The organism is Solibacillus sp. FSL W8-0474 (assembly GCF_038004065.1).
GTDB classification, from domain to species: Bacteria; Bacillota; Bacilli; order Bacillales_A; family Planococcaceae; genus Solibacillus; species Solibacillus faecavium.
This window is the reverse complement of record NZ_JBBOQJ010000001.1, coordinates 400,514-458,184: the sequence shown is the minus strand read 5'-3', so window position 1 is coordinate 458,184 and position 57,671 is coordinate 400,514. Positions and strand designations below refer to the sequence as shown.

At 38.4% G+C, this 57,671-nt stretch carries 53 protein-coding genes, 13 tRNA genes and 3 rRNA genes (2 of these 69 running past the window's edge); 15 read left to right on the top strand and 54 right to left on the bottom strand.

The features are described from left to right. The 16 genes from NYE67_RS02320 to NYE67_RS02245 all read right to left on the bottom strand — a co-directional run. Positions 1-435, bottom strand: the beginning of a protein-coding gene (locus NYE67_RS02320; RefSeq protein WP_445683002.1) for a TRAP transporter large permease. It extends 834 nt beyond the left edge of the window; only the first 435 of its 1,269 coding nucleotides appear in the window; it begins with the start codon at positions 433-435; its stop codon lies beyond the left edge, outside the window. Positions 436-446: 11 nt separating this feature from the next. Continuing rightward, complete coding sequence (locus NYE67_RS02315) at positions 447-959, bottom strand: TRAP transporter small permease (RefSeq protein ID WP_340726864.1); 513 nt, start codon at positions 957-959, stop codon at positions 447-449. Positions 960-1,030: 71 nt separating this feature from the next. After that, positions 1,031-2,086, bottom strand: coding sequence for a TRAP transporter substrate-binding protein (locus NYE67_RS02310; RefSeq protein ID WP_340726863.1), 1,056 nt, complete (start codon positions 2,084-2,086; stop codon positions 1,031-1,033). 141 nt (positions 2,087-2,227) lie between these two features. Then, entirely contained in the window at positions 2,228-2,863 is a 636-nt protein-coding gene (gene rpiA / locus NYE67_RS02305; RefSeq protein WP_340726862.1) for a ribose 5-phosphate isomerase A, read from the bottom strand. A 23-nt stretch (positions 2,864-2,886) separates the two neighbouring features. Beyond that, positions 2,887-4,035, bottom strand: coding sequence for a galactonate dehydratase (gene dgoD / locus NYE67_RS02300; protein ID WP_340726861.1), 1,149 nt, complete (start codon positions 4,033-4,035; stop codon positions 2,887-2,889). Continuing rightward, positions 4,032-4,676: a bifunctional 4-hydroxy-2-oxoglutarate aldolase/2-dehydro-3-deoxy-phosphogluconate aldolase gene (locus tag NYE67_RS02295; protein WP_340726860.1), complete on the bottom strand. Its 645-nt coding sequence runs from the start codon at positions 4,674-4,676 to the stop codon at positions 4,032-4,034. Before NYE67_RS02295 ends, dgoD begins: the two co-directional genes overlap by 4 nt. Before the next feature lie 10 nt (positions 4,677-4,686). Continuing rightward, positions 4,687-5,652, bottom strand: a complete 966-nt coding sequence (locus tag NYE67_RS02290; RefSeq protein WP_340726859.1) for a sugar kinase — start codon at positions 5,650-5,652, stop codon at positions 4,687-4,689. Then, positions 5,649-6,563 (bottom strand): phosphogluconate dehydrogenase (NAD(+)-dependent, decarboxylating), encoded by a 915-nt coding sequence (gnd, locus tag NYE67_RS02285; protein WP_340726858.1) that lies wholly within the window; start codon positions 6,561-6,563, stop codon positions 5,649-5,651. Before gnd ends, NYE67_RS02290 begins: the two co-directional genes overlap by 4 nt. Before the next feature lie 21 nt (positions 6,564-6,584). Then, positions 6,585-7,328 (bottom strand): sulfite exporter TauE/SafE family protein, encoded by a 744-nt coding sequence (locus NYE67_RS02280; protein WP_340726857.1) that lies wholly within the window; start codon positions 7,326-7,328, stop codon positions 6,585-6,587. 52 nt (positions 7,329-7,380) lie between these two features. After that, entirely contained in the window at positions 7,381-8,556 is a 1,176-nt protein-coding gene (locus tag NYE67_RS02275) for a UxaA family hydrolase (RefSeq protein WP_445683364.1), read from the bottom strand. After that, positions 8,549-8,830 (bottom strand): UxaA family hydrolase, encoded by a 282-nt coding sequence (locus NYE67_RS02270; RefSeq protein ID WP_340726855.1) that lies wholly within the window; start codon positions 8,828-8,830, stop codon positions 8,549-8,551. The genes NYE67_RS02275 and NYE67_RS02270 overlap by 8 nt, the downstream gene beginning before the upstream one ends. A gap of 347 nt (positions 8,831-9,177) precedes the next feature. Further along, on the bottom strand, positions 9,178-10,368 hold the full coding sequence (locus tag NYE67_RS02265) for a glycine C-acetyltransferase (protein ID WP_191700727.1): 1,191 nt from the start codon (positions 10,366-10,368) through the stop codon (positions 9,178-9,180). 58 nt (positions 10,369-10,426) lie between these two features. Further along, positions 10,427-11,044 (bottom strand): YczE/YyaS/YitT family protein, encoded by a 618-nt coding sequence (locus NYE67_RS02260; protein WP_340729015.1) that lies wholly within the window; start codon positions 11,042-11,044, stop codon positions 10,427-10,429. A gap of 14 nt (positions 11,045-11,058) precedes the next feature. Then, positions 11,059-11,547 carry a Cys-tRNA(Pro) deacylase gene (gene ybaK / locus NYE67_RS02255; protein WP_340729014.1) on the bottom strand — a complete coding sequence of 163 codons (489 nt, stop codon included), beginning with the start codon at positions 11,545-11,547 and terminating at the stop codon, positions 11,059-11,061. A 255-nt stretch (positions 11,548-11,802) separates the two neighbouring features. Continuing rightward, positions 11,803-12,279: a hypothetical protein gene (locus NYE67_RS02250; RefSeq protein ID WP_340729013.1), complete on the bottom strand. Its 477-nt coding sequence runs from the start codon at positions 12,277-12,279 to the stop codon at positions 11,803-11,805. A 263-nt stretch (positions 12,280-12,542) separates the two neighbouring features. Further along, positions 12,543-13,175 (bottom strand): nitroreductase family protein, encoded by a 633-nt coding sequence (locus NYE67_RS02245; RefSeq protein WP_340729012.1) that lies wholly within the window; start codon positions 13,173-13,175, stop codon positions 12,543-12,545. 195 nt (positions 13,176-13,370) lie between these two features. On the opposite strand from NYE67_RS02245, the gene NYE67_RS02240 reads away from it, so the two are divergent. Then, complete coding sequence (locus tag NYE67_RS02240; protein ID WP_340729011.1) at positions 13,371-14,141, top strand: SDR family NAD(P)-dependent oxidoreductase; 771 nt, start codon at positions 13,371-13,373, stop codon at positions 14,139-14,141. A gap of 107 nt (positions 14,142-14,248) precedes the next feature. Here NYE67_RS02240 and NYE67_RS02235 read toward each other — a convergent pair whose 3' ends face one another. Then, a complete protein-coding gene (locus tag NYE67_RS02235; protein WP_340729010.1) occupies positions 14,249-14,545 on the bottom strand; it encodes a hypothetical protein in 297 nt (98 codons plus the stop codon). 244 nt (positions 14,546-14,789) lie between these two features. Here NYE67_RS02235 and NYE67_RS02230 point away from each other — a divergent pair, with 244 nt between their 5' ends. After that, a complete protein-coding gene (locus NYE67_RS02230; RefSeq protein ID WP_340726849.1) occupies positions 14,790-15,245 on the top strand; it encodes a staygreen family protein in 456 nt (151 codons plus the stop codon). Positions 15,246-15,286: 41 nt separating this feature from the next. Here the strand turns inward: NYE67_RS02230 and NYE67_RS02225 are convergent, their stop codons facing one another. Both NYE67_RS02225 and NYE67_RS02220 read right to left on the bottom strand, forming a co-directional pair. After that, complete coding sequence (locus NYE67_RS02225) at positions 15,287-15,637, bottom strand: YciI family protein (protein ID WP_340729009.1); 351 nt, start codon at positions 15,635-15,637, stop codon at positions 15,287-15,289. Positions 15,638-15,764: 127 nt separating this feature from the next. Then, positions 15,765-16,364 (bottom strand): TetR/AcrR family transcriptional regulator, encoded by a 600-nt coding sequence (locus tag NYE67_RS02220; RefSeq protein ID WP_340729008.1) that lies wholly within the window; start codon positions 16,362-16,364, stop codon positions 15,765-15,767. 130 nt (positions 16,365-16,494) lie between these two features. Between NYE67_RS02220 and NYE67_RS02215 the strand changes: the two genes are divergently transcribed. Next, positions 16,495-17,637: a YhgE/Pip domain-containing protein gene (locus NYE67_RS02215; protein WP_340729007.1), complete on the top strand. Its 1,143-nt coding sequence runs from the start codon at positions 16,495-16,497 to the stop codon at positions 17,635-17,637. 73 nt (positions 17,638-17,710) lie between these two features. On the opposite strand, the gene NYE67_RS02210 is transcribed toward NYE67_RS02215, so the two are convergent. Further along, a complete protein-coding gene (locus NYE67_RS02210; RefSeq protein WP_340729006.1) occupies positions 17,711-19,900 on the bottom strand; it encodes a DNA topoisomerase III in 2,190 nt (729 codons plus the stop codon). A 496-nt stretch (positions 19,901-20,396) separates the two neighbouring features. On the opposite strand from NYE67_RS02210, the gene NYE67_RS02205 reads away from it, so the two are divergent. Further along, positions 20,397-20,597, top strand: a complete 201-nt coding sequence (locus NYE67_RS02205; protein WP_008404655.1) for a cold-shock protein — start codon at positions 20,397-20,399, stop codon at positions 20,595-20,597. Between the two features lie 183 nt (positions 20,598-20,780). Here NYE67_RS02205 and NYE67_RS02200 read toward each other — a convergent pair whose 3' ends face one another. The 10 genes from NYE67_RS02200 to NYE67_RS02155 form a co-directional block, all read right to left on the bottom strand. Then, on the bottom strand, positions 20,781-21,491 hold the full coding sequence (locus NYE67_RS02200) for an ABC transporter permease (RefSeq protein WP_191700714.1): 711 nt from the start codon (positions 21,489-21,491) through the stop codon (positions 20,781-20,783). After that, on the bottom strand, positions 21,491-22,336 hold the full coding sequence (locus tag NYE67_RS02195) for an ABC transporter ATP-binding protein (RefSeq protein ID WP_340726845.1): 846 nt from the start codon (positions 22,334-22,336) through the stop codon (positions 21,491-21,493). The genes NYE67_RS02200 and NYE67_RS02195 overlap by 1 nt, the downstream gene beginning before the upstream one ends. A gap of 146 nt (positions 22,337-22,482) precedes the next feature. Beyond that, on the bottom strand, positions 22,483-23,421 hold the full coding sequence (locus NYE67_RS02190; protein ID WP_340726844.1) for a LytTR family transcriptional regulator DNA-binding domain-containing protein: 939 nt from the start codon (positions 23,419-23,421) through the stop codon (positions 22,483-22,485). 129 nt (positions 23,422-23,550) lie between these two features. Then, a complete protein-coding gene (locus NYE67_RS02185) occupies positions 23,551-24,750 on the bottom strand; it encodes an aminotransferase-like domain-containing protein (RefSeq protein ID WP_340726843.1) in 1,200 nt (399 codons plus the stop codon). A gap of 95 nt (positions 24,751-24,845) precedes the next feature. Then, entirely contained in the window at positions 24,846-26,033 is a 1,188-nt protein-coding gene (locus NYE67_RS02180; RefSeq protein WP_340726842.1) for an MFS transporter, read from the bottom strand. Further along, entirely contained in the window at positions 26,030-26,446 is a 417-nt protein-coding gene (locus NYE67_RS02175; RefSeq protein ID WP_340726841.1) for a MarR family winged helix-turn-helix transcriptional regulator, read from the bottom strand. The genes NYE67_RS02180 and NYE67_RS02175 overlap by 4 nt, the downstream gene beginning before the upstream one ends. 143 nt (positions 26,447-26,589) lie before the next feature. Next, a complete protein-coding gene (locus tag NYE67_RS02170) occupies positions 26,590-27,405 on the bottom strand; it encodes an undecaprenyl-diphosphate phosphatase (protein ID WP_340726840.1) in 816 nt (271 codons plus the stop codon). A gap of 49 nt (positions 27,406-27,454) precedes the next feature. After that, positions 27,455-29,653 carry an RNA polymerase recycling motor HelD gene (helD, locus tag NYE67_RS02165; protein WP_340729005.1) on the bottom strand — a complete coding sequence of 733 codons (2,199 nt, stop codon included), beginning with the start codon at positions 29,651-29,653 and terminating at the stop codon, positions 27,455-27,457. A 214-nt stretch (positions 29,654-29,867) separates the two neighbouring features. Continuing rightward, positions 29,868-30,422, bottom strand: a complete 555-nt coding sequence (locus NYE67_RS02160) for an NADPH-dependent FMN reductase (protein ID WP_191700706.1) — start codon at positions 30,420-30,422, stop codon at positions 29,868-29,870. Between the two features lie 127 nt (positions 30,423-30,549). Further along, complete coding sequence (locus tag NYE67_RS02155; protein WP_340729004.1) at positions 30,550-31,356, bottom strand: NAD(P)H-binding protein; 807 nt, start codon at positions 31,354-31,356, stop codon at positions 30,550-30,552. A 100-nt stretch (positions 31,357-31,456) separates the two neighbouring features. Here NYE67_RS02155 and NYE67_RS02150 point away from each other — a divergent pair, with 100 nt between their 5' ends. The 5 genes from NYE67_RS02150 (at position 31,457) to NYE67_RS02130 (ending at position 35,927) form a co-directional block, all read left to right on the top strand. Then, a complete protein-coding gene (locus NYE67_RS02150; RefSeq protein ID WP_340726837.1) occupies positions 31,457-32,491 on the top strand; it encodes a PseG/SpsG family protein in 1,035 nt (344 codons plus the stop codon). 154 nt (positions 32,492-32,645) lie between these two features. Then, on the top strand, positions 32,646-32,831 hold the full coding sequence (locus tag NYE67_RS02145; protein ID WP_191700703.1) for an SE1832 family protein: 186 nt from the start codon (positions 32,646-32,648) through the stop codon (positions 32,829-32,831). 298 nt (positions 32,832-33,129) lie between these two features. Further along, positions 33,130-34,710: an ABC-F family ATP-binding cassette domain-containing protein gene (locus NYE67_RS02140; RefSeq protein WP_340726836.1), complete on the top strand. Its 1,581-nt coding sequence runs from the start codon at positions 33,130-33,132 to the stop codon at positions 34,708-34,710. Between the two features lie 363 nt (positions 34,711-35,073). After that, positions 35,074-35,475 carry a transcriptional regulator Spx gene (gene spx / locus NYE67_RS02135; RefSeq protein ID WP_191700701.1) on the top strand — a complete coding sequence of 134 codons (402 nt, stop codon included), beginning with the start codon at positions 35,074-35,076 and terminating at the stop codon, positions 35,473-35,475. Positions 35,476-35,501: 26 nt separating this feature from the next. Beyond that, positions 35,502-35,927, top strand: coding sequence for a MarR family winged helix-turn-helix transcriptional regulator (locus NYE67_RS02130; RefSeq protein WP_191700700.1), 426 nt, complete (start codon positions 35,502-35,504; stop codon positions 35,925-35,927). Positions 35,928-36,240: 313 nt separating this feature from the next. Here NYE67_RS02130 and NYE67_RS02125 read toward each other — a convergent pair whose 3' ends face one another. The 4 genes from NYE67_RS02125 to NYE67_RS02110 form a co-directional block, all read right to left on the bottom strand. Further along, positions 36,241-36,786, bottom strand: a complete 546-nt coding sequence (locus NYE67_RS02125) for an RNA polymerase sigma factor (protein WP_191700699.1) — start codon at positions 36,784-36,786, stop codon at positions 36,241-36,243. A 237-nt stretch (positions 36,787-37,023) separates the two neighbouring features. Next, on the bottom strand, positions 37,024-38,541 hold the full coding sequence (locus NYE67_RS02120; RefSeq protein WP_340726835.1) for an aminotransferase class V-fold PLP-dependent enzyme: 1,518 nt from the start codon (positions 38,539-38,541) through the stop codon (positions 37,024-37,026). Continuing rightward, entirely contained in the window at positions 38,528-39,082 is a 555-nt protein-coding gene (locus NYE67_RS02115; protein WP_340726834.1) for a glycerol-3-phosphate acyltransferase, read from the bottom strand. Before NYE67_RS02115 ends, NYE67_RS02120 begins: the two co-directional genes overlap by 14 nt. A gap of 39 nt (positions 39,083-39,121) precedes the next feature. Continuing rightward, a complete protein-coding gene (locus tag NYE67_RS02110; RefSeq protein ID WP_340726833.1) occupies positions 39,122-39,319 on the bottom strand; it encodes a hypothetical protein in 198 nt (65 codons plus the stop codon). A 118-nt stretch (positions 39,320-39,437) separates the two neighbouring features. Here NYE67_RS02110 and NYE67_RS02105 point away from each other — a divergent pair, with 118 nt between their 5' ends. Next, positions 39,438-39,839: a histidine kinase gene (locus NYE67_RS02105; protein ID WP_340726832.1), complete on the top strand. Its 402-nt coding sequence runs from the start codon at positions 39,438-39,440 to the stop codon at positions 39,837-39,839. A gap of 60 nt (positions 39,840-39,899) precedes the next feature. Next, a complete protein-coding gene (locus tag NYE67_RS02100; RefSeq protein WP_340726831.1) occupies positions 39,900-41,282 on the top strand; it encodes a dipeptidase in 1,383 nt (460 codons plus the stop codon). A gap of 334 nt (positions 41,283-41,616) precedes the next feature. On the opposite strand, the gene cyoE is transcribed toward NYE67_RS02100, so the two are convergent. Beyond that, entirely contained in the window at positions 41,617-42,513 is an 897-nt protein-coding gene (gene cyoE, locus NYE67_RS02095) for a heme o synthase (protein ID WP_340726830.1), read from the bottom strand. Between the two features lie 137 nt (positions 42,514-42,650). Then, positions 42,651-43,670, bottom strand: a complete 1,020-nt coding sequence (locus NYE67_RS02090; RefSeq protein WP_340726829.1) for an AbrB family transcriptional regulator — start codon at positions 43,668-43,670, stop codon at positions 42,651-42,653. A 500-nt stretch (positions 43,671-44,170) separates the two neighbouring features. On the opposite strand from NYE67_RS02090, the gene exaC reads away from it, so the two are divergent. Both exaC and NYE67_RS02080 read left to right on the top strand, forming a co-directional pair. Continuing rightward, positions 44,171-45,691 (top strand): acetaldehyde dehydrogenase ExaC, encoded by a 1,521-nt coding sequence (gene exaC / locus NYE67_RS02085; protein WP_191700691.1) that lies wholly within the window; start codon positions 44,171-44,173, stop codon positions 45,689-45,691. Between the two features lie 65 nt (positions 45,692-45,756). Next, positions 45,757-46,083, top strand: coding sequence for a DUF779 domain-containing protein (locus tag NYE67_RS02080; RefSeq protein ID WP_340726828.1), 327 nt, complete (start codon positions 45,757-45,759; stop codon positions 46,081-46,083). A 163-nt stretch (positions 46,084-46,246) separates the two neighbouring features. Here NYE67_RS02080 and NYE67_RS02075 read toward each other — a convergent pair whose 3' ends face one another. After that, positions 46,247-47,461 (bottom strand): helix-turn-helix domain-containing protein, encoded by a 1,215-nt coding sequence (locus NYE67_RS02075; RefSeq protein WP_340726827.1) that lies wholly within the window; start codon positions 47,459-47,461, stop codon positions 46,247-46,249. Between the two features lie 137 nt (positions 47,462-47,598). Between NYE67_RS02075 and NYE67_RS02070 the strand changes: the two genes are divergently transcribed. Together NYE67_RS02070 and NYE67_RS02065 are read left to right on the top strand one after the other, a co-directional pair. Further along, positions 47,599-48,894, top strand: coding sequence for a S8 family peptidase (locus NYE67_RS02070; protein ID WP_340726826.1), 1,296 nt, complete (start codon positions 47,599-47,601; stop codon positions 48,892-48,894). A gap of 426 nt (positions 48,895-49,320) precedes the next feature. Further along, positions 49,321-50,184 (top strand): helix-turn-helix domain-containing protein, encoded by an 864-nt coding sequence (locus NYE67_RS02065; RefSeq protein WP_340726825.1) that lies wholly within the window; start codon positions 49,321-49,323, stop codon positions 50,182-50,184. Between the two features lie 114 nt (positions 50,185-50,298). Here the strand turns inward: NYE67_RS02065 and NYE67_RS02060 are convergent, their stop codons facing one another. The 17 genes from NYE67_RS02060 to NYE67_RS01980 all read right to left on the bottom strand — a co-directional run. Continuing rightward, positions 50,299-51,879, bottom strand: a complete 1,581-nt coding sequence (locus NYE67_RS02060; protein WP_340729003.1) for an S-layer homology domain-containing protein — start codon at positions 51,877-51,879, stop codon at positions 50,299-50,301. A 339-nt stretch (positions 51,880-52,218) separates the two neighbouring features. Continuing rightward, positions 52,219-52,290 (bottom strand) — tRNA-Glu (locus NYE67_RS02055). 4 nt (positions 52,291-52,294) lie between these two features. Next, a tRNA-Asn gene (locus NYE67_RS02050) sits at positions 52,295-52,370 on the bottom strand. 13 nt (positions 52,371-52,383) lie between these two features. Then, a tRNA-Ile gene (locus tag NYE67_RS02045) sits at positions 52,384-52,460 on the bottom strand. Positions 52,461-52,472: 12 nt separating this feature from the next. Continuing rightward, a tRNA-Gly gene (locus tag NYE67_RS02040) sits at positions 52,473-52,546 on the bottom strand. A gap of 5 nt (positions 52,547-52,551) precedes the next feature. Further along, positions 52,552-52,627, bottom strand: a tRNA-Phe gene (locus NYE67_RS02035). A 5-nt stretch (positions 52,628-52,632) separates the two neighbouring features. Then, positions 52,633-52,708, bottom strand: a tRNA-Asp gene (locus NYE67_RS02030). Positions 52,709-52,711: 3 nt separating this feature from the next. Beyond that, positions 52,712-52,786, bottom strand: a tRNA-Met gene (locus tag NYE67_RS02025). Positions 52,787-52,839: 53 nt separating this feature from the next. Next, positions 52,840-52,932: transfer RNA gene (locus NYE67_RS02020), tRNA-Ser, on the bottom strand. Positions 52,933-52,965: 33 nt separating this feature from the next. Beyond that, a tRNA-Met gene (locus NYE67_RS02015) sits at positions 52,966-53,039 on the bottom strand. A gap of 75 nt (positions 53,040-53,114) precedes the next feature. After that, a tRNA-Arg gene (locus NYE67_RS02010) sits at positions 53,115-53,191 on the bottom strand. Positions 53,192-53,204: 13 nt separating this feature from the next. Beyond that, positions 53,205-53,293 (bottom strand) — tRNA-Leu (locus NYE67_RS02005). An 86-nt stretch (positions 53,294-53,379) separates the two neighbouring features. Next, positions 53,380-53,455, bottom strand: a tRNA-Lys gene (locus NYE67_RS02000). A 10-nt stretch (positions 53,456-53,465) separates the two neighbouring features. After that, positions 53,466-53,541: transfer RNA gene (locus NYE67_RS01995), tRNA-Val, on the bottom strand. A gap of 11 nt (positions 53,542-53,552) precedes the next feature. Further along, positions 53,553-53,668: ribosomal RNA gene (gene rrf, locus NYE67_RS01990) — 5S ribosomal RNA — on the bottom strand. Positions 53,669-53,732: 64 nt separating this feature from the next. Continuing rightward, positions 53,733-56,661, bottom strand: a 23S ribosomal RNA gene (locus NYE67_RS01985). A 286-nt stretch (positions 56,662-56,947) separates the two neighbouring features. Then, positions 56,948-57,671, bottom strand: a 16S ribosomal RNA gene (locus NYE67_RS01980); it runs 831 nt beyond the window's last position. The 16S, 23S and 5S rRNA genes sit together here with 13 tRNA genes alongside, the layout of an rRNA operon.

Here is a 57,671-nt window from a genome sequence, read left to right as displayed (position 1 = left end):
AGAACCTGCTGATGCTACAACAGCAGTAGAAAACTTAATGTCATAGCCTTTTTTCACCATCGCTGGAATCATAATACTACCTACTGCAGCTACAGTTGCAGGGCCAGAACCAGAGATTGCGGCGAAGAACATACATGTTACGATAGCTGTAAGTGCTAACCCTCCTGTTACAGAGCCTACAAGAGATTCTGCAACTGCGATGAGTCGCTTGGAAATACCGCCCTTCCCCATAATTTCCCCTGCCAGGATAAAGAACGGGATTGCTAATAACGGAAATGAGTTAACAGCAGTTGTAAGCTCTTTCATAATAAACTCTATCGGCATTGTGCCATCAATTAAAATTGCAATCATTGCGGATAGACCTAATGAGATCCCAATTGGAACCGTTAAAATCAGTAAAATAGCAAAAGATATAAATATTGTAATCCCCATTATAATCCCCCTACCTACAGTTTAGGCATGTCTTCATCTATGATTTCTTCATTGTTTTTAAACATCTTCGTTTCTAGATACATGCGTTGAATTAAACGAATAGAAGTTAAAACCATTCCAAGAGGCATACCGAGATACATAATCGACATTGGGATACCTAATGATGGGGCTCTTTGTCCACTTGTATCAATCATTTCAAAGATTGAAAAACCATAGTACATTGCATAGAGAGCAAATATTAAAAATAAAATGTGAGCTACCATATTAATGAAGTATTTACCTTTACGGCCTAAAACAATAAGTAATGCTTCAACACGAATATGTTTGGCCTTTTTAACCCCATAACTGATACCTATGTACACCAGCCAAACGAAACAAAATCTTGCCAACTCCTCTGACCAGGAAAGTGAACTTTGGGCCACATACCGCATAAATACCTGTAATACAATTACAACTGTCATAACCCCAAGTAAAATTAACAGCAACACTCTTTCAAAGTTTTCATCCAGCCATTTCACTATACTCATGTAATCCCTCCCTTTTTTGATGAATGCGATGAGAAATCAAAAATTATTTCTGATTTCTCATCGCATCATTATTATTGAGCCTTTCCAATTTCTTCTAAATATTCATTAACAAAATCTTCGCCGATTGTTGATTTATACTTCTCAATAACTGGTTGTACAGATTTTTTGAATGATTCTAACTCTGCACCTTCAATTTTGTTATATTCCATTAATCCTTTTAATTCTTCTAAAGCAGACGCTGCTGTTTCACGAGATAAATCACGGTTATGCTCACCAGCTTCTAAAGCTGCAGTCTGTACGATTTCACGTTGCTCTTCCGATAAACCATCCCAAGTTTTTTGACTGATCAAGAAAATAAATGGAGAATAAATATGGTTTGTTTCAGTTAAATATTTTTGTACTTCCGGATATTTTTCAAGGAAAATTGTTGGATAAGGATTCTCTTGTCCATCCACTGTTTTTTGTTGCATTGCTGTAAACAACTCTGTGAAAGCCATTGGTGTTGGGTTGGCACCCATTGCAGACCAAGCACCTAAGTGAATTTCATTTTCCATTGTTCGAATCTTTAAGCCTTTTAAATCATCAATTGATTTGACAGCTTTTTTACTGTTTGTTAATTGACGGAAACCATTTTCCCACCAAGCTAATTGTAAAACACCTTGGCTTGAAGCTTTTTCTGCAAGTTTATCGCCAAATGGCCCCTGTAAGACAGAATCTACTATATCAGTATCCGTTAATGTGAAAGGTAAATCGAATACCCCATACTCCGGAACGAATGATGTAAATGGTGCAGTTGAAGGAATTGTAATTTCCAATGTTCCAAACTGTAACATTTCAATCGCTGAGCGGTCATCAGCAATCTGACCTGAGTGATATACTTCAACTTCTAATGAATCTGTTTGCGCTTCTACAAGTTCCTTAAATTTCAATGAACTCTTATATAACGGTGTCTGATCATTTAACCCGAGACTGATACGTAATTTTTTCTTTTCCCCTGAAGAGCTATCTCCCGCTACAGATGAATCTGCATTTACCGGAATCCCATTCGATTCCTCGTCACTTCCCCCACATGCTGCCAGTGCTAATGAAAATAACAATAAAAATCCTAAATAAAGTAACTTTTTCATCCAAACATCCCCTTTGTTTGATATTATGAAACGCCGTTTTGAAATCGCAAGAAAACGCTTTCAAACTTATTTTTATTTTAAAGTACCACTTATTTAAAATCAAGAATATTCTGTATTATTTTACTATTTTTATAATATATACTATTTCATTACTATAAATGAATTTTCTGTAAATAACCCTACATCTACTATTCCTGAGATTATTTTCAGTTCCTCGTAGGTCGTTTTAACATCTAATAGTTTTTCTTTGTGAATATCTACAATATAATTTTTATTATCTGTAATAACATAATCTTCTCTCACCTTTCTTACCGTTACATAAAAGCCGAGTTTAATTATTTTTTCAATTGTCCAGCTGAAATTATATGGAATAATCTCTACAGGAATGATTTCATTTGTAAATTTTTCCACAAATTTCGATTCATCGGCAATGATTACCTTTTTTTGTGATTTTTCAAGTACTTGCCTTTCTCTAAATAATGAGCCTCCTCCACCTTTTATCAGGTTATGCTGTGCATCAATTCGATCAGCTCCATCAAATGAAATATCCAGTAAAGCGACATCATCTATATCCATAATATTCAGACTATAATTCGACGCATAACTCTCAATTCTTTTAGAAGCGGGAACAAAATATAACTCAAGTTGCTCTCGGTTCATCCTTTCAGCAATCAAATCTACAAATAATTGCATTGTGGAGCCCGACCCCAAGCCGATTATTGTATTGTCTTCCACCATTTGAACCGCCTGTGCAGCTAGCTCCCTTTTTCGGGTCATGTTTTGACTTTTATTATAGGGTCCTACCATTCCGCGACAGTCCCGTCAGCATGTCTCCAAACAGGGTTCTTCCATTCGTGACCAATCTTCTGCTGTTCACGTACGAATTCTTCGTTAATCTCTATTCCTAATCCCGGTTTTTTAAGATTTCCAACAAATCCGTCTTTATACTCAAATACACTAGGGTCTACCAAGTAATCCAAAATATCGTTTCCTTTATTGTAATGAATCCCTAAACTTTGCTCTTGAATAAATACGTTATGACATGTCGCATCTACCTGCAGACAAGATGCTAATGCGATTGGTCCTAGTGGACAGTGAGGCGCCACCGCAATATCATATGCTTCTGCCATCGAAATTATTTTTTTGCACTCCGTAATACCCCCGGCATGAGATAAATCAGGCTGAATAATATCTACATAACCGTCTGCTAACAACTTTTTAAAATCCCAACGTGAATACATTCTTTCGCCAGTAGCTATTGGAATGGTCGTATGTCTGGCAATTTCCCGAAGCGCCTCGTTGTTTTCCGGCAATACCGGCTCTTCAATAAACATCGGATGATATTGTTCGAGTTCTTTGGCCAGGATTTTTGCCATTGGTTTATGCACTCTTCCATGGAAATCAATGCCAATCCCAAAATCTTTACCTAAATTTTCTCTAATAATCGCTACACGCTCCAATACATTCTCAACTTTTGAAAAAGAGTCAATAATTTGAAGCTCTTCTGTAGCATTCATTTTAATGGCCGTGAATCCATTATCATGAGCTTTTTTAGCGTGTTCTAAAATATCATTTGGACGGTCGCCCCCGATCCAGGAATATACCCTTGTTTTCTCTCTGCATGTACCACCAAGCAAATCATAAACTGGTGCATCATAGTACTTTCCTTTAATATCCCATAATGCCTGATCAATTCCAGCAATTGCACTCATTAAAATAGGACCACCACGATAAAACCCGCCACGATATAATTCATTCCAAATGTCTTCAATATTCATCGGATTTTTACCTATCAAGTATGGTTGTAATTCCTGAACACAAGCTTCTACTGTAGATGCTCTCCCTTCAACAACCGGCTCACCCCAGCCAATAATTCCTTCATCTGTAGTAACTTTTAAAAACAGCCATCTTGGCGGCACTTTAAATGTTTCTACCATAGAAATTTTCATGCTTTCACCTCATTAAATTTTTCTACATACTGCCGCGCAATCTCGGTCATTTGTTTGAAATCCCTATTATCAATAAGTTTCTTATCAAATAATGCACTTCCGATTCCTACTGCAACAGCCCCATTATTGAAAAACTCCGTCATATTCTCCAAGCTCACTCCCCCAGTAGGCATAAGCGGAATATGTGGCAGTGGCCCCCTCATATCTTTAAAATAACCAGGCCCTAACTTAGTAGCCGGGAATACTTTCAAAATATCTGCTCCGGCTGCATATGCTTGAACAATTTCCGTGGGTGTATACACTCCAGGGATGGAAATTCTCCCGTAACGATTCGTTAATTGAATCGTATCTATGTCCAAAATTGGTGAAAAAATGAAATCTGCTTTAGCCTCTATAGCTTGTTTAGCGGTTTCTTTATCCAATACCGTTCCTGCTCCAACTAAAACACTTGTTTTGTATTTTTCCTTTAATCGATGAATTGTATTAAAGCTATCTTCGCTATCAACTGTTACTTCAAGTACTTTAATACCACCTTCAACAATTGCTTCCGTTACTTCCATTACTACAGTCGGGTCTATTTTCCGCACAACGGCAACTACGCCATTTTGCTCAATAAACTTTAACTTATCCCATTTGTACATAAAATCCCCCCTATCTTAAGATGTCTATTTGTTCATTTGATTGGCAAAGCATTTCAAATTCTTCTCTATTCGGTAAGCCTTCTATATCGCCATACTGCTGAATAACACAAGCTCCAAGCAGGTTTCCGAAGTAGACACTTCTTTCTAATGATTGATTCGTTAGTAAGCCATGAATAAAACCTGCAGCAAAAGCATCCCCTGCTCCAACCGGATCTACTATTCCTGAAACTTGGACTGTTGGGACTTCAGTTAACCTTCCATTAATCGAGAATAGGGTAGATGATGCCCCCTTTTTTATAACAATAACTTGTCCTTCGCGTTTCGTAAGGATATTGCAAATGTCTCTCTCATTAGTGGTACCTACTAAAAATTCAGCCTCTGATAAGCCGGTCAAAATATAATCAGCATTCGCTGCAATTTCTAAAATAACTTCTTTTGCTTCTTCTTTTGGCCATAATTTAAACCGGATATTCGGATCAAAAATTATAGGTATTTGATTTTCCTTTGCAATTTCGATTATTTTAAATATCATTTCTCTGCAAGACAGACTTATGGCCGGTGTAATACCGGTTAAATGAATAAACTTGGATGTTTTTATCACGTCAACCGGGATATCTTGCACACTCATCTTGCTTGCAGCAGAATCTTTCCGGTAATAATACACATGTGTCGCTTCCTTCGTTTTTTGCTCTTTAAACAGCAAACCTGTTGGACTCTCAGAAGTTACTTTAACATTGGAAACATCAACGCCTTCAGCTCGTATTGATTTAATGATTCGTTTACCAAAAGGATCCTTCCCTACTTGAGACATATACGCAACATCATGACCTAACCTGGCAAGTCCAATAAGAACGTTGGATTCAGCACCACCAATTTTTTGATAAAGCGCAGGTATATCTTCAAAATTCCCTATTTGCATTGCTTGAAAAATTATCATTGTTTCGCCAACCGAAAATACATCTTTAATTTTAATCACCCCTTACTAACGTTATGTCCACCAAAGGAATATCTCAAAGCAGATACTACTTTCCCGCTAAAAGTCTCATCTTCAAGAGAGCGATTTCTCATCATTAAAGATAAATAGGTTACAGGCACTGGTAATTGTAATCTAATAGACTCTTCCATGAGCCATTTCACTTCACCTGACGCATGCATTTTACCTGAAATATTATCCAATTTATTATTCTCCTGAAAGGCATCTATTAATAAGTCCATCAACCAGCTTCTAATAACCGAGCCGCTGTTCCAATTTTTTGCTACCTCTGAATAGTTAAAATCGAATTCACTTTTTTCCAGCATTTCAAATCCTTCTGCGATCGCTTGCATCATACCGTATTCGATTCCATTATGAATCATTTTTAAATAATGTCCGCTCCCTGATGCGCCTGTATATATAAGTCCATCCTTACAGCAAATTTCTTTCAAAAATGGGTTTATTTTTTCAAAAACGGACGCATCTCCACCAATCATGGCACATAAACCATTTCTTGCTCCATTTATGCCACCACTTGTTCCCATATCCAAAAAGTGTATTCCTTTTTGTTTGAATAAAGCGGCCCATTCCATCGCTTCTTTAAAATTAGAGTTGCCACCTTCGATCAAAGTGCTTCCCTCCGGTAATCGTTCTAATAATACTGTTAAAACCTCATCTGTTATTTTTCCTGGTGGTACTAGAAGAAATATTAAATCATCAGGTTTAATTTCCTGAAATATTTTTTCATCCTCATCAATAAAAATAAAGGACTTACTATGGAATAATTCTTCTTTATTGATACTTTCCTTTATTGAACGATCAATATCATATCCTATTACGGAATATCCCTTTTCAAGAATATTCAAGGCTATGTTGCGCCCCATCTTCCCAAAACCATAAATTACAACTCTCAACAGTCTCATCCTTCCCAAAGCTTAGCCAAGCATTTTAATAATCAGCTGTATGAGAATAATTAGCATCATTAGACGAAGCAAAGGCTTTACATAACGTAAATTGATTTTTTTAGATATAAAAACACCCAGAAATCCACCAATAATTGCTCCGCCCGTTATTGCAAACGCTATCTCCCAAATCATGTGGCCTGATGAAATATAAGAAATAAGCGCGCCGCTACACCAGCCCAGTAAACTAATTCTCGTAAATAATATTGCCTTATAGTATTGCATTTGATCATTTGAAAAAACGTAAATGGCCAATGTACTGCTACCCGGACCAAAAATGCCATCATAAAACCCAATCGCACTTAACAGCTGGTAAACCTTACGTTTATTAATTACATTTTCATTTGTTCCGAAAAAATTATTCGAATAGAAAGTCATGGCAAAGGCAAAAATCATTAATATAATGGCAATGGTATTTAAAATTGTTTCATTTAGACTGGAAGCAAACGCACCCCCAATGAATCCACTGATTAATGCAATAACAAAGAGCATTAAACATTCAGATAGATTCACTTCTTTTTTCCTTATACTATTTATTGAAGTAAGCAGTGTACTGATTACCGCTCCAAATTTATCTGCAGAGATGGCATTGTGAATTGGAATTCCCATTAACAACATTGTCGGTAATGAAATTAGTCCACCGCCGCCAACTAGTGCACTAACTAAATGACTAAGAAAGCCAAGAAAAAAAACGATAATGAGAAGTGAATAATCCACCGGCAAAACGCCCCCACTGTTTTATATTGTGAAACGCCGTTTTCGTTTTACTTTAAAAAGTAGGGCCAATTCTCCAAATACCAAAATCATGTTGCCCTAAAATTTCAGCTTTTGTTAGCTTACCTGAACTTACCGCTGCTATTTCGGTAAGAAGTCTTTCACCCACTTCTTCTATTGTTTCCGTCCCTTCGATAACCGTCCCTGCATTAACATCCATATTTTCTTTCATCTTTTCGAAAATAGGAGAGTTAGTGGTAATTTTAATTACTGGTGCAATAGGTGAACCTGTCGGCGTACCTCGCCCTGTCGTAAATAATACTAACTGTGCACCTCCGGCAACCATTCCCGTCAATTGCTCAATATCATGACCTGGTGTATCCATCCATACTAAACCTTTTTCTGAAGGTGTTTCAGCGTATTCGATTATTTCATTAAGTGTGCTAGTCCCTGCCTTATTTGCTGCACCAAGAGATTTTTCTTCCAATGAGCTTAATCCGCCTTTTACATTCCCTGGACTTGGGTTCCCTGAACGAATATCTACACCCATCAATACTGAACGCGCTTCCATTTGATCTATTACTTCATAAACCCTTTTGGCTATATGACTATTTTTTGCGCGATTTGCCAATAGGTGTTCTGCGCCGATTAACTCTGTAGTTTCGGCTAAAATAACCGTTCCTTCCATTTTTACAATTTCATCACTTACATACCCGACTGCCGGGTTTGCAGAGAGTCCGGAACAAGCATCAGAACCGCCACATTCAGTTCCTATAGTTAATTCACTAAAATCACATAACTCCCTCTGCAGCATAGAGGCCTCTTGCACAAATTGAACTGCATGTTTTGCTCCCTCTGCAATTGCATCCAATGTACCGCCATGATCCTGTATAGAAACTAACTTTACGGGCTTCCCGGTTTTTTCTATTTCCTTATAAACACTTCGAGCCTGATGTGTTTCACAACCGAGACCGACAACAATCACTGCATAGACATTAGGATTGCAACCCATCCCTACATATGTACGAAATGTTTGATCATAATCAACACCTACTTGTGCACAACCATGCTGATGCACAAAAGAAACAGTCCCTTGAACCAGCTCTGTTATTTGGTTCGCTACCTTTGTGGCACAAGTAATTGTCGGTAAAATCAACACATGATTTCTTATACCAACCCTACCATCCGGTCTACGATATCCCCAAAACTTCTTCCCTTGTAAATCAATCAACTTTATCGCCCCTTCCTCTCGTACCCTCAAGGTTATGCACATGGACGTGAAAACCTTTTAAAATATTGCAAGTCGCCACCCCGATTGTTTCTCCGTATTTAATAATACGGTCCCCTTTCAAAATATCTTCCAGAGCAAATTTATGACCAAATTGAATTTCTTGCTTTAACTTAATCAGGTTATTTTTCGTTGGAATTTGAACCTCTGTATCAATAGGAATATTCTCTAATGCTGTTGCAACATTATCCCTTTCAGATAGAACAATATATTTCAAAACAGAAAAACACCACTCTTTCAACAATTTTTTATCATTAAACAGAATATATTGTTTATAGCACCATTCGTCAATAAAAACTTTCGAAATAATTAATATATTTAATATATTTAGAAGATTTAAATTATATCAGGAAAGTTCTTCTTATTTACCAAAAAAAGTTACTATCCACTTTTTTTATGTAAGACACGCGTTTTTACCAAATTAAAATAAAATATAAATGAGAAATTAATTATTTCTAATATATTAAAAATTTTTAACGACAAAAAACCTTTAAAATTAGATTTTTCTTCTAACTTTAAAGGTTTACTATACAGATTATTTAAATTTATCTCCGTATTTCTTCTCTATTTAATCACTTCTAGCTCACGGCCAACCTTTTCATAAATTGCCAATGCTTCATCCAGCATTTCTTTCGTATGTGCTGCTGTTGGCATATTGCGTACACGACCTGTTCCTTTTTGAACTGTTGGGAACACGATTGCTTTTGCGTAAACACCTTCCTCAAGCAAACGCTTTGAAAACTGCTGCGTCAGCTTTTCTTCACCAATAATACATGGTGTAATCGGTGTTTCGGATTCTCCAATATTAAAGCCTAGTTTCGCTAAGCCGTCTTTTAAATACTGACCGTTTTCCCAAAGCTTGTCATGCAGCTCTGTTGATTCCATAATCATCTCCACTGCGCGTGTAATTGCCGCAACATCCCCTGGTGGTAATGCTGTCGAGAATAAAAATGGACGAGAGCGAACTTTTAGCCAGTCGATTAAATTCTTCTTCCCTGCCACATAACCGCCAACAACACCAATTGCCTTTGATAATGTACCGATTTGGAAGTCGATTTCGTTTTGCAGACCGAAATGCTTCACTGTTCCTGCACCTTTGCCTGTAACGCCTGAACCGTGTGCATCATCTACATACGTAATTAGGTCAAACTCTTTTGCGATTTCAACGATTTCAGGAAGCTTTGCAATATCGCCATCCATCGAGAATACACCATCTGTAATGACCATTACTTTATTGTACAGACCAGATTCCTTTGCATCTTTTGCCTTTGCGCGTAAATCATCCATATCTGCATGGGCAAACGGAATAATTTTCGCTTTTGATAAACGGCAGCCATCGATTATCGAAGCATGATTTAATGCATCCGATAAAATCGCATCATTTTTATCCATTACAGCGGAAATTGCCGCCATATTACAATTGAAGCCTGATTGATAGCTAATCGCTGCTTCTGTACCTTTAAATTTCGCTAATGTTTCTTCAAGCTTTACATGTAGATCAAGTGTACCGTTAATTGTACGAACTGCACCAGCGCCGACACCGTATGTAGCAATTGTGTCTTGTGCAATCTTCTTCAGCTCATCATTTGTTGCCAAGCCTAAATAGTTGTTTGATGATAAGTTAATCAACTGTTTCCCCGCTACCTGAATAATCGGGCCGTTTGCACCTTCTACTGGATCGATTTCATTGTATAAACCTTGTGCTTGTAATGCCAGTAAATTTTCATCTAAAAAGGTATTTAATACGTTTGACATGCGCGTTCATCCTTTCGATTTCTATCTCCACTTTATTTTAGCATATAGGGAAAATTTTTTATGTAAGTGGCTCTCCTATTATTTCCTCAAGCTTTCTTCTAAAGAAAAAGAGCGATGGCTGAATGACATAGCCGGTGCCGAGTGCTAAAATAACCGTCCCTACACCAACAGGTCCACCAAGTAACCAGCCTGCACTTGTTGCAAATACTTCCATAACCATACGTCCTGTTTTGACAGAATAGCCTTTACTCGCAATAATCATCATAATCGTATCACGTGGCCCTTCGCCTAAATTTGGTGCAATATAAAGTGCGCAACCAATACTCATGACAAAAAATCCTGCCGTAAAATAGGCGAGCTCAAACAAAAATATATTTGCCACAGGTAATAGCCAGTTGAAAAAATCAATAAACGAACCAATCAACAGCATATTTAAAATTGTCGCCCGCTTCGGAATCCGCTTTAAATAAAGAGATGTCGCGATAATAATAAAAAGCCCTGTCAAAATAGACCACGAACCAATTGTTAGTCCAACCTGCTTATACATGCCTATATGAAAAACATCCCATGGACCTGTCCCGATCACATTACCTTTAATCGTCAACGTAATACCCAGAGCCATAATAATTTGCCCTATAAAAAAACTTCCCCATTGCCATTTAAATTTCTTCGACACAACAATCCTTCTTTCTATTTCACGGCAATCACTGCATAATGACCGTTTGTTGCCTTTACTAAGTCTGTCGGTGCAAACTTAATTTGCATCCCTATTTTACCTGCACTTACAATGATATAATCAAGTGCTGCAGCGGCTTGGTCGATAAATGTTGGAAACGGCTTTTTCATGCCAATTGGCGAACAGCCTCCGCGCACATACCCTGTTAAGCCAAGCAACTCTTTCACTGGAATCATTTCCACTTTCTTTTCCCCTATAACTTTTGCAGCTGCTTTTAAATCGAGTTCTGCGTCGACTGGGATGACGAAAACGAAGTATTTCCCCTTACCGGCAGTGGCAATTAATGTTTTATATACCATTTCCACAGGCTGACCAATTTTACTAGCCACAGTGATACCATCAACCGCTCCCCCATTTTCTGTCGTGTATTCAAAAATCTCGTGTGCAATTTTTTGCTGCTCAATTAAACGAATTGCATTTGTTTTGGCCTGTTTCTTCGCCAACGAAAACACTCCTTTTTACCTTATACATCTCGGCATAATTGCGTCTGGATTTCAGCTTCAAACTCGCTGGATGCTGCCCAGTCAGCAGTTATTTAGTTTTAGGCGCCTTAACTTCTTTTTATGAGAGCGTTTGAACACCAGAAAAAAGAAGCCAACTTTGAAAATAGTATATCATTGAATGCATTACTAAGGGGCCTTCACAAATTATTAAAAATAAAAACCCCCTCTAGTTGTTCCACTAAAGAGAGCTTGTTGTTATGCAATTTGGGAGAAAACCGGTTCATCTATTGAACGATAACCGTTGTTTACCATCGCAATATGAGAAATATACTTTTGTGTAGCGGTATTGAATGAACGCTGAAATAACAGCTTTTCAAAATCCAGGTCAATTAAGGATTGCTCGTCTGGATTACGTGCAAAATCTTTTTGAAATTTTTCTGGCATAGAAAAAGATAAATCTTCATTCTCCAAAGGAGCGAATTCCTTAGGTTGATTTTTGCTTTCCCCTACTGATAGTTGCGAACTTTTACGGGATGCTGCATCCGTGTCGTGCAATTCTTTTTCCGTTTTACCAGAAAGTAAATGTTCAAGTGCTTCAAGCAGTGGATTTTTACTTGTATCTGTATATTTTGCATGCTTCTTATAAATTTCACTTGCCTCTTTGCGCTGCATTGTTCGTTTTCTATCTTCTAATACAAGGTTGGATCCTTGGACAATGCTAGAAATTTTCATCTGTTTTCACCTCTCTTGTAGATTCCCGAATAAAATTTATTTAAATATACCAATATAGCAAAGAAATAAATAGAGAATATTCACACAATATTCACATTCAGAACTTTCCTACTAAATCCTACCTCTTCCATTTGCCTATAAGTTGATATTTATATAAAAGTACCCAATACCTAGAGTAAAAAACATTTTCAAGCATTTTTCCTATCCTCTTTAATAAAATAAGAATGTGCTAAAAGTCAATTTGGCTTTTAACACATTCTTATTTAGTAACCGTTGAAATTCACAAATTCTCCAACAGGTTTACGATATCCGCGGGCACGTACTTTTTCTACACTTTTTCCAATCGTAATCATCATGATTGGCTCCAAATGATTTGGAATATTAAATACTTTCCTTAATTCATCCACATTATGGACATGCATTGGGCATGTATCAAAGCCATAATGTTTTGCGCTTAGCATAAATAACATTGCGTGCAGACCCGCATTTAATGCCAGTTCCAAATCCAGTGCACCTTGTTTCTCCTTTAAACCATCACTATAGTTTTTGATGGTATTAATTGTTGTTTCATAGTCCACTTCATCCATCATTTTTAGCATTTTTAATGGACCATAAATTTTCTCAACATCCGGTCTTTCAATACTGTTTTTATTGCCCATAACAATGACAACGCCGCTTGCTGTATGAATTTTATATTGGTTGTAGCTTAGCTCCCTAACCTTCTCTTTCTTCTCCTTATCCGTAATGACTAAGTAATTTGTAAATTGTAAATTATACGCGCTCGGTGCTGTTTTGGTAAGTTCAAATAGTTTTCTAAAGTCTTCTTCAGTCATCAGTTCGTTTTCAAGAAAATTCATTGCGGAGTGGCGGGATTTTACTAATTCTTCAAAGCTCATATTGTTTACCTCTTCCCGTGAAATTTTTATCTCTAATTAAAACATCTTTATTTCGAGATAAATTTACCACACTTTGAATTTAACTGTCAATAATTACATTTATAAATTGCACCTAAAATTACAAGGTCTACATTTTGTAAAAGCGGTTAAAATATTTGGCAGGCTATTTTTACTTCAAGATAAGGAGATGGGAAAATGAATTTGGACAATAAAGTAGTGATCGTAACAGGGGCAGCAGGCGGTATTGGGAAAGAGGTTGTAAGAAAATTAATTGGGCTGCAGGCAAAGGTTGTGTTAGTTGATTTAAACGAAGATGCAATCAAAGCAGTTCAAACAGAGCTTTCTCTTACTGAAGATAACAGCTTAATCGTAAAAGCGGATGTATCCAAAGAGGACCATGTGAAGAACTATGTGGACCAAACCATTTCGAAGTTTGGACGCATCGATGGTTTTGTAAATAATGCAGGTGTAGAGGGTCCAGCAAAGCCTCTTGAGGACATTACTGAAAAAGAGTTTGATTTCGTTTATGGCATTAATGTAAAGGGTGTTCTTTTCGGTTTAAAATATGTATTGCCAGTAATGAAAGGCCAAAATTATGGGTCTATTGTAAATACATCATCTGTAGCAGGCTTAATCGGCTCCCCAAGTATGGCACTATACAATTCCTCTAAACATGCAGTAATGGGGCTTAATAAAGTGGCGGCTTTAGAAGCAGCGGCATTCAACGTTCGTGTAAATACAGTAAATCCGGGTGTCATTAATACACAAATGATGCGTAAAATCGAAGCAAATGTTGCACCAGGTGCAGCGGAGGCCGCTCAAGCCGCATACAATGATGCCGTACCGATGAAGCGCTATGGTGAGCCAGAAGAGGTAGCAAATGTCATTGTCTTTTTGCTTTCCGATGAGGCTTCTTATGTAAGTTCTTCTTCAATTACAATAGACGGTGCTTTATACAATGTTTAACTTTAACTAAAGGAAACTAAAACTCAGAAGAGCTTATCTTTTGGGTTTTTTACATATTAAAAAAAGCGTATCAATAAGGATCTATTGATATGCTAAATTGGATTTATTTAAAATCTGAAGAGGTTAAGCATTGCACCAACCTGCCTCATCGTATTTACTCCATTTGTAATGGTTCCAACGTGACCCATCATTGTATTTAAATTATCTGTTAGCCCTCCAAGCCGTGAGCCAGGTGCCTGGGAGTTAGGATTAAATTGCTGTTGGCCTTGCCTTGGATCATTTGGATACGGTGAGTAAAAGGAATCTCTAGGTCTTGAAAATTCATTTGGTCCAGAGAAACCCATCCGTTGTCTACCCATTTGAGGAGGGCCGAATTGTTGGCCAGCTGGTGGTGGATATCCCATCCTAGGGTCCTGTCTAAAAAATACCACATTATTCACCTCCCTACTATTACGACTCTAATCTAATATATGTTCGTGATTTTTTGTAACATAGACATTAATACTTTATTTTTTTACAATAACGAATCTCGAGCGAATTATTATTAGATCAGTGCTTTTGTTATCCCCTCTTACTTAAAGTGCAGTGCTTCGTCACCATAAACAATTAGGTCGCATATTGATAAAAAAAGATGATGGGAGTAGTGACATGGGTAAATTTGACTCTGAAAGGCTTACTGTTGAATATAGAAATGGTGTAACAGCTCAAGAGCCAATTATTCCAAGGCATCACACATTAACGCACTCTGATTTTACGGGAGAATTATTTTTGACCATTGGGACACAATTTGCCTGGGACAAAGTTAATACGGAGTTGAGAGATGAAGTATTAGGACAGTGGGTACTGAATGGTAATTCCCTAATCTACAATGTATATATTTATATAGATCAAAAAGAGCATGATATAGAAGCAGCAATACGCCGAAATGGTATTTTCAGGCGAGAACTACCGCTTGCATTGACAGCCATCCGTTATGGAGACCGATTTTTATTCGGCATGTACCCAGTATTGGATTATGCAGTAATAATGGTAAACTTTATATCCTCTTATCCACTGCTATATAAACAGGAGTATTGGGGAACTTTTAGTAATTTTTCAAGCTAAATATTTGGTTATACCTTGAAACCAAAACTTCCCCCTTTCTCCTAAAATACTTGACGCAATTCAATCTGCCCTTCTCCATGTCCTTGCGGGTCGGGCATCCGCATTGCCCACTCGATCGCTTCTTCCTTCGACTTCACCTCAATCAATATAAACCCAGCAACCAGTTCATTCGTTTCAGTAAAAGGACCTTCCGTAACTACCGGCTTTTCCCCCGGAACGGGAAATGAAATACGGAGACCATTTGAACTCGGATGAAGTCCCTTCGCCATTACTCTTACACCTGCCTGCACTAATACCTCGTTGTACTTGTCCATCGCTTCCATAAGCTCTGAGCTCGGAAGATTCCCTTTTTCCGAATTGGTTGAAGCTTTTACAATTAACATAAATAGCATAAAATTCCACCCCTTACTCTTTTATTTGTAAAATTATAACAAAATAAAATCTAATTTTATACTTAAAATGAGTGTATTTGATTTAGAATTCTTAACCTGAGTAAATAAGATTGTTTTTAAGTCAATATCACAATTTTTTAGTATTTGTCTTTTGAATAAAGGAAATAATATTAATATATATTGTCGTCATTTCTTGAGGTGTTTTGTCCAAATCATTTTGAACCCATTGTTCGATTAATCCTAAAAAGGCAGATGTGATAAACGATAAAAAATATTCCATTGGTACCTCTAACGTAGCTTTGAAACTTTCGTTTTTCTCTAAATTGATACGTACCTTTTCTGAAAATGCCTCCCTGAATCGAAGGTGAAAACCCGCTCTACCATGATCACTTAGAAAAATTTTAAGTAAAGGGGATTGTATTTTAATAGCACTGAATAAAGTAGCCGCTAATTGCTCCTGCTCTTTTTCAAACGTATGTGTAGATGAATAGTTCGATTGCAATTCATCAATATGATTACCTAGATCCGCAAATAACTGCTGTTCTATTTGATCCAATAAATCAAATTTATCTATAAAGTGTAAATAAAATGTTCCGCGATTAATTTGTGCTTGTTTTGCAATATCGCCTACGGTAATAGATTCAAAAGTTTTACTCTCCAAAATTTTTATAAATGACGTTTGAATAAGCTCTTTTGTTTTTCGATTTTTTTCTTTGTAGATACTCAAAAAAACACCCCTCCATACAAAATTGAACAATCTGTTCATTTTGTTGATTGCTTTGCACTTTTCTCGATTATAAAATAAACAGGTACCACTAAACAACATGTTCAAAATTGAGAAAGGAAGATGATTTCCATTGAAATTATTTAAAGAAAAATTAGCATGGGCCGCTCCCATTGCCGTTATATTAATAATTGCTCTATTTTCGGTAAACTTATTCGCACAAGGAGATCCACAAGTAAAAAATCTGCCGGTTGCACTGATTGTAAATGATGAGGGTGAACATGTAGAGTCTGTGAAAGTCGCTGTAGCACAAATGAGTCAAGGTGTTGATGGCGCAGAGCCAATGCTTGCTTTTACAGATGAAAACCTGGAGGATATTGAAGCATTATTTGATGAAAAGGAATATTATGCAGCACTAGTTATTCCTGAAGGCTATAACGATGACGTGCAAAATGCACTGGCTAATAATAGTGCAGCGACATTGGAAATTTATCTTAACCAAGGCTTTAACATGACAGGTGCCAACGTCGCTAAAACAGCATTAAATGGTTTAATTACACAGTTAAGCAATCAATACTCAGCAAACTTTATAGCACAAATGGGTGACCAGCCAATTGATGCTGAAAAAGCTGCTGTGCTAGTGCATCCGATTGTAGCGAATGAACAGATATTTAACCCAATTACTTCAGCTACAGCTAATGGCAGTGCACCAACTTTATTGGCAGTACCTGCTTGGGTAGGGGCGCTAATTGGTGGTTTCGTATTATTTTTATCCACATCCATCATATTAAAAAGAGATAATTTAACTCGTAAACAAGTAGTACGTTTAATGGGTGAACAAGTATTATTCGGTGTTATTATTGCCCTCTTCTCAGGGTTTACTGTAGCCACATTGGCTTACATCGCTGGTATTAATATGCCTGGCTACTTCCTAGTTGCTTTCTTTGTATCATTTGCAGCATTCTGTTTCTTCTTATTAGTATCTGCAATTACTGCATGGATCGGAAAACCTGCTATTACATTATTCATGGTAGTCATGCTTCTAGGTATGGGTGTACTAATGACACCACAGGAAATGCTTCCAAGCTTCTTTGTAAACTTCATTCGCCCTTGGGTACCGATTCGCTTTGCTTCTGAAGGATTGCGCGAAATCTTCTACTTCGGCAGCGGCTTTTACACAGGTGCTTCCTTCAATACTATTTTAGGAATTGGGATTACAGGTTTGGTTATTTTCATTCTATCTATTTTCAAACCGGTAAAAGCACAGAAAAACTAATCCAACATAAAAACGCAGGAACATTGATACTTTCACTCAATGTCCTGCGTTTTATTATTTTTGGACCTGTTGATTAATCATCAAATTTCATACCTTTTAATAAATCCGCAAATGCATTATTAATCGGCTCTGCTTCTTTTTCTTGCGCTTTTAAATACTTTTGGACACTGCGTTTGTCCACTTTGCCGCCGCCTTCTTTTTTTCGGCGCGCTTCAAAGGCAGACAATTTTTCACGATATCCGCATTTACATACGAAAATTTGGCCATCGCCTTGTCCATGCAATTCAAGCTTTTTCTTACATTGAGGACAACGGGCATTCGTTACGCGGGAGACATTTTTACGGTGACCGCATTCACGGTCCTGGCATACGAGCATTTTGCCTTTCTTCCCGTTCACTTCTAGCATCGGTTTTCCGCAGTCCGGACAGGATTTTGTTGAAATATTATCGTGCTTGAATTTTTTGTCGCTCTTTTTTATGTCCGAAACGATCGCTTTTGTATGTTGTTTCATTTCATTAATGAATATATCTTTTTTCAACTTACCGTTAGCAATTTGTTCAAGCTTTTGCTCCCACTCAGCTGTCGTTTCAGGAGATTTCAACTCGTTTGGCACTAAGTCCAATAACTGGCGGCCTTTTGACGTAATGTGAATATCTTTCCCACGCTTTTCAATAAGGAAGGAATTAAATAGTTTATCGATAATATCGGCACGGGTTGCAACTGTACCTAATCCACCCGTTGATTTTAATGTATCAGCAAGCTTTTTATTTTGCGTATTCATATATTTCGAAGGATTTTCCATTGCTGTTAGTATTGTAGCCTCTGTGAAACGGGCTGGTGGTTTCGTTTGCCCGGAAGTTTGAGCTAGTAAATTAACCTGCAGTACTTGTCCTTTTTCGAGACGTGGTAACAATTGCTCCTTCACGTCTTCATTTGAATCTTCATCGTCAAATCGATTTGAGTAAACTTCTTTCCATCCAGCAGATAGCACCGTTTTACCGCGCGCAATAAACTTCTCCTTACCGACAAGGGCCTGCACTGTCAATTGCTCATATTCAAGTGCCGGGAAAAGAACAGCCAGAAAACGCTTAACGACTAAATCATAAATTTTACGCTCTTTATCCGTAAAATTCGCAAAATTAACGTATTCTTCAGTTGGAATGATGGCGTGATGATCTGAAACTTTGCTGTCATCTACAAAAGATTTATTTGCTTTAATTGGTTTCGTTAATACTTTATTTGCCAATGTACGATATTCACCTACGCTACATGCTTTTAGACGCTCTGATAAAGTACCTACAATATCAGAAGATAGATAGCGAGAATCTGTACGTGGATATGTTAGCACTTTATGTGATTCATACAACTTTTGCATAATATTTAGCGTTTCTTTTGCGGAATAGCCAAATAGTTTATTCGCATCACGCTGTAATTCTGTTAAATCATAAAGCCCGGGAGAAAATGTTTTTTTCGGCTTTCGTTCCACATCGATTACTTTTGCATCCTGCTTGTCCAGTTCATTAACTATCGAATCAATCTTTTCCTTATTAAAGCTGCGTGAATTTCCAGTAGCATCTTGCCACGTTAATTTTAATTCCTTCGTTTGTGCCTCGATACCGTAGTATGTTTGAGCTTTAAAGTGCTTTATTTCATCCTCACGTACTGCTACCATTGCGACAACTGGAGTTTGCACGCGCCCAGTGTTTAGCTGTGCATTAAATTTCGTCGATAATGCACGACTCGCATTCAGCCCGATATACCAGTCGGCCTCGCTTCGGGCAACTGCTGCATGATATAGGTTTTCATACGCTTTGCCTGGCTTTAAATTCGCAAAGCCTTCTTTAATCGCTTTATCAGTAACAGAAGAAATCCAAAGACGTTTAATCGGCTTATTCACTTTTGCACGGTCTATAATCCAACGTGCTACAAGCTCTCCTTCACGTCCCGCATCTGTTGCGATAATGATTTCATTGACATCACTACGTGTCAGCTGTGATTTCACTGCATTATATTGCTTGCTCGTCTGTTTAATAGTCGTTAGTTTCAAACGTTCCGGAAGCATCGGTAAATCTTCCAGCTTCCATTGCTTATATTTTTCATCATAGCTTTCGGGATCTGCCAGTGTCACTAAATGGCCTAGAGCCCAAGTTACAATGTATTTATCCCCTTCCAAAAAGCCATTTCCTTTTTTATGACACTTCAGCACATTTGCAATATCTCGTGCTACTGAAGGTTTCTCTGCCAATACTAAACTTTTAGCCATCGTACACAATCCTTTCATACCTCTTTAACCCAACTATACCATACATTAATTAAGCCTTGGCGTAATTGTGTCTAACGTTTGTGGGATACATGTTTAGCCCTTCAAATCTTTAAATTATGTAAAATTAATGAATATAATACTTCAATTAATTTCCTTATAATTTAATTATTTGTAAAAACAACCTATATTTTTAATAAATACGCAAAATTTTATTCATTTCATCAAAATTTAAGTGGTAAAATAAGATTATTTCCGATATAATTTAATCGTTCTTTCCCTTCATTTGTATGAAAAATCAAAAATTTCACCTCTTTACGAGAAAAATTAGTAGACAGTTGGATAATCTTGTTATACAATAAGGTTAATTAAATTGCTTAAGCTGTTTACGATTAATTCACATATTAAAAAAGTGAACGTGTACGCTCCCTTTTTTAATGTGTGAATTTTTTTATACATTTAGCAATTCAATAATTAATTTTTTTGGAGGTTTTCTCTCATGCAACAAGGTACAGTAAAATGGTTTAACTCAGAAAAAGGTTTCGGTTTCATCGAAGTTGAAGGCGGTAACGATGTATTCGTACACTTCTCAGCTATCCAAGGCGAAGGTTTCAAAACTTTAGACGAAGGTCAAAAAGTTGAATTCGACGTTGAAGAAGGCAACCGTGGCCCACAAGCTACTAACGTAACTAAACTTTAATTTTAACGATTTAAGTATATAGTTAGTTGCAAGAAGCATACTCACATTGAGTATGCTTCTTTTTTTATAGTTTCATAATGAACGAATAAAGAAGTTTGTCCTTTAAACATGCCACTTTCCTTCTGCTTTAACATTTCTACATCAAAAAAGGCTTCCCGAAGTAAATTCAGAAAGCCCCGTATACTATAAGTCTTTTGTACGTTTATTAAACAGTACTACCGATATTGCGATTGCACCTGCTGTCCATGCAGTGATTATGCTAAATGCACCTATTAATTCAGTGAATGCTGCATTTGCCTGTGACAGCTCTGCCAATCGTATCAATTGTGTACTCGGTAAAACTTCGACAATTTTGTATAATAGATGATCTTCTCCTAAAGCTAGTGCCAATGGACCGAATGTAAAAATAATCATTACTGGTAGAACAGCTAAAGAAGCTTCCATAATGGACTTTGTAAATAAACCGCAAATCGTTCCTAACGCCAAGTAGAAAGCTGTCGAAAGCGCTAAAGCAAGTGCAATTACTATAATCTGCTCCGGTGCAAACCCTACTAAATAGCAAGATACGGCTAAAATGATGGCTGTCATTAAAAATACTAGTAAGCTTTTGCCAAATAATATATCAAATGTTGAAGCCGGCGACATCATTAAACCACGCAGCGTATTCCTTTCTTTCTCTTCAGCAATCAGACATGCCTGAACATACGTAGTTACCATTGAAAGTGTTACATTCAGAGGCAAAAAGTACATATCAATGGAGTTAGAGCCCATTCGTCCATAAAAAAGCGCTAAAACTAGTGGCATAAGTACAACGGAAGATATTACATAATTCCGGGAAAATTCTTTATAGTCCTTCATGAAAATGGCTTGAATACGTTTTACTGAAATGTTCATTATAAATCACTCCCTGTTATTTGTACGAAAATATCGCCTAATGTTGGTTCATTGGAATACATACGTGACACACGCTTTGCCTTCATCCACTCCATTAATTGCACCGCACCCTGTTCGCCATTATAGACAACATGATTTTCTCCATTTTCCAGTTCTACTGTAAATGAGTGGTCGCTATATTTTTTCTTTAGAGCAAGTGGTGTATCAATTTCTCGAATTTCGCCTTTATGTAAGAAGGCAACACGATTACATAGCAACTCTGCTTCTTCCATATTGTGTGTTGTTAAAAAGATCGTTGTACCTAACTCATTTAATTTACGAAGCCCGTTATAAATATGCTGGGCATTTACTGGATCGAGCGCAGATGTAGGTTCATCCAAAAACAGCAATGGCGGTTTATGCATAATTGTCCGGGCTAGAACAACACGCTGCATCATCCCTTTGGAAAGCTGATTAACTTTCTTTTTACGATCCTTCTGTAAATTCACGAATGCCAATGCTTCTTCTATTGTAGTTTTAGGCAAGTTGTATAACTGACTGTACAATAATAAATTTTCTTCAATGGAGAGACGTTGGTATAGCCCACTATTGTCTGACAAAATGCCAAACTTCGATTTATTGTGGCCTTTATTCATTTCACTTGCTGGCTGTCCAAAAACGGATACTTGACCACCTGTATGTGTTAACTGTGCAGTCAGTATTTTAATTGTTGTCGTTTTCCCTGAGCCGCTTGGACCAAGAAAGCCGAAAATTTCTCCTTTACGAATGGAAAAGGAAACATTTTTTAATGCCTCTTCTTTTCCGTACTTCATTTGTAAATTTTGCACCTCAATAATTGCTGTCATTTTATTTCCTCCCTTGAAATCGTTGATACCATTAATTTAAAGGAAGTGCGCATTCACTGCATTATAATATCGGTGAATTGTCGCTTTATGGGGTTGTTTGGTGTTATAAATCGATGAGTGGCGCAAACTATTTCCCAGGAAATCTTTTATATTCCGACAATTTCTTTTAGCTCCGAAAGCTTTGTTCTTGAAAGGGGCACCTCTAATTTTCCTGTACCTTGCAGTGATAGACTATAGCTATTACGTGTCCATGAGATTATTTCCCTTACTTTTTGCAAATTGACGATATATGAGCGGTGACAGCGGAAAAAGCCGAAATGATGCAGTCGTTTTTCCAGCTCACTCAATGTTAATGTACATGGATATGCTTCTCCCGCTACATAAACAAACACTTCCCCTTCGACACTTTCAATATAGTCAATTTCAGGTGGATTAAATAGAATAATCTTTTCATTTTTTTTCGTTGGAATCTTTTCGATTTTCAACTGAATCGTTTCAATTGGTCCTTGTCCTTGTTCCTGTTGCTCTTCTTTAACATCCATTTTATGTAAGCCTTCTTCATCCAGCCTTAATATTTCTCCTTCCGAATTAATTAAGTGCTCTAAATTATTCGATAGTAATACTATTTTTTTGCCTGCAAGCTGAAGTTGTATAATTAAATGCATAAGAACTTTGCGTTCAACTTGCTGTAAATTTTGAAAGGGTTCAATTAAAACAATTGCTTCCTTCCGCTGTACATAAGCCTTTAAAAAATTAAGTAATTGGCGCTCACCAGAGGTTAATTCATTTACACGGACTTTTTTTAATTGTTCTAAGCCAAATGCCTTCATAAGGGTCTCAACAGAATCGTTCATATTATGTAATTTTAAATAAAACTGAAATGTTTCCTCTACAGTTAATCGCTCGTAATGCCCTTCTTCATGTGCATGGACGTATACTTTAGGCATTTTCAATAGTTGCAGCTTTAAAAGATTCATTTTTGTTACGTCTGTATAAATATTGACTAAAGGTTTTTCTGCAAATAGTTCTACCGCAGGTAAAAGTACCTCCCCAAACTCTTCAATTACTTCAATAGTTAATTTCAATATCGTACACCTCGTTCAAATGGGTATTTTATAAAATATTATACTACTATTTCACAAATTTCCTATAAATGGTTTATATAAAAAAGCTATTGCTTGAATGAATCAACACAATAGCTTCGAAGTATGAATTTATAAAATTTGCCCTAATCGTTTAATGCCTTCTTCAATAATTTCTGGGGTAGCGTTTGTATAGTTAAGGCGCATCGTGTTTACTTCCTTTTTCGATGTGTAAAATGGATTGCCCGGTACAAAGGCCACTTTTTGATCCATTGCTTCATGGAATTTTTCAAGGGCATTTACCCCTTCTGGCAACGTTACCCAAATAAACATGCCGCCTTCAGGTTTTGTATAGGAAACGTATGGCGGGAAATATTTTTCTATTGCGGTCAACATCGCATTTGATTGCTCCTTATAGAGAGCAATTATTTTTTCAACATGCTTCTCATAGGCATTATTCGTTAAATAATGATGCAACGTGTACTGCGCAAAAATATTCGTATGCAAGTCCGATGCTTGCTTTGCCGTTTCAACATGACTTAAAAATTCATGATTTTTCGTAAGCATATAACCTAAGCGCATACCTGGTGCAACTGTTTTTGAAAAAGAACCTAATAGGACGCTATTTTCCATCTTACCTGCTGCAATATAGGGTAAATGCTCTCCTGTAAAACGCAGCTCGCCATATGGATCGTCCTCAATGAAAATGATATCTTCATTTTTCACCGCTTCATAAACTTCTTCCCGGCGCTCCTGTGTATAAGTTAAACCGGTTGGATTTTGAAAATTGGGTACTGTATAAACCATTTTGACATTTGGCTTTTTCAGTGCCTCTTTCAATTCCGCTACATTTATACCTTCCGTTTCCAAAGTGACACCGTGGAAAGTCGGTTCACGAAGTGTAAATGCCTGAATTGCCCCTAAGTATCCCGGCTCTTCTATAATAACGCCATCGCCTTTATTTAAAAGTACTTTCGAAATAAGCTCCAATGCCTGCTGTGATCCAGTTGTGATCAGTACATCATCAGCTGTATAATCCAGACCGGGCTGCTTTTTGTTATGTTTTTCTGCAATATACTGACGTAGTGGTAAATACCCTTGAGTCGTGGAATATTGGAAAACCTTCGCACCACTTTCATCAATCGCATGATTAACAGATTCTTTCAACTGCCCGATTGGAAAAGAAATCGGATTTGGCAATCCCCCGGCAAATGAAATGACATCCGCTGAGTCCGTTACTTTTAAAATATTACGGATAAATGATGATGGTGTGTTTAAAATACTATCAGAATACTGCATTGATGTTTCTCTTCTTTCACTTGGAATTTTCAAAATTTTAGCACTTTTCTAATCAATATACAATAGGTAAGTATCAATTAAGAAAATGCCTACCTATTGCTAGTTTATTTATGACATAGATGTGTCAATTACACCGTTTTCGTTTTTCTTCCTACTAAAAAATAATAAAGTGGAATACAGATTAAAATAAGTGGAATCATGGATGCAAATATCATACGGTAAGTTGTATGCGGCTCTACCATCCCTAGAATAAACGGTCCAATACCTAAACCTAAATCATACAAAATAAAGTAAGTCGATGTAGCTAAACCAAAACGATGTGGTTCAGTCACTTTAACAGCAATTGTTTGGGCAATTGAATTAAAGTTCCCATAACCAAGTCCGATCAAGGCAGCAGCAACAAGTAACATCCAGCTTGCTGAAGCTTGACTAAATAGCAGCATACCGACTGCAAAAATAACGAGACATGGGTACACAATAATATTTGGTCCACGTAAATCCATTAATTTCCCTGTGTAAGGGCGTGAAAATATAATGATAAAGGCATATGCTAAAAAGAAGTAGCTTGAAGCTTCTACTAAATTGATTTCCCTTGCATAAAACGTTAAAAATGACATAACACCTGAATAGGCAAAACCGATTAGTAACGCAACAAATGAAATCGGCAATGCTTTCGGTTCGATAAATTTTTCAAGTAGTGATAATTTTTTTGATTGATGCTCTGAATTAGTATTCTTTTGATTTATTGACACTTTAACAAATAATGAGGCAATTAATAAAAGTAATGATAATACTGTATTTGTATAGAAAATTACATCAAAGCCATTTTCAAGTCTCATCATAAACATCCCTACAAAGGGCCCTATTGCTGTTGCCAAAACAGCACTTAAGCTAAAGTAGCCAATTCCCTCTCCCTTACGCGTTGCAGGTAAAATCGTGGCAACAATTGTCCCTGTTGCTGTACCAATTGTACCGACTGCGACCCCTTGTAATAAACGGATTACCAATAAATACGTAACCCCCCACTCAAATAAATAAAGAGTTGTCGCAATAAAAAATACAATTAAACCAGTCAACAGTACTTTTTGCGGACCGCTATTTCCAATCAATCGCCCGGCTCCTAATCGACCCATTAATGTTCCTATAATGAAGATACTCGATACAAGACCTGCAATACTTGTTGAGACATGATACGTTTCGACTGCATAGCTAGAGATTGTTACCATTAACAGAAAGAATATTAAAATAGACATAAAATTAATGATTGATACAACAATAAAATCCTTTGTCCAAATAGGTTCTTTTACTTCATTCATATTAATCCTTCTTTCAATAATTGTTCCATTTCATTTAAGGCTTGTTGAAATTTTTTTTGTTGTTCTTTCGTTAATGTACTTAATAACCGCTGTTGCAGTAATTTAATTTCCGGAAAAATGATTCCATATAAATCTTCTCCGCTTTCTGTCAAACTCAAATATTTTTCACGTTTGTCTTCCCCGTATTTTATTTGAATTAGTCCATGCTGGGTTAATGTTTTGACATTTGCTGATACAGTTGGTTTTTCCACATCCCAGTATTTTGCTATTTGACTTGTTGTCGTTAAACCATGTTCCATTAAATAATGTAAAAGCGACCAGTTGGCATTCGATAATTCATGCGGAGCCAAAATAGTAGCTAACTGTGCCGTATAACGTTTATGAAAACGATGTATTTGTAAAAAGAATGTCATGTCACTTCTTCTCCTCCAAAAATTAGTTAGTTAGACTAACTAATTAAATAGAAGTTTGTATACTTTGTCAAGATACAATATGTTAAAGTCCCTAAAAAGAAAAGCACGTTTCGAAATCCTCCTCCGAAACGTGCCTGGCTTAACTAATAGAAAATTAACAATAAAGTACCAACCAAGAAACAGTAATATGCGAAATAATGCAACTTACCATTTTTCATGATTCCCATAAACCAACGCATAGCAAAGTATGTCATAAATAACGTTGCAAGGAACGTTACTGTGTAGGGAATGGCTAAGTCCATTTTATTTGGCTCCGCTAAGAAATCTGTGTAACCTAATACTACTCCGCCTAAACTTACCGGAATATACAGCATGAATGAGAATCGTAAAGCCGTCTCTTGGTTCATGCCAACTGCAATGGCAGATATAATTGTCGCACCTGATCGGCTAATACCCGGTGTTAATGCAACCGCTTGCCCTAAACCAACTAGAAATGCATCTTTAGTTGTTAGATCACCGTCACGCTTTGTTCCTCGCAAATTACGAATTAGCCATAAGGCAATCCCTGTAACAAATAACATGATAGCAATGATCGTCATGCTAACATTATCTGCAATTACATCACTAAGCAATACACCTAAGACACCAGCTGGAATAGAGCCGATTATAACGTATATCGCAAAGTTAAAGTCTGCACGGTACCTAGCATCACGTGTTTTAATAAACAGTAAAAATCCCGTAAGCAATCGAATAATATCTTCACGAAAAATGAACATAATGGCGATTAATGATGCTGTATTCGTTAAAATGGCGAACATAAATCCTTGCTCACCCAACCCTAAAATTTCACTTGCAATCATTACGTGACCACTGGACGAAACTGGAATTGGCTCTGTTAAACCTTGCACCAATCCGATAATAAAGTGCTTTAAAACTAAAATTAAATCAAAATTTTCCATTTGTATCTCCTAAAAAAGTTGTTATCTTCTGTTAGACGACAAAGTACGCCTAAATGTTCTCCTCTTTACGATAATACTGTTCGCCAATGTGTGCAAGAGCTTTTGGTAAAGTTCCACCTGTCACAAAAAATAATTGGCGTGTGGCACGAGAAGCCATTGTATAAAGTAAATAAGCATCCATCTTTTCGGTATAGACCCCAGCATTCGCATCCGCTACAACCACTGTCGTAAATTCAAATCCCTTCGCCATATAGCCCGGCATAATTAAAATGCCCTTCATATATACCTTTTGCTCCTCCGTTACGAGCTGCAATTGTGGTACGAGTGGCTTTAATTCATGATATAACTGCTCACAGGCTAACTTATTTTTGCATAATATGACAAAGCTGTCCTGCTCTTTAAATTGTACTTTTACGAGTTGGGCAATCGTATCAGTTACAGTTACAGTCGCAGTCTCAATAACTTGCGGCTTCTCACCTGATACACCGAGCGATTGTGTCGTCGTATTGTTCAATATGGCACTCATAAAATCGGTAATCTCATTTGTTGAGCGATAGGATTTATTCAGCTCGACTACTTTGAAATGCTTTGCCAATGGACCAGCCAGTGAATCCTTCATTTGTGGATGCACGAGTTGATTTTTGTCGCCCAGCAATGTGTAATGGGCTTTCGGATGCATCGCTTTAATTGTTAAGAGCTGTAAATAAGAATAATCCTGAATTTCATCAATAACGATATGTTTGATTGTATTATTGGCATACAAGCCTTTGACAATTGCCTGCAAGTACATAATTGGCGCTAAATCTTCATAATACAATATGCGATTTTTTAATGTTTCAGTAGTTGCCTCTTGAATCGCCTGCATAAATAAATCATCTTTTTCGAATCCGAGTGAATTAATATACATTTTATTGATGTTAACGAAACCGAGTTGCTGAATTGTACTTTCTAGCTTTCCATATCTTTTTTGCAGCTTTTCATTTACTTGCTGTTCAATTTCCTTATCCGTTCCGATGTAAGCATTTACAGCCTTTAGTTCTTTCATCAATACTTTACGGTCCTTCGATTTTTGCTGCCCCACTTTTTCCAATAGAACATTACGGATTTTTTTCAGGCGAAAATCAATGTCCAGTGCACCATATTTCTCATAAAACAATTCGGTTAGCTTTTTTGCAGAAACGAATAGTTTCCCTTCTACCTTTAAGTTGTAAAATGGCATGCCCGCCTTTTTTATGCTCGCAATATAATTGAGCAGTTGTTTTACATAATTATGCGACCCCTTAAATGCATAATATTCACGCCCTTCATCGGTCGCAAGTTGCAGCCGCTCAATGTTTTCGTAGCTTGTTTCCGCTTTGTAATGTGTTAATTTTAAATCGCGCAATAAACGATAATAAGTTGTATGCTGTACATTTTCCTCACCGAGCTCCGGCAAAACATTTGAAATATAGTCATTAAACAAATCCGATGGTGAAATGAGTAAAATGCTACGCGCATTCATTGTCTGACGGTATTCATAGAGCAAAAAGGCAATTCGCTGCATCGCTACTGACGTTTTCCCACTACCGGGTGGTCCTAGTACAATGAGGTTGTCTTTATTTGAAGAACGAATGACGATATTTTGGTCACTTTGGATTGTAGCAACGATCGACTTCATCTTTTCCTTTGCGGTATCGGATAAAAGGCTTTGTAGTACTTCATCTCCTACATAAATATCCGCATCCAATACCTGCAACAACTCATCATACTTCACTTTGTATTGGCGGCGTCCTTGAATCGTTACAGAAATATATTCGCCGTCCGGAATTTGATAGCGTGCCTGTCCAACTTTGTTTTCATAAAAAAGACTCGAAATCGGTGCACGCCAATCATAAATTAGAACATCATCCGTTACTGGCTCCCTAAAAGTCGATAGGCCAATATATAAATGCTCGCGCTCACCTTGTTCATTTTCGAGTGATATGCGTCCGAAATATGGACTTTTATATAAAATTTGCATCTTGGCAAGTTGTTCACTTTGCTGTACATATTCTCGTTCACGTAATTGCATCGTCTGTAGCATTTGTGAAAACTGGATGGCACTTTCCCCTGAAATATCATTAAACTCCGAAGACGCTTGTGTACGTTCCTCGACAATGTCGCCTTTTTGCTTTTTTAAATGGTTTGTCTGCACTTCGATTTGTTGTTTTAACAGCGCACTAATTTGCTTTAAATGCGCCTCTTCCTTTTGCCAAATCGTTTGTTCCATCTTCTGTTCGCCTCCAAATGCTCCAAAAGTAAAAATTTTACTTACTTATTTCCAGATGAATATTCATGCTACAACAAAATCACATGAGATTCAATCTGAAGAATGTATTAATTTCCATTATTTAGAATCCAACTAAAGATGATATACCCCTACGGCAGATGACAAGCTAAACAAAAAAAGTGAAGCATCCATTTTCGGGACACTTCACTTTATTTTACTGAATATCTACTGGCTGCTTTGACAATGTTTTCGTCATTTCACAATATTGAACGAATACTCGTGCCAATTCACGAAGACGGTTGTGTACATCTTCATCGATAATTTTATTATCCTTATCAAAATGATCAGCATGCGTATATACATAGTTTGGTGTAACTAGGCATCGGAAATAGTCCAAAATCGGACGTAATTGGTTTTCTAATACTAAATGGTGCTGATACGTACCGCCATTGCCGATAATCGCTGCCGGCTTGTAGCGCATTGCTTTTGGTGGAATCATATCAAACGCATTTTTCAATACACCAGGAATAGATGCCTGAAAGATCGGTGAAGCAAAAATATAAGCATCAGCTTCTTCAAATTTTTGAATCATCATTTTCATATCGTCGTTAAGCGGACTGCCATCTAAAATTTGATGCTTTAATTTTGAGAAATATAATATCTCCAGCTCCAGTGAAGGGTTAAAAGCTTCGATATATTGTTGAACTTGCTCCAAAAGAACGCCGGTTTTACGGCCAAATATGGTGCCGTCGACAAGTAATATTTTCATAATTGTTCCTCCATGTAACTCGTTGTACTCATATTGTATCAGAATAACTTATTTTGATAATAGGTAGTTGCTTAGGAAAGATCAATTTCAGTCTTTTGTCTGACATTGTTATGTCGGAATAAAAATGCTATTTTTCTTTGTCGGCTTCCTTTAATTTACTGTGATCGATTTCAGTATCTTTATCTGCATGTGGTAACTCTTCTTCGTAGAATTTCTTCCAATTGAAGGTTACCTCCTCGTCTATAAATGAGTCTTTTTCTACATTTATCGGCATTTCCAATTCCAAAAGCTCATCTGATAAATAAATTGCTATTTTTTCCTTTTTACCATGCAGCGCGATGACTTTCATAGCTTTAGCAATTTGCTTTGCAGGGATTGAACGTACCTTTTTCATCGGACCCACCAGTAAAGGATTGAGCACTTTTAATACCTTTCCCCCCACCGTCTCACCTAACCGAAACTCCGGACGATTCCCGGTTATTAATGAGGGGCGGACAATAGATAGTTTCGGGAAATCCATATTAATCAATTCCCTCTCTAAATTCCCTTTTACCCGACTATAATATGCGAACGCTTTTTCATTTGCACCCATTGCCGAAATAACGATAAAATGACCGACACCCTTATTTTTAGCAAGTGCGGCAACTGACAATGGAAACTCAAAATCAACCTTTTCAAATTGTTCTTTTGACCCTGCTTTTTTCATCGTTGTTCCTAAGCAGCAAAACACTTCATGCGCAAACTCAAAATCACACTCAGCAATCTGATCAAATTCACAAAGTCTTACATCCAATTTCGGATGGGAAAAATCAAGCGGTCTTCTCGAAAGGACATTTACTGCCGCGTATTCTTCACTTTCACACAGCAGCTTAACGAGTTCCGTCCCAACTAATCCTGTTGCACCTACGACTAAAGCTGAACGCATTACTTTCATATCTTTCCTCTTTTCTACGATTTAATGTATGTACTCTCTCATTCATAATTTCGGCTATTCCACCATATTTTATAGAGATAGTGGAAAGGATGGGATATACGTGCAAAAAAGAAAAATTATCTGGATTATCGAACAATGTGATATTAAAGGGACGTATCCTTTTGAACGTGCGGTAACATTAGCAAATTTATTGCAAGATGAGAGTGTCATTCTATTCGTTAAAACTAATAACCAGCAGCTCATTGATAAATTGGCCCAAACAGGCTTAAATATTAATCTTTTCGATCGTTTTACTGAGCTTAAAAAGAAAATCCGTGAGATTGAACCACATTTAATTATTCACGACGGAAAAGATACACTAGTAGAACAAGTTGAAATGATTAGACCATTTTGCTCTACTATTGTTCACTTTGATGATTTTGGAGTTGGGGCACAGCTGATAGACTGCCACCTCGTCGCTCTGTTTGGCGAATCTCATGAAGATTCACATGTACACGAGCTTGCAGGCAGTTATGCATTTGCCGTTCCACCGAACTTAGAGAAAGTTGCATATGAAGTTCTCGAAACACCTGACAGCACTATAAAGGGCGAACTCCCGCACATTGTTGTCGCCTTTGAAGATGGAGATAACAATAATTTAACATACCGCACATTGCGCCACCTAACACAGTTGCACATCCCGCTGAAAATTTCCGTTGCCATTGATGATGATTATAAGCATGACTTGGATAGTTTAAAATTAATGGCTTTAAGCCGGAAAAATACAGTCATAGTCAAAAAGTCCGACGCACTTCTTCAACTAATGCCACAAGCGGACTTAATTATTTGTAATGCCAACTATACACCATATAAAGTTGCAGCAGCCGGTATTCCTTGCATTACAACCGCTCAACATGATAATGAACTCAACTATGCTTTCACTCGTGAAATGAATGGCTTTATCCATATCGGTTTAGGCCGGAAAATGAAACAATCTATTATTCAAAATGCGGTAATGGAGCTTTTACTTCATGAACAACGTCGCGAACGAGCTGTCCGTAAACAACGAAATCTTGAAATTTTGACAAATAATGAGATATTAAAAAATTTACTGTTGGATTTAGCCTATGCCCGCCATAATATGGCACACATTTAAGTATTGGTAATTGTAGTCTGCGCCTTTCGGGTATATATTAATGTGTTTCTTATATAGATTCCGCAAAAAATTAAGGTTTCTTATCCTCCATATTAGAATGCATTATGTTACAATATGAAAAGGTAAATTTTCGTTCGTAAAGGAGCAATTATCGATGTTAACAAAAGACCAGCTGCAGCAGCAAATCGCCGAATTAAAGATGGATTACATCAATCTTCAAGGCGATATGGAAAAGCTTGAATCAGTAGGCCATCCAGACTCAGTCAATCAAGCGCTCGTACGTCTTGAAAATATGGAAGCACGGCTAGCAGAACTAAACAAACAGCTCGCAGCACTTTAATGTTGCGGGTTTTTTTTGAGGAAAAAGCAAAGTAATATAATGCCGTTTTTGGTACTTGTTGATTTCCGTTTCGGCGGACGCTTTCCGGGGGTGTGGCCCGAGCCTGTAGTCTCAGGCGTCAGGCTATTCCCCAGGAAGCTTTGAGTGACTTCTTTGACTCTGCTTCGCTCTGCAACGATAGGCGGAGCCGACAGTTGCACTCGCCACCTACACTCCAATCAACTATATTATCCGCTAATTTTATATTACTTTTTACCATACTATTACTTATACAATAAAAACACTCGGAGGATTATATATGGCAATTTTAACTGTTGAAAAGTTAGGTCATTCATTTGGTGACCGTACATTATTTAAAGATGTATCGTTCCGTCTTGTAGAAGGCGATCATATTGGTTTAGTAGGTGCAAATGGTGTCGGGAAATCGACATTAATGAGCATTATTACAGGTCAGGCAATTCACGATGAAGGAAAAGTAGAATGGCTACCTGGCACACACTACGGTTATTTAGATCAGCATACGGTTTTAACGGCTGGTCGTTCGATGCGCGATGCATTGCGTGATGCATTTTTACCGTTGTACAAAAAAGAAGCACGCTTAAATGAAATTTCAGCTGAGCTTGCAGAGCCAGATGCAGATTATGACAAGCTTTTAGAAGAAATGGCTGAAATCCAGGATGCACTGGATGCAGGCGATTTCTATACATTAGATATGAAAATTGATGATATTGCTCGTGGTTTAGGATTAGATGCAATTGGCCTTGACCGCGATGTTGCAGCATTATCAGGTGGTCAGCGTACAAAAGTACTGCTTGCCAAGCTTTTACTGGAAAAGCCAAAAGTACTGTTACTGGATGAGCCGACGAACTATCTGGATGAAGAACATGTTACTTGGTTAAAAAACTACTTAAAAAATTACCCATATGCTTTCCTTTTAATTTCGCATGATACGGAATTCATGAATGATGTAGTTGATGTCATTTTACATTTGGAATTCGCAAAAATGACGCGTTATACGGCAACATATGAAAAGTTTATTGAGCTTGCGGAAATAAATAAACGTCAGCATATTGATGCATATGAAAAACAACAGGAATTTATTAAGCAGCAGGAAGATTTCATTGCCCGCAATAAGGCTCGTTACTCAACAAGTGGCCGTGCGAAATCACGTGCGAAACAATTGGATCGTATGGAGCGTATTGATCGTCCAGAAACTGCTGTTAAACCTGAATTCAGCTTTAAAGAAGCACGTACACCTGGCCGTTACGTAGTTGAAGCCGAAAACTTAGTTATTGGCTATGATAAAGAAAAGCCGTTACTGCCTCCTCTTACATTCCAAATTGAGCGCGGCGAAAAAATTGCACTAGTAGGCATGAATGGTGTCGGGAAATCGACTCTATTAAAAACAATGCTAGGGAAAGTCCAACCGCTGGACGGGAAAGTCATTTTAGGCGATTATTTAGAGCCATCTTACTTTGAACAGGAAGTAAAAGCTGATAAAATTACGCCGATTGATGATGTATGGAATGCCTTCCCTTCAATGGAACAGGCACAAGTCCGTGCAGCATTAGCACGCGCTGGTCTTAAAACAGATCATATTACTCGCCCACTGAATTCACTTTCTGGTGGTGAGCAGGCAAAAGTACGTCTTTGCAAGCTGATGATGGACCAAACAAACTGGTTAATCTTTGACGAACCGACAAACCACTTAGATGTTGATGCAAAAGAAGAACTAAAACGTGCGATGAAAGAATTTAAAGGCACAATCGTTCTTGTATCGCATGAGCCTGAGTTCTATGAAGGCTTAGCAACAAAAGTATGGAATGTACAAGATTGGTTCACTACGCGTGAAACGAAGGAATTAAACGAATTTAAATAAATTGTTGGAGCAGTATACTCTCTTTATGGAGTGTACTGCTTTTTATTTTTTATTTTAATTTGAATATTTTAAGTTCTTTTTAGAAAAAGTGGAGAATATATTAGAAATTCGAGGATTTATTTCTTCTATATTATTAATCTCCTTCTCTCTTAGTTTCTTTACAAAACTGTAATATAAAAATTGAAACTTTTTTTATAAGAATACGTATATTTTATTAGAAGAATGGGTATACAGATAAAGGTAAACATATAAAAAAACCAGTTGCATTATAAATAGCTTACTGGTAAGATATTATTATAAATAAATGTCTTACAACTAAGCTATCACCAAATTATTGATTATGGGAAAGCGAGGAAAATTATTATGACAGTAACAATCTATACACAATCAAGCTGTTCCTCATCACGAAAAGCATTAAAATGGTTAAACGAAAATAACATTGCTTATACGGAAAAGAGAACAACTTCTCAACCTTTAACATTAGCAGAATTTAAACATATTTTAAGTATGACAGAAGACGGTACAGATGAAATTATTGCGACAAACTCGAATGATTTCAAAAACCTTGATATTGATATTGATCAGTTATCCATTCAGGAACTGTACAATTTGATTCAACATCATCCACGCATGCTGCGCAGCCCTATTTTACTTGATGAAAAACGCATTCAAATCGGCTATAACGAAATGGACATTCGTCGTTTCATTCCACGAAAAGTGCGAGCATTTGAATTAAATGCCCTTCAAAAATTAGCCGTAGAATAGCGATAACATTTGGAGTTGACACTTAAATGAATGAGCATAAACGCGAGCAATTATCCGACCTTTTTGAAAAGATGACATCGTTAGAACGCAAAATTGCCAATCAATGGAATAGTCAAAATCAGCTAGGCTTTTCAAAATCACATATTTTAATTCTAGCTTACTTACATACAGACGGACCAAAGCGTCCTTCTGCCATTGCCGAGAAGCTAAAAGTGACTACAGGCGGTGTAACGGTTTTGACGACGAAGCTTATTAAAGCTGGACTAATTGAAAAAACTCAAAATGAAGCGGATCGCCGCGCTTCGCAAATTCATATTACAGAAGCAGGAATCGAAATACTCGAACGCTCTCGCCAACAAGTAGATAATCTTTTTGAGAATCTGTTCGGTATGTTAACAGAAGATGAAATTAAAACTTTAACAGCAATCTTTGAAAAATGTGCGAAATTTTAAACCACGCGAGCATTCACTGCTCACGTGGTTTTTTAGTTTAGATCGGGAATCAGGTGAACGTGTTTTAATTTTATTCGTCATTTTTTGTGAGTTATTCGCCATACTTGCTTCTATATTCGCCAACTGAGCTATCATAATCGTCAATACCAATGTCATAATATCCACTTTCAGAATTTTATTAGCTACTTCCACATATATTCGCCACTTAAATTTTTTAATCGCCCTTTTACACAACTTATTCGCCATTATAAAGGGCAATTTAACATAAAAAAGCTACAGCAACTTTTTGCCATAGCTTTCGTCCTAAAAATTATTAAGCTAATACTGCTTCTGCGACACCATTATCGGATAGTAATATTTCTTTTAAGCGTGCTTTTGCGCGGAATAAACGTGATTTCACAGTACCAATTGAAACTTTCATCAGATCAGAAATTTCGGCTAATGAAAATTGGTCCACATAGAAATACCATAATGTTTTTTGATAAATATTATCAAGCTGGCTCATTTTTTCCTGCACAATTTTCGTGATTTCTGTTTTTTCCACAATTTCTTCTGTCGTAAAGTCATTGTTGGGAACCAAATCTAAAATCGGTACGTCTAATTGTTCAGGTTGATTCATCATGTATTTACTGCGACGAACATTTTTGCGATAGCGGTCGCGGAATGTATTCATCGTAATGGTTGTCAGCCAAGCTTTCACATGGTCTACTTTTGCTACTGATTCTTCATAACGTACAACTTTTACCCAAACTTCCTGCATCAAATCTTCTGCTTCATTTTGATTGCGAGTTAGTTTTAAACAAAGGTGATAGATGTAACGGTTATACTCATCATAGATATTTGTTAGTAATTCATTCATTTTTTTATCCTCCGATAGAATGTATTTTATATAAGGTCAATTTATGTGCAATTTTATAAATATCCATTATGCATCGGCATAATATGGTATGACCTTATTGTGCCAAATAAAATACTTACGCTCTATCGGATTGGCTTTCAATTACCTTACAATGCTGTAAGAATCGAAGAAATCATTTGAACTGTATGACCTTCTATGTAACTCCCTCACTACATTGCCTTACACTATTCCCTTTTCTTACAATGTCTCCATCATATAAGAAATGAGCTCCATAACTTTTTTATAATCTTTCTCAAAGTTCGGCTGTATCGTACTAATTTGCGCAAAGTTACGCTCCTTTAAGTAGGCGCTGTCACTATGGAGCAAAAATCCATTCAATTCACATGTTTGTATGATGAGAGGCATTTTTTCGTGTTGCCACGATGCAATCATCGGATACATCGTCTTTACAGGTAACCCTGAGCTTTTAATAAGCTCCATCCGTTTGTTCAATACAGTATAGCGCTCCGGGTAAGCTTTCAACGCATCACTTACTGCCTTAATATAAAAATGCGGTAATGTAAACGGAATTTGTCTTTCAATATAATATGGTAAGTTTAAATAAAGAGGTGCATCACTCGCACACGGCAATTCTCTACAAAAGACGAAAGCCAGACCCGCTATCGTTCCAAGTGCCTTCCCACTAACCGCTGTCGCATAGAGTAACCCTTCCATCGAAAAAGGCAGCGCAGCAAACGAGCTAATACAATCTGCACAAAGCTTTATCCTATATTTTTTTGCCAGCTCTAAAAGAGGCTCGAGTGGATTCAATATACTATTGGATGTCTCACCATGGACGAAAATAATATAGTGGTAGTTACCCTGCTCTAAAGCTGACTCAATTTGTGGCATATCAAATTCATTACCCCATCCAAAGTCCAGGCACTCGACATGTAACCCCCACTGCTTTGCCTGATTTTTTAGACGATTGCCGAATTCCCCGTTCACTAAAATAAGCCCCTGCTCCTGGGGAAATTCACTTTTCAACTGACCGAGCATTGCATCGTTGGCTAGTGTCCCTGTACCGACGAGCGGAATGACGTGATTGGCATGCGCCAGCTTGCATAGCTGTTGCTTCATATCCTGCAGTTCCTGATTAAATTTATTGGAACGATGCGAAATGGTTGCTGGTTCAATCGAATGTTCAAGCGCAACCGGACCTGGATAAAACACAATATTTTGCTCACGCAGCCGTTCACGAAATACTTCACTATCTTTTCTGGTTAATACCATGGGCAAATAGCTTGCCTCTTGTGTACCTACTGCTGGCGCAAACTGTTTAAACCCCATTTGTGTATATAGCTTTTCTTCTCTTACTGTCCCTGAAATGACACAGGCAGTATAGCCCACATCATAATAATAACGATAAATGGCAGTGGCAAGCTTTGCAAACACACGCCCATTACGATGTGCCTTTTTAACGGCAAGCAACCGGATTTCGCATAAATATTCACAAACTTCAGGGTCTAGGTGATTTTCTACATTTCCGATTTTCTGGTCAATCGAAAATGGTCTTTTGTCTCGAAATGCAGCCATTCCAACTATTTCGGTGTTCTTATAAACAATGAGGTAAACATTTTCATGATGAAATTTATCAATAAGACGCTTGGAAGGATTGGGCTGATGCTGTGGTATTTCTTCTACAAACGTTTCATAATTTAATGCAGCAATCGCATCGAATTCTTTTTCCGTTGCAGCAATTTTACTCCAATACATTTGGCTTCACTCTTTCTATAATACTATGTCTTTGCTTCCAAATAACAAGCAGAAGTGCAATGGATACGATAAATCCTACTTCTGTATAAATGCCTGTAACAATTCCATATACGATAAAGCCCCCACCCATACTAAGCGTTGCACTTTTCGTAATGCCTAGACAGATTAAAAATCCAGCTAAAAACGACAAAAATATTAAAGGAGAAAAAGCGAGCATTGCACCGATAACAGTTGCGACACCTTTTCCACCTTTCCCGCTATTCCAAAATGGATACAAGTGACCAAGCACGACGGCTATAATTGCCACTGCAATTGTCAGCTCAGGTAACTCAAGAACACGCCCTGCAACTACAATGGCCACACCCTTTAGCCCATCACCAATTGCAACAATGACAAAAGCTGATTTGCCAAGTGTTCTTCCCGCATTCCGCGCCCCTAAATTCCCGCTGTTTTGCTCGTGTAATTTGACTCCCTTTATCTTTGCGACAACTGCCGCTATTAAAATTGTTCCAAGTAAATAACTCGCTATAATAAAGAGCATTATATTATCCCCTCTTTTGCCTGGCTAACATGCCATGCTTTATTCACAAGTTAACAAGCCATCCTCTTTATACTCAAAGGTTACCGTTTTTTGCTGTTGTTCAAAACCTTCAAAACATATATCAATTGTTTCCATGTTTTTATTGTGTGTTTGGGTAATACTTATAAAGGCTATGCCAGTACCGACAATAATTGCACCAATTGAACCTGCTAAAATTCTTTGCTTCCATTTACTCATCTATTTTCACTCCTAAATAATACATTTGTTCAGGCATCTTATTCCCTTTTATTAAAAAAAACTATTATACTACTAATATCTATTGCCATTATCTATTGCCATTTACAAGGAGTAATGTATGAAAAAAATTGGAATTCCCTTAGGCATTGTTTTAATCATTTTACTATTCATTGGGATTATTTGTATAGCAATTGCCGCAGAGGTTGGAGTTTTATTGCTCGTCGGCATTGAATTTGAGCATTGGAAATACCTAGTCGGATTCATCATTTTATACGGTATCATTGAGTTTGCGCTTGTGATGCTGTCCGATGTCCTCATTGAATTAAAGTCAGAGCAGCTTCATCGTTTCCATCAATATTTTGCACATTTGCTTATATCCTTTACGCTTTTAATGACGATTTCAATATTAATGGAATCTATTTATCTTCCTATGTACGGTGGCATAATCTTTGCAATTACAACTGCTACCCTCTATTTACTGTTTGATTCCAGCTCAAAAAAAGAGCGGATACAAAGCTGAATTTTATAGGTTGTATGCTATACTTATTTCTATAATCGAAATATAAGGGGGCACTCTTTAATGAGTCACTTACAAACTTTAGATGCTTATTTCACAGAGCATCGCGAACGTCATTTAGCAGAGTTAAACGAATTTTTACGCATTCCAAGTATTTCTGCTTTATCTGAACATAAAGACGATATGACAAATGCAGCAAACTGGTTGGCAGACCACTTAAAATCTTTAAACATCGAAAATGTATTAGTTGATGAAACAGCCGGTCACCCTGTTGTATATGGAGAGTGGTTGCATGCAGAAGGCAAACCGACTATTCTGTTTTACGGTCACTACGATGTACAACCAGTAGATCCGCTTCACTTATGGGAGACACCTCCTTTCGAGCCGGCAATCCGTGATAATAAGCTTTTTGCACGTGGTTCTTCAGATGATAAAGGACAGGTGTTTATGCACTTAAAAATGATTGAAGCGTTATTTGCAACAGAAGGCACATTGCCAGTCAATGTAAAATTCATCTATGAAGGTGAAGAAGAAATCGGTAGTCCGTCCCTTCCGCAATATACGGAAGACAACAAGGCAAAATTAGCAGCAGATTTAATCGTCATTTCCGATACAGGTCTTTATGCTAAAGGGAAACCGGCAGTATGCTACGGCTTACGTGGGTTAACGGGGGTTCAAATAGATGTGCGCGGAGCAAAAGGCGACTTGCATTCAGGTCTATATGGTGGCGGCGTTCAAAACGCTATTCACGCATTGACTGAAATTCTGGCTTCATTCCGTGATGAGCATGGAACAATTCAAGTAGATGGTTTCTATGATAAAGTGTTGCCATTAACTGATGAAGAGCGTCAGGCATATCGTGACCTGAACTTTGACGAAAGTGCTTTAAAAGAAGAAGTAGGTGTGCAGGAGCTATTCGGTGAAGTAGGCTATACTTATTTAGAACAAACATGGGCACGTCCTACATTGGAAATCAATGGCGTGTTCGGTGGTTTCTCCGGTGAAGGGATTAAAACAGTCTTACCTGCTGAGGCTGGCGCAAAAATTACTTGCCGCTTAGTACCAGATCAGGACCCTGAAGAAATTGTAGCATTATTAAAAGCACATATCGAAAAGCATAAGCCTGTTGGTGTAGAAGTTACGATTTCTGAATTCGATAAAGGAAAGCCTTACATTACACCATTTGATCACCCAGTGATCCAAGCAGCTGGCCGTTCTTATGAAAAAGTATACAACGTACCGACAGCCTATACACGTGGTGGTGGCTCGATTCCAATCGTTGCAGCATTCGATGAAATTTTGGAATTGCCGGTTGTGTTAATGGGCTTCGGTCTTTCAAGTGAAAATTTCCATGCACCGAATGAGCACTTCCATTTGGAAAACTTCGACCAAGGTTTACGCGTACTTGGTGATTACATGTTTGAAATTGCTAACATTAAACTATAATAACGATTGCACTAAAAAACTCCGATGCACACTACTGCACCGGAGTTTTTTGTTTCCGTACGAGACCATATAAAAATAGGGGGTTTTATATGCTGTCGAAGTCGTATACGAGAAAATTTGAGTAAAATAGCATATTAGATTAGAGTGCAAATTAACTTCCAAGCAATTCGCCTCGCTTGTTGATTTCATCATAGCATTTCCATTTTCCGAAAAAAATAGGCCCAATGCGTTTGACATATAATCATCACAACTTCTGTTCACAATTTCTTAACAAGCAATAACCCTTAACAAAAAAGCGCACCAAAAGTCGAAACTTCCGGTACGCTTTTTCTATTTAAAGTACATTTAAAATCATGCCGACCGATGCATAAATGAAAACTGTTCCAAAAACAGCCATCATATGGAATAGCGAGTAGCCGAACATAATATTAGCCCACTTTTTCTCTTCTTGTTTCTTTGATGCCGTAATACTCATACATAGCCAAATGACACTTAGAACAAGCGAAACAATGGTTAACCCTAAGCTAAGCGGGTAAAACAGAAAGCTTGATAAACATAACAACACTAAATAGATATTCGACTGAATATAAGTGCGTCGCTCTCCTTTTGCTACAGGCAACATTGGGATATTCGCAGCGGCATAATCTTCTTTTTTACGAATGGCGATAGCATAAAAATGTGGCATTTGCCAAATCACCATAATTAAGAAAAGAGCCCATGCAGCTGGGTGCCAAATATCCGGAGCTACAGCTGCCCACCCAATTAACGGTGGCATGGCTCCTGAAATACTTCCTACTTCTGTGTTCCAAATGGTACGGCGTTTCGTCCACATTGTATATGGCACAACATAGAAAAATACACCTAAGAATCCTAATAAAGCCGCTAATGGTGAAGCTAAATACAGCGCCACACACCCTAGTATCAATAAAATCGTCGCAACAATCAGTACTACCTTTGCTGATAGCTCTCCAGTAACTGTTGGACGTGTTTTTGTTCGGGGCATAATTTGATCAATGTCTCGGTCATATACGTTATTGTACGCACCTGCTGCGGCAATGACTGCTGCAGAACCAAGAATTGCAAAAATAATAGCTGGAATATGTTCAATAAAATTTAATTCATATGTGTATAGGGCAAGCATTAATGCCGCGATCATCGGAATTAAGTTTGATTTAATAATGCCAGTCTTCACAGCTTGCGCCCACAATTGGCGATTCGATTGCGTTTGCATATTTCCTAATCCTACTTCCTAATTAATCACTTTCTCTAGTATACCCCAAATGGGTCATAAAGGGTTAATATCCAGGCTTTTTTTCTCATTTCTTCATAGAATATTCTGAGATAATGTAGACACAATTACATTGCCAATTAACTCAATTCCTTTTCCCTCTCGCGATAAATCCATTTAATCAGCGGCAATATACAGAGGAAAATAAAGAGCAAACGAAAGAGTTGGAATACTGTTACGACTGAAATATCTGCTTTTACAGCTGCAGCAAGCAAGCCCATTTGGTCAAGTCCTCCAGGTGCTGTACTTAAAAAACTCGTTGCGAAGCTTAAGTTTAAAAATTCAGCAATAAGCAGACTAGTGCCATAGGTAAGTACAATCATCGCAATAGTACTCAATACTCCCCCGGCCAGAACTTTTGCAGGTAAACGCAAAGTTGATGGTTTTAACAATAAGCCGATATATGTACCAATCAATAGCTGTGCTATATGAAGAACATCACTCGGCATTGTCGGTGTATCAATACTAAATAACTTCAAAGCAATCACAACGATAATCGGAGTCAAAAAATGGGCAACAGGCAGCTTTAATCTTTTACCAACTGGCACAAGTGCAGCAGACAAAATAATAAGCAGCACTACTTGCCAAACATCTATAGTAAGCGGAATCGAAGCCCCTCCTACGACATTGCCGGATACTAAAAATGGGATAAGCAGTACAACGCCCAATACACGCACTATATGAAAATAAGTGACCGCTGTTAAATTAACATCCCCTTCTTCTTCCGCAAACAATACGAGTTGCGACAATCCTCCAGGAACATTTGCAGCTACTGCTGTTTTAAAAGTAAGTCCTGTCGTACGAGAAATCCCCCATGCAATCCCTAAACAAAATAAAAACAGCAAAACATTCACAATAACCATGAACAACATTAACGACTTAAAATCGGAAAACAAAGCGAAATCAAACTGCTGACCAATAGCGACTCCAACGATAATGAGCCCCGTATTTCGTAAAGTGGCCGGCCAGCGAAGACGGTCTTTTATAAAAAATTGTGCAATCAGTACCGAAAAAATAGGACCGATCAGCCAGGGAATGGGTAAAGAGAGGGCTGAAAATAAAAGTGCACCGATTAGTGCAATGATAAACGCAAGAAACATAACGCCCCTCCACTTTCATTAGTAGTTTATTTTATTTTAGCTGAAACTATTTCGTAAAGCGAACAAGCAGGGTGTATTAACAGAAAATGTTAAAATTTATTTTTACAATAATTAGGTGTTCCACCCACCTTTTATGCTACAAAAAACAAAAAATAGGTATTTTAATAGTATTATTGATAAATTTTTTAAAAAGAATTTTTATCATTATAATTTTATATTTATACATTAATTTTTATTATTAAATCTTGTTATATAATAAACATAAATTATAATACTATAGAGTTAAATCAATACTCCACTCCATTAACAGATGCTATAATCCCTTCTGTATCAGTACATAACAATACGAACCTAAATTAAAGAAATATACATTTACATTTTATAAATATAGTTATGAAGTTCTTTCTGTAAGCCTTTTCATTTGTAACTTCTCTTTCACAGATGCATAATCAAATTATAAAGTTAATAAACTTTAAATTGAGTGATAGAGGTGTAGTTAAATGATCTATGCAAATCCTAATACTGCTGGTGCAGTAGTTAACTTTAAAGAAAAATATGAGAACTTTATCGGTGGCGAATGGGTAGCTCCTGTTAAAGGACAATACCTAGATGTAAAATCACCTGTAACTGGTAAAGTATTTACTTCAGTTGCACGTTCAACTGAAGAAGATATTGAATTAGCATTAGACGCAGCACATGCAGCTAAAGGTGCCTGGGCACAAACTTCTGTTGCATACCGCGCGAATATTTTAAATAAAATCGCAGATCGCATTGAAGAAAATTTAGAAAAAATCGCTGTTGCTGAAACTTGGGACAACGGTAAAGCAGTGCGTGAAACATTAAACGCTGATATTCCTTTAGTAGTGGATCATTTCCGTTACTTTGCTGGTGCAATTCGTGCACAACAAGGCGGAATTTCTGAAATCGATAACGATACAGTAGCATACCACTTCCACGAGCCAATCGGTGTTGTAGGTCAAATTATTCCTTGGAACTTCCCATTATTAATGGCTTCTTGGAAAATCGCTCCTGCATTAGCGGCTGGTAACGTAATCGTAATGAAGCCTGCTGAACAAACACCAGCTTCAATCATGGTATTAATCGAATTAATCCAAGATTTATTACCAAAAGGTGTATTCAACGTTGTAAATGGTTTAGGTATTGAAGTTGGTAAACCACTTGCTACGAACCCACGCATCAACAAAGTGGCGTTCACTGGTTCTACTGGTGTTGGTCGCTTAATTATGCAATACGCTACAGAGAATATTATCCCTGTAACATTAGAGCTTGGCGGTAAATCACCAAACGTCTTCTTCCCAGACGTAATGGATCATGACGATGAGTATTTGGATAAAGCTATCGAAGGTTTAGTAATGTTCGCATTAAACTCAGGCGAAATTTGTACTTGTCCTTCACGTGCATTAGTTCACGAATCTATCTATGACAAATTCATGGAACGTGTACTAGAACGCGTTAAAGCAATCAAAATCGGTAACCCGTTAGATACAGAAGTAATGATGGGTGCTCAAGCTTCAAATGAACAATTACAAAAAATCTTATCTTACATCGAAATCGGTAAAGAAGAAGGCGCAGAGCTACTTATCGGTGGCTACCAAAACCAATTAGATGCTGACCAAGAAGGCGGCTACTATGTGGCACCAACAGTATTCAAAGGTCACAACAAAATGCGTATCTTCCAAGAAGAGATCTTTGGTCCAGTTCTTTCTGTAACAACTTTCTCTACTTTCGAAGAAGCTATGGAAATCGCTAACGACACTGAATTCGGTCTAGGTGCTGGTGTATGGTCACGTAACATGGATACAGCTTACCGCGCTGTTCGTGGTATCCAAGCAGGTCGTGTTTGGACAAACACTTACCACCAATACCCTGCACACGCTGCATTCGGCGGATATAAAAAATCAGGTATCGGTCGCGAAAACCACTTAATGATGTTAGACCACTACCAACAAACAAAATGTATGTTAGTAAGCTACAACAAAAACGCTCAAGGTTTCTTCTAAGCCGAAGCGGACTATTAGAGGATGCGCTTTTATAGTGCATCCTCTTTTTTATAGGAGGGTGCTTTATGGAAAAGTTAGTTGCGACTGAAAAAGCGGTTGAGGTTATTGAGCTGTTGAAGACAAAGCATGGGAAGTTAGTTTTTGAACAGTCTTCCGGATGCTGTGATGGCACGGTGCCGATGTGTTTCCAAGCGAACGGTCATTATATTAGCAGTCAGCTTGTATTCATCGGGGAAATTGCAGGTGTTCCCTATTACATCGATAAGCAGCAGGCGGAGTATTTAAAGCATATGCAAATTGTTGTTGATGTAATGGAAGGACGCGGTGCTTCGTTTTCATTGGAAAGCGCGGAAGGCTTTGCTTTTTTAATGAAGTCAAAGGTAATGAAATAATTGTAAAACGCCACCCAGTAACTTATATAAAGCTTCTGAATGGCGTTTTTTTATTAGGATAAAACTGGGGGATAAATTGGGATAGACAATGTCACCAATGTCACACTTAATAATAATAACGATAATTTAATGTTTTTCTTCATAGTCTTCGTCTCCTTTATTGTTAAATGAATTGGATTGCTTTTTCAAACTTCTTTTCCTGTCGATAGTACTCACCCAATAAATAAGAAAACTGCTGATGGATTACTTTAAATTCTTCATTATTTGCCGTAAACGGAATTAACCTCCCTTCTAAAAAACCCATTGCTTTCTTTTCTTCTCCTTTGAGCAAATATAAATAAAAAGAAGCAAATAAATTAAAACTTAGTTTTTTCATATTTTTTGCTTCTTCCTTTAAAATAGTAAAGGTTTTCAGGCTCTCTTCCCCTAGATTGAGGCGATATTGTGTAAAACCTAAATTGTATAAACAAAATAAATAGTTATCGCTGTTCTTTTCCATTAAAGAAGCACTTTTTTCAAAGTAGACTAATGCACTTTCATATTCTCCTCTAATTTGATACAAATCTCCTAAATTATGATAGATAGCAGGCAGTAGCTGCTGTTGCTGCAAAAGTTCTACATTCCTCAATAGATGTTCATAGATTTCGATTGCTTCATGAAATACTTTTCCTTGAGAATAATAAAGCGCCAACGACATTGATGTATAAATAATTCTTTTAAAATTAAACTGGTCCTTATAAAATTGAAGGGCTTTTCTCCCGTAAATAATCGCCTGGCTTGTCTCTTCTAGCCGTCCTTTTATTAAAGAGAAATGGTAATAAAACTCCCCTTCCAGTGACCCTAGTTCCGGATGTATGTAAAGAATTTGAGTAAGTTCTACAGCTGCTTCAGCATACTTCCCTCTTGTTATTAAAACTAATGCAAAATAGTAAGAATGTAAATATTTCTCATGTTGGGAAAAATTCTGACGGTGGGCATTTAGCCACTTTAACTGGTCTTCTGCCAATTTATATTCATTAATAAACACATAATAACGCAATTTATAAAGCTCATATAAAAAAATACATTCAGTAAAACCGATAATTTCTTCGTATTTTTTTAATTTTTCCATTATTTCTATCGCTTTTTCATTCTCTAAGTAGTTTATATGTTTTTGTAAATCATTCAGTAATATAATAATATTCTGCTCGCTGATTTCTACATCATGTATATTAATATTCAACCGTTCCAGCAACAGACGAATTGTCTCGCTATTCGCTTCCTTATTGTTATTCTCAATTTTGCTTAAATGGGGAATTGAGCAAATCCCTGCTGCCACCTCATTTTGTGTCATTCCCAGCTTTGTACGATAGTACTTAATTAATGATCCTACTTTCATACAAATAAACGCCCCTTTCAAATAGCTAGGTATTTTATCCAGTATACTTAAATTTTTCCCAATAATCAAAAAAATGAAAATATGATAGATTCAAATAGTAATCTTATCACTCATATTTGAAAAGGGGTCAGGAAAAAATGAAAAAATTTAAAAGTACATTATTAGGTCTTTTGATGGCGGGAGCTTTAGTAAGTCCCGTACAGGCGACAACACTGAATACCGAAGATAGCTCGGCAAATAACGTCGGTCAGGAAAAATTCCGCGTATATGTTGAAGCCAATAACCAATCGGCAAAAGCATCAGCAAAAGCACAGTATTCCGTTCGCTGGGAGTTAACAGACAACGGCTTTTCTACTGAAATGAATGAAAAACAGTTCGAAGCATTACAAAAGAACAAAAATTTCACAGTTACAAAAGTTCCTGTCGTTACATTAGATACAATTAATCTGGAAAAGGATTATACATTAGAAAATAAAGAGCCGGATGCGTCGATTTATGCTAGAGCTTCCCAGCAAGTACCGTGGGGAATTAAAGCAATTTACAACAATAACTCGTTAACATCAACATCTGGCGGTAGTGGTATTAATATCGCCGTACTGGATACGGGTGTTAATACTTCTCACCGGGATCTAGCAAACAATGTGGAGCAATGTAAAGACTTTACGACTGCGACATCACTTGTGAACAATAGCTGTACTGACAGAAACGGGCATGGCACACACGTTGCCGGTTCAGCATTAGCTAATGGAGGAAGCGATAGAGGCGGTGTTTACGGTGTTGCACCAGATGCCGATCTTTGGGCTTACAAAGTATTAACAGATAGCGGTTCTGGATATTCGGATGATATTGCTGCAGCAATCCGACACGCAGCAGATCAAGCAACTTCTACTCGTACTAAAACAATCATTAATATGTCACTGGGTTCTTCAGCCAATAACAGCCTTATCTCAAGTGCTGTCAACTATGCATACAGTAAAGGTGTTTTAGTTATTGCTGCAGCCGGTAATTCAGGCTATGCGCAAGGGTCAATTGGTTATCCAGGAGCATTACCGAATGCAGTTGCAGTTGCTGCTCTGGAAAATGTACAACAAAATGGAACGTACCGTGTAGCTGACTACTCATCTCGCGGATATGCCTCAACAGCAGGTGATTATGTAATCCAGCAAGGAGATATTGAAATTTCAGCTCCAGGTTCGGCAATATATTCTACATGGCATAATGGCGGTTATAACACAATTAGCGGCACATCAATGGCTTCTCCTCATGTATCAGGTTTAGCAGCAAAAATTTGGGCTCAAAACCCGTCATGGTCTCATACGCAACTGCGCTCTAACCTACAAACAAGAGCAAAGGCTGTAGACATTAAAGGTGGTCACGGTGCCTCTACAGGCGATGACTACGCTTCAGGATTCGGTTTCGCCCGCGTTCAGTAATTAATAGAAATATAAATTAAGTTTATTAACAATAGTAGCCAAACCGAGACCACAGTTTTGGTTTGGCTGCTATTTTTTATCGTTTTAAATGAAACTATTTGATATAACATGGCGAATGTACGACGTACTTGATTACTTTACATAAAAAAACACCAATTTTCACATCTAGGAAGATGTAAAATTAGTGTTTCAAAAATTAATAACTCTAAGTAATATTCTTTATTTTTTCTAAGTATAGAGTGAATCTTTGGCAAGTCGATATTTACTGTAGAAACCTTAGAATACATCGATACCTATTAACCATACATCTAATGCTGTAACTAATGACATTAAAATTTCCATCTTAATCCCCCCTTTCCCTTAAAAATATTACTATATTTTGAAAAAAAGTAGTAATATTATTCGTATACGAATAGGAGGTAGTTTATGTTTTTATCAAATGCAGTCCGTGATGTACGTTTATTAAAAGGAATGACTCAACGGGACGTTAGCGAGGGAATTATTTCTCAAGGTACATATTCAAAGTTTGAAAAAGGAACTGCAGATATCCCTACCCAAGCATTAATAGGTATCTTGAATAATCTTAATATCGATTTGGAGGAAGTACTCTTTATCGCAAACGGCTATAGCTATACAGAAGAAGAAAAACTGTACCGTGAGTTTTTTAGATTTTCTGTTACAAATACTAATTCATTGGAAGAGTTCATTGATAAGTGTGAAAAATATTTGGAAGTAAGGAACGAATCAACAATTGCTTTCCTTCATCAAATTTCGAAATTTTTATTAGAAGCTTTTCGAAATGAGGATATATATTTCAACAAATCTCAGGCGCTTCACTTTTTAGATTTCTTTTCTAACAAAGAACAACTATTTATAAAGGACTTATATATAATAAACGCTATTTTCTTCCTTTTCCCGGTAGAAGTAGCCCATTTAACAATTGAATATGTCGAGAAATCCCTTAAAAAGTATAAAGATTTCCAATCAATTAACCGTATAGAAGTTAACTTCAGACTGAATTATAGCTTAATGTTAATAAAGGATAAATTAGAAGATAAAGCTTTGCAGCAACTTGATCTACTTATACCTAAAGTAAAAAGTTTTAAAATGCATTATCAAATGGCTATCGTCTATATACGCAAAGGAATTTGCCTATATAATTTAAATCAAAAAGAAGAAGGTGCCGACTATATCCAGCGGGGGTTATTAATATTGGAAACTATCGAAGAACATGAATTATATAGTCACATGCAAAAGGAAATTAACAAGTATCGATTAAGTAACTCGTAAATTTCCTAGGTTAACTTCTTCCAAATAAAAAAGCGTACCGATTCTTTAAATGAACCGGTGCGCTTTATTTAATGACAGATGCCCTTAATTGGCCACCCTTTTACCTGTTTACTATTATAATTCACAAGCCCAACCATCTTTATCCCCGTCTCTTGCTGCTGCATAAGCAGGGTGAGATGAGCTGACACCAGAAGGGTAATATTTACGCATTTCTGTACAGTTTTTAAATGAAGTCGGTGCTCCCGGAATAACGTAAATACCTGAGCTTACATCACCTATTGGTTTCGTAGGCGTTGTTGGTGTTGGTGTTGTTATCGGTACAATGAATTCTTTTGCATTAATCGAATACGTTTGACCATTTGTTGTAGCAACAATTGTACCTGCCTCAGCTGTTGCATAAGCTTTTGTACCGATTGTTTTAATATTTGCCACCACTTCTTTATGTGGATGACCATAGCTGTTGTCTTTTGCGTAGCTTAAAACAATCGCTTCAGGCTTAACCTTTTTCAAGAATGACAGTGAGCTACTTGTACTTGATCCGTGATGACCCGCTTTTAATACCGTTACCGACACATTATATGCCTTTGAGATTTGTGCCTCTACTTCAGTGTCAGCATCACCCATTAATAAAAATGATACATTTTTATACGTAAGCTTCAATACAATGGATGCATCGTTTGTGTTACTTGTCTTTGCATCAACTGCTAAAACTTGTGTTTTTACTTCACTATCTAAATTAATTGTTTCCCCAACAGTTGGTTCTTTATAGCGGATATTTTTACTTAAAACAGTTTCCAGTAATTTCTCATACGTCACTGTTGTATGAGATTTACCACTGTTGATAAACTCCCCTACCTCAAACGCTTGAATAACTGCATTTAACCCGCCGATATGATCTGCATCAGGATGAGTTGCGACAATGTAATCGAGCTTCTTCACATTTTGTGCTTTTAAGTACGAAACAACTGTATTGCCATAATCCTTTGTCCCGGCATCTATAAGCATTGTTTTACCATTTGGCGCCTGAATGAATATCGAGTCCCCTTGTCCTACATCTAAAAAGTGGACTTTCATTTTTTTCGATGAGTTTAGGTTTTCCTGATATTTCACTGCTCGTGCTAGAAAGGCAGAAATATGTGCGCGCGTTAAATTATTGGCTGGTTTAAACGTACCATCCTCATAACCGGTTGTAATTTTTGCTGCTGCTAATTGGCTCACGGCTTCATATGCAGTATGCCCTTTTTTCACGTCTTTGAAAGTTTTCGTACCGTTAGGCAGATCGAATGCACGTGCAATAAACGCCGCCATATGTCCACGCGTTACTTTTGTCGTCGGCTTAAACGTACCATCTGTATAGCCGTTGATAATCCCTGCTTCCACAGCAGATTGAATATAGCCACTATTGGCATGTGTTTTGGGTATATCTTTGAACTTCGTGGCACGTTTTGTACCATCCAGTCCGACAGCCTTTGCTACCATGACTGCTACTTCCTCACGCGTCACAATATCCTTCACACCATACGCTTTTTTGTCTGCAGAAATAATACCTTTATTTAATAAATAAGCTATATCATTATAGTTACTATGCTTTGGCGGTACATCAGTAAAGACCTGTTCCGCCTGTGCAGTGGTTGCTGGTAAAGACATTGATATTATAAGAATCAATGTTAGTAATGCACTAAATATTTTATTCATTTTTTAACCTCCTGCTATTAATTATAGGTTTTTTAGAATAGAAAGGAAGTTATTTTCAAATAATATATAAGGTTATTTAATACCACTTGTGGATATTTAACCCTTACTTTATAGAATGCTTCCAATATTGGAGGAGAAACATTATTGAGTCGCAACTTTAAGATGTTAAATGAATTTTTATTTTCTGATTATTGTTTATAGTATGGATTGGTAATAGGTATGTTATGTTTCAATAAAATTTTATTTTTTCATTTTTTATCTTTAATTTTGAACCAAAGCAATAGCATCGTATTCCTGACAAAAATAAAAAACATGCAGCCTATGCTACATGCTTTAAAATGACCCGTACGGGATTCGAACCCGTGTTACCGCCGTGAAAGGGCGGTGTCTTAACCACTTGACCAACGGGCCTATTTGGCTCCGAAGGCAGGACTCGAACCTGCGACCTGCCGGTTAACAGCCGGATGCTCTACCAACTGAGCTACTTCGGAATAATGAATTATTTGGTGGGCCTAAATGGACTCGAACCATCGACCTCACGCTTATCAGGCGTGCGCTCTAACCAGCTGAGCTATAGGCCCTTATTAAAAAACTGGAGCGGGTGATCGGAATCGAACCGACAACATCAGCTTGGAAGGCTGAGGTTTTACCACTAAACTACACCCGCATAAATGGTGGGTTTGGACGGAATCGAACCGCCGACACTTAGAGCTTCAATCTAATGCTCTACCAACTGAGCTACAAACCCACAAATGGCGGTCCCGACCGGGATCGAACCGGCGATCTCCTGCGTGACAGGCAGGCATGTTAACCGCTACACCACGGGACCATTTGGTTGCGGGGACAGGACTTGAACCTGTGACCTTCGGGTTATGAGCCCGACGAGCTACCACTGCTCCACCCCGCGACAATATTATTTCTTCTCTTGCTTAAATATGTATTAATACCATATAGATAAAATGGAGGAGGTAGAGGGATTCGAACCCCCGCGCGGTGTTACCCGCCTGTCGGTTTTCAAGACCGATCCCTTCAGCCGGACTTGGGTATACCTCCAAAATAATTAGATGAATCTATAAATCCATAAGATGGCTACCGAGGGAGTCGAACCCACGACCTTTCGGGTATGAACCGAATGCTCTAGCCAGCTGAGCTAGGTAGCCATAAGTATTATTTTATCTTAATTTTAATGTGGTTATTTATTGCTGATATTCTCAAGCAAGCTACATTAATATATATGGCGCGCCCGGCAGGAGTCGAACCCACAACCTTCTGATCCGTAGTCAGACGCTCTATCCAATTGAGCTACGGGCGCTTATTATTAAAAATGGTGCCGAGGGCCGGAATCGAACCGGCACGGTGATCACTCACCGCAGGATTTTAAGTCCTGTGCGTCTGCCAGTTCCGCCACCCCGGCATTTATAATATAGAAGTAATAACTACTTCAGTAATAAGCTATACATAGGATATTTTTATTCTGACAGTATATAGTTTATAAAAAACTGGTGAGCCATGAAGGACTCGAACCTTCGACCCTCTGATTAAAAGTCAGATGCTCTACCAACTGAGCTAATGGCTCTTGCATAAAATGGTGGAGGATGACGGGTTCGAACCGCCGACCCCCTGCTTGTAAGGCAGGTGCTCTCCCAGCTGAGCTAATCCTCCAAAAAAAATAAGCGAAGCGATGTCCTACTCTCGCAGGGGGAAGCCCCCAACTACCATCGGCGCTAAAGAGCTTAACTTCCGTGTTCGGTATGGGAACGGGTGTGACCTCTTTGCCATCATCACTTCACTATTGAAAGAATTTCATTCTTTCAAAACTGGATAAACGGTTCATTGAATTTGTGCAATAAAATGTGGTTAAGTCCTCGACCGATTAGTATTCGTCAGCTACATGCGTCACCGCACTTCCACCTCGAACCTATCTACCTGATCGTCTTTCAGGGGTCTTACTTACTTGCGTAATGGGAAATCTCATCTTGAGGGGGGCTTCATGCTTAGATGCTTTCAGCACTTATCCCGTCCACACATAGCTACCCAGCGATGCCTTTGGCAAGACAACTGGTACACCAGCGGTGTGTCCATCCCGGTCCTCTCGTACTAAGGACAGCTCCTCTCAAATTTCCTACGCCCACGACGGATAGGGACCGAACTGTCTCACGACGTTCTGAACCCAGCTCGCGTACCGCTTTAATGGGCGAACAGCCCAACCCTTGGGACCGACTACAGCCCCAGGATGCGATGAGCCGACATCGAGGTGCCAAACCTCCCCGTCGATGTGGACTCTTGGGGGAGATAAGCCTGTTATCCCCGGGGTAGCTTTTATCCGTTGAGCGATGGCCCTTCCATGCGGAACCACCGGATCACTAAGCCCGTCTTTCGACCCTGCTCGACTTGTAGGTCTCGCAGTCAAGCTCCCTTATGCCTTTACACTCTTCGAATGATTTCCAACCATTCTGAGGGAACCTTTGGGCGCCTCCGTTACTCTTTAGGAGGCGACCGCCCCAGTCAAACTGTCCGCCTGACACTGTCTCCTACCCCGCTAAGGGGCATGGGTTAGAAGTTCAATACAACCAGGGTAGTATCCCACCGACGCCTCCTCCGAAGCTGGCGCTCCGGGATCTCTGGCTCCTACCTATCCTGTACAAGTTGTACCAAAATTCAATATCAGGCTACAGTAAAGCTCCACGGGGTCTTTCCGTCCTGTCGCGGGTAACCTGCATCTTCACAGGTACTATAATTTCACCGAGTCTCTCGTTGAGACAGTGCCCAGATCGTTACGCCTTTCGTGCGGGTCGGAACTTACCCGACAAGGAATTTCGCTACCTTAGGACCGTTATAGTTACGGCCGCCGTTTACTGGGGCTTCAATTCACAGCTTCGCTTGCGCTAACCGCTCCTCTTAACCTTCCAGCACCGGGCAGGCGTCAGCCCCTATACGTCACCTTACGGTTTTGCAGAGACCTGTGTTTTTGCTAAACAGTCGCCTGGGCCTATTCACTGCGGCTTCTCTAGGCTATGCACCCAAAGAAGCACCCCTTCTCCCGAAGTTACGGGGTCATTTTGCCGAGTTCCTTAACGAGAGTTCTCTCGCACACCTTAGGATTCTCTCCTCGACTACCTGTGTCGGTTTGCGGTACGGGCACCTCTCACCTCGATAGAGGCTTTTCTTGGCAGTGTGAAATCAGGAACTTCGCTCATAAGAGCTCGTCATCACAGCTCAACGTTAAAGTATGCGGATTTGCCTACATACACGCCTTACTGCTTGAACACGCGCAACCAACGGCGTGCTTACCCTATCCTACTGCGTCCCCCCATTTCTCAAACGGTGAGGAGGTGGTACAGGAATATCAACCTGTTGTCCATCGCCTACGCCTATCGGCCTCGGCTTAGGTCCCGACTAACCCTGAGCGGACGAGCCTTCCTCAGGAAACCTTAGTCATACGGTGCATGGGATTCTCACCCATGTTTCGCTACTCATACCGGCATTCTCACTTCTAATCGCTCCACCAGTCCTTCCGGTCTGACTTCAACGCTATTAGAACGCTCTCCTACCACGCATACTCAAAGTATGCATCCACAGCTTCGGTGAATCGTTTAGCCCCGATACATTTTCGGCGCAGCGTCACTCGACCAGTGAGCTATTACGCACTCTTTAAATGATGGCTGCTTCTAAGCCAACATCCTGGTTGTCTAAGCAACGCCACATCCTTTTCCACTTAACGATTACTTGGGGACCTTAGCTGGTGGTCTGGGCTGTTTCCCTCTTGACTACGGATCTTATCACTCGCAGTCTGACTCCCGTGTATAAATATCCGGCATTCGGAGTTTGTCTGAATTCGGTAAAGCGAGATGCCCCCCTAGTCCAAACAGTGCTCTACCTCCGGTATTCTCAATCACGAGGCTAGCCCTAAAGCTATTTCGGAGAGAACCAGCTATCTCCAGGTTCGATTGGAATTTCTCCGCTACCCACACCTCATCCCCGCACTTTTCAACGTGCGTGGGTTCGGGCCTCCAGTGAGTGTTACCTCACCTTCACCCTGGACATGGGTAGATCACCTGGTTTCGGGTCTACGACCACGTACTAATTCGCCCTATTCAGACTCGCTTTCGCTGCGGCTCCGTCTTCTCAACTTAACCTCGCACGTAATCGTAACTCGCCGGTTCATTCTACAAAAGGCACGCTATCACCCATTAACGGGCTCTAACTACTTGTAGGCACACGGTTTCAGGATCTATTTCACTCCCCTTCCGGGGTGCTTTTCACCTTTCCCTCACGGTACTGGTTCACTATCGGTCACTAGGTAGTATTTAGCCTTGGGAGATGGTCCTCCCGGATTCCGACGGAATTTCACGTGTTCCGCCGTACTCAGGATACACTCTGGAGGGAATGAACTTTTGACTACAGGGCTTTTACCTTGTTTCGCGGACCTTTCCAAGTCGCTTCGTCTAACTCATTCTTTTGTAACTCCGTATAGAGTGTCCTACAACCCCAAAGAGCAAGCTCTTTGGTTTGGGCTCTTCCCGTTTCGCTCGCCGCTACTCAGGGAATCGAATTTTCTTTCTGTTCCTGCAGGTACTTAGATGTTTCAGTTCCCTGCGTCTGTCCTCATCACGCTATGTATTCACGTGTAGATACTATCCGATTAAAGATAGTGGGTTCCCCCATTCGGAAATCCCCGGATCAAAGCTTACTTACAGCTCCCCGAGGCATATCGGTGTTAGTGCCGTCCTTCATCGACTCCTAGTGCCAAGGCATCCACCGTGCGCCCTTATTAACTTAACCAAAAGTTAACACTTGGATAAAATCCAAGATTTAAGTTTACACGTCAATTGCTTGACTTGTTACATTTCTATAAAATAGAAATTTGTTTTATTGCTTTCAATGTCGTTTTATCCAGTTTTCAAAGAACGAATATGCTTCCTGTCTTACTTCTTCGCATATTTGCGACGAGTAACCGCAGGAGCAAGTGTTTTGAAGTATTTCATTCAATTAAGAATGAACCTTCAAAACTGAACAGCAAACGTTAATGTTTCATTCTCCATGAGAATGATTCCGAAATAATCCTTAGAAAGGAGGTGATCCAGCCGCACCTTCCGATACGGCTACCTTGTTACGACTTCACCCCAATCATCTATCCCACCTTCGGCGGCTGGCTCCATAAAGGTTACCTCACCGACTTCGGGTGTTACAAACTCTCGTGGTGTGACGGGCGGTGTGTACAAGGCCCGGGAACGTATTCACCGCGGCATGCTGATCCGCGATTACTAGCGATTCCGGCTTCATGTAGGCGAGTTGCAGCCTACAATCCGAACTGAGAACGATTTTATCGGATTAGCTCCCCCTCGCGGGTTGGCAACCGTTTGTATCGTCCATTGTAGCACGTGTGTAGCCCAGGTCATAAGGGGCATGATGATTTGACGTCATCCCCACCTTCCTCCGGTTTATCACCGGCAGTCTCCTTAGAGTGCCCAACTGAATGATGGCAACTAAGAATAAGGGTTGCGCTCGTTGCGGGACTTAACCCAACATCTCACGACACGAGCTGACGACAACCATGCACCACCTGTCACCGTTGCCCCCGAAGGGGAAACTATGTCTCCATAGTGGTCACCGGGATGTCAAGACCTGGTAAGGTTCTTCGCGTTGCTTCGAATTAAACCACATGCTCCACCGCTTGTGCGGGCCCCCGTCAATTCCTTTGAGTTTCAGTCTTGCGACCGTACTCCCCAGGCGGAGTGCTTAATGCGTTAGCTGCAGCACTGAGGGGCGGAAACCCCCCAACACTTAGCACT

What these genes read in the sequence shown, in the direction of transcription:
- NYE67_RS02090 (WP_340726829.1), bottom strand. Translation starts at nt 43,670, where the DNA reads ATGTTTCTTGCGTTTATCATTGCACTAATCGGTGCACTTTTATTTTCA.
- exaC (WP_191700691.1), top strand. Translation starts at nt 44,171, where the DNA reads ATGATCTATGCAAATCCTAATACTGCTGGTGCAGTAGTTAACTTTAAA.
- NYE67_RS02310 (WP_340726863.1), bottom strand. Translation starts at nt 2,086, where the DNA reads ATGAAAAAGTTACTTTATTTAGGATTTTTATTGTTATTTTCATTAGCA.
- NYE67_RS02205 (WP_008404655.1), top strand. Translation starts at nt 20,397, where the DNA reads ATGCAACAAGGTACAGTAAAATGGTTTAACTCAGAAAAAGGTTTCGGT.
- dgoD (WP_340726861.1), bottom strand. Translation starts at nt 4,035, where the DNA reads ATGAAAATTTCTATGGTAGAAACATTTAAAGTGCCGCCAAGATGGCTG.
- NYE67_RS02105 (WP_340726832.1), top strand. Translation starts at nt 39,438, where the DNA reads ATGAAAAAAATTGGAATTCCCTTAGGCATTGTTTTAATCATTTTACTA.
- NYE67_RS02110 (WP_340726833.1), bottom strand. Translation starts at nt 39,319, where the DNA reads ATGAGTAAATGGAAGCAAAGAATTTTAGCAGGTTCAATTGGTGCAATT.
- NYE67_RS02315 (WP_340726864.1), bottom strand. Translation starts at nt 959, where the DNA reads ATGAGTATAGTGAAATGGCTGGATGAAAACTTTGAAAGAGTGTTGCTG.
- NYE67_RS02230 (WP_340726849.1), top strand. Translation starts at nt 14,790, where the DNA reads ATGGGTAAATTTGACTCTGAAAGGCTTACTGTTGAATATAGAAATGGT.
- NYE67_RS02170 (WP_340726840.1), bottom strand. Translation starts at nt 27,405, where the DNA reads ATGGAAAATTTTGATTTAATTTTAGTTTTAAAGCACTTTATTATCGGA.
- NYE67_RS02245 (WP_340729012.1), bottom strand. Translation starts at nt 13,175, where the DNA reads ATGAGCTTTGAAGAATTAGTAAAATCCCGCCACTCCGCAATGAATTTT.
- NYE67_RS02120 (WP_340726835.1), bottom strand. Translation starts at nt 38,541, where the DNA reads ATGTATTGGAGTAAAATTGCTGCAACGGAAAAAGAATTCGATGCGATT.
- NYE67_RS02195 (WP_340726845.1), bottom strand. Translation starts at nt 22,336, where the DNA reads ATGACAGCAATTATTGAGGTGCAAAATTTACAAATGAAGTACGGAAAA.
- NYE67_RS02175 (WP_340726841.1), bottom strand. Translation starts at nt 26,446, where the DNA reads ATGACATTCTTTTTACAAATACATCGTTTTCATAAACGTTATACGGCA.
- NYE67_RS02235 (WP_340729010.1), bottom strand. Translation starts at nt 14,545, where the DNA reads ATGGGATATCCACCACCAGCTGGCCAACAATTCGGCCCTCCTCAAATG.
- NYE67_RS02240 (WP_340729011.1), top strand. Translation starts at nt 13,371, where the DNA reads ATGAATTTGGACAATAAAGTAGTGATCGTAACAGGGGCAGCAGGCGGT.
- NYE67_RS02130 (WP_191700700.1), top strand. Translation starts at nt 35,502, where the DNA reads ATGAATGAGCATAAACGCGAGCAATTATCCGACCTTTTTGAAAAGATG.
- NYE67_RS02145 (WP_191700703.1), top strand. Translation starts at nt 32,646, where the DNA reads ATGTTAACAAAAGACCAGCTGCAGCAGCAAATCGCCGAATTAAAGATG.
- NYE67_RS02100 (WP_340726831.1), top strand. Translation starts at nt 39,900, where the DNA reads ATGAGTCACTTACAAACTTTAGATGCTTATTTCACAGAGCATCGCGAA.
- NYE67_RS02295 (WP_340726860.1), bottom strand. Translation starts at nt 4,676, where the DNA reads ATGTACAAATGGGATAAGTTAAAGTTTATTGAGCAAAATGGCGTAGTT.
- NYE67_RS02160 (WP_191700706.1), bottom strand. Translation starts at nt 30,422, where the DNA reads ATGAAAATATTACTTGTCGACGGCACCATATTTGGCCGTAAAACCGGC.
- NYE67_RS02075 (WP_340726827.1), bottom strand. Translation starts at nt 47,461, where the DNA reads ATGAAAGTAGGATCATTAATTAAGTACTATCGTACAAAGCTGGGAATG.
- NYE67_RS02065 (WP_340726825.1), top strand. Translation starts at nt 49,321, where the DNA reads ATGTTTTTATCAAATGCAGTCCGTGATGTACGTTTATTAAAAGGAATG.
- NYE67_RS02265 (WP_191700727.1), bottom strand. Translation starts at nt 10,368, where the DNA reads ATGTCAAACGTATTAAATACCTTTTTAGATGAAAATTTACTGGCATTA.
- rpiA (WP_340726862.1), bottom strand. Translation starts at nt 2,863, where the DNA reads ATGACCCGAAAAAGGGAGCTAGCTGCACAGGCGGTTCAAATGGTGGAA.
- NYE67_RS02250 (WP_340729013.1), bottom strand. Translation starts at nt 12,279, where the DNA reads ATGAAAATTTCTAGCATTGTCCAAGGATCCAACCTTGTATTAGAAGAT.
- NYE67_RS02155 (WP_340729004.1), bottom strand. Translation starts at nt 31,356, where the DNA reads ATGAAAGTAATGCGTTCAGCTTTAGTCGTAGGTGCAACAGGATTAGTT.
- NYE67_RS02225 (WP_340729009.1), bottom strand. Translation starts at nt 15,637, where the DNA reads ATGCTATTTATGTTAATTGTAAAAGCTTCAACCAATTCGGAAAAAGGG.
- helD (WP_340729005.1), bottom strand. Translation starts at nt 29,653, where the DNA reads ATGGAACAAACGATTTGGCAAAAGGAAGAGGCGCATTTAAAGCAAATT.
- NYE67_RS02080 (WP_340726828.1), top strand. Translation starts at nt 45,757, where the DNA reads ATGGAAAAGTTAGTTGCGACTGAAAAAGCGGTTGAGGTTATTGAGCTG.
- NYE67_RS02180 (WP_340726842.1), bottom strand. Translation starts at nt 26,033, where the DNA reads ATGAATGAAGTAAAAGAACCTATTTGGACAAAGGATTTTATTGTTGTA.
- NYE67_RS02125 (WP_191700699.1), bottom strand. Translation starts at nt 36,786, where the DNA reads ATGAATGAATTACTAACAAATATCTATGATGAGTATAACCGTTACATC.
- NYE67_RS02140 (WP_340726836.1), top strand. Translation starts at nt 33,130, where the DNA reads ATGGCAATTTTAACTGTTGAAAAGTTAGGTCATTCATTTGGTGACCGT.
- cyoE (WP_340726830.1), bottom strand. Translation starts at nt 42,513, where the DNA reads ATGCAAACGCAATCGAATCGCCAATTGTGGGCGCAAGCTGTGAAGACT.
- NYE67_RS02200 (WP_191700714.1), bottom strand. Translation starts at nt 21,491, where the DNA reads ATGAACATTTCAGTAAAACGTATTCAAGCCATTTTCATGAAGGACTAT.
- NYE67_RS02115 (WP_340726834.1), bottom strand. Translation starts at nt 39,082, where the DNA reads ATGCTCTTTATTATAGCGAGTTATTTACTTGGAACAATTTTAATAGCG.
- NYE67_RS02070 (WP_340726826.1), top strand. Translation starts at nt 47,599, where the DNA reads ATGAAAAAATTTAAAAGTACATTATTAGGTCTTTTGATGGCGGGAGCT.
- NYE67_RS02210 (WP_340729006.1), bottom strand. Translation starts at nt 19,900, where the DNA reads ATGGCTAAAAGTTTAGTATTGGCAGAGAAACCTTCAGTAGCACGAGAT.
- spx (WP_191700701.1), top strand. Translation starts at nt 35,074, where the DNA reads ATGACAGTAACAATCTATACACAATCAAGCTGTTCCTCATCACGAAAA.
- NYE67_RS02060 (WP_340729003.1), bottom strand. Translation starts at nt 51,879, where the DNA reads ATGAATAAAATATTTAGTGCATTACTAACATTGATTCTTATAATATCA.